55 protein-coding genes and 2 tRNA genes (2 of these 57 cut by a window edge) are annotated in these 55,565 nt (G+C 65.2%); 30 read left to right on the top strand and 27 right to left on the bottom strand.

The genetic code is table 11. The features are described 5' to 3' along the window. Together P1K30_RS10995 and P1K30_RS10990 are read right to left on the bottom strand one after the other, a co-directional pair. On the bottom strand, positions 1-1,312 hold the 5' portion of the coding sequence (locus tag P1K30_RS10995) for an ABC transporter permease (RefSeq protein WP_275632772.1). Its footprint begins 1,217 nt before the window's first position; 1,312 of the gene's 2,529 nt are visible here — the first part of the coding sequence; the start codon lies at positions 1,310-1,312; the stop codon falls past the left edge of the window. Then, complete coding sequence (locus P1K30_RS10990) at positions 1,309-2,004, bottom strand: ABC transporter ATP-binding protein (protein WP_275632771.1); 696 nt, start codon at positions 2,002-2,004, stop codon at positions 1,309-1,311. Before P1K30_RS10990 ends, P1K30_RS10995 begins: the two co-directional genes overlap by 4 nt. 49 nt (positions 2,005-2,053) lie before the next feature. On the opposite strand from P1K30_RS10990, the gene P1K30_RS10985 reads away from it, so the two are divergent. Next, positions 2,054-2,680, top strand: a complete 627-nt coding sequence (locus tag P1K30_RS10985) for an arylesterase (protein ID WP_379562060.1) — start codon at positions 2,054-2,056, stop codon at positions 2,678-2,680. A gap of 3 nt (positions 2,681-2,683) precedes the next feature. Here the strand turns inward: P1K30_RS10985 and P1K30_RS10980 are convergent, their stop codons facing one another. The 5 genes from P1K30_RS10980 to puuE all read right to left on the bottom strand — a co-directional run bounded on the left by P1K30_RS10980 (position 2,684) and on the right by puuE (position 7,898). Beyond that, positions 2,684-3,604 (bottom strand): PHP domain-containing protein, encoded by a 921-nt coding sequence (locus P1K30_RS10980; protein WP_275632769.1) that lies wholly within the window; start codon positions 3,602-3,604, stop codon positions 2,684-2,686. Between the two features lie 96 nt (positions 3,605-3,700). Continuing rightward, complete coding sequence (locus P1K30_RS10975; protein ID WP_275632768.1) at positions 3,701-5,128, bottom strand: uracil-xanthine permease family protein; 1,428 nt, start codon at positions 5,126-5,128, stop codon at positions 3,701-3,703. A gap of 51 nt (positions 5,129-5,179) precedes the next feature. Then, entirely contained in the window at positions 5,180-5,671 is a 492-nt protein-coding gene (locus P1K30_RS10970) for an ureidoglycolate lyase (protein ID WP_275632767.1), read from the bottom strand. Further along, entirely contained in the window at positions 5,668-6,489 is an 822-nt protein-coding gene (locus P1K30_RS10965) for a bifunctional allantoicase/(S)-ureidoglycine aminohydrolase (protein ID WP_275632766.1), read from the bottom strand. The genes P1K30_RS10970 and P1K30_RS10965 overlap by 4 nt, the downstream gene beginning before the upstream one ends. Beyond that, complete coding sequence (gene puuE / locus P1K30_RS10960) at positions 6,486-7,898, bottom strand: allantoinase PuuE (protein WP_275632810.1); 1,413 nt, start codon at positions 7,896-7,898, stop codon at positions 6,486-6,488. Before puuE ends, P1K30_RS10965 begins: the two co-directional genes overlap by 4 nt. A gap of 162 nt (positions 7,899-8,060) precedes the next feature. Here puuE and uraH point away from each other — a divergent pair, with 162 nt between their 5' ends. Together uraH and P1K30_RS10950 are read left to right on the top strand one after the other, a co-directional pair. Then, on the top strand, positions 8,061-8,414 hold the full coding sequence (uraH, locus tag P1K30_RS10955) for a hydroxyisourate hydrolase (RefSeq protein WP_275632765.1): 354 nt from the start codon (positions 8,061-8,063) through the stop codon (positions 8,412-8,414). A 144-nt stretch (positions 8,415-8,558) separates the two neighbouring features. After that, the gene (locus tag P1K30_RS10950; protein WP_275632764.1) at positions 8,559-9,788 is read left to right on the top strand and encodes a urate hydroxylase PuuD; all 1,230 of its coding nucleotides are present in this window, start codon (positions 8,559-8,561) and stop codon (positions 9,786-9,788) included. Between the two features lie 15 nt (positions 9,789-9,803). Here P1K30_RS10950 and P1K30_RS10945 read toward each other — a convergent pair whose 3' ends face one another. Continuing rightward, complete coding sequence (locus tag P1K30_RS10945) at positions 9,804-10,394, bottom strand: TetR/AcrR family transcriptional regulator (RefSeq protein WP_275632763.1); 591 nt, start codon at positions 10,392-10,394, stop codon at positions 9,804-9,806. 432 nt (positions 10,395-10,826) lie between these two features. On the opposite strand from P1K30_RS10945, the gene P1K30_RS10940 reads away from it, so the two are divergent. From P1K30_RS10940 to arsB, 4 genes are read left to right on the top strand one after another with little or no spacing between them, the layout of a single operon-like run. Next, positions 10,827-11,672 carry an arsenate reductase/protein-tyrosine-phosphatase family protein gene (locus tag P1K30_RS10940; protein WP_275632762.1) on the top strand — a complete coding sequence of 282 codons (846 nt, stop codon included), beginning with the start codon at positions 10,827-10,829 and terminating at the stop codon, positions 11,670-11,672. Then, positions 11,669-12,667 (top strand): ArsJ-associated glyceraldehyde-3-phosphate dehydrogenase, encoded by a 999-nt coding sequence (locus tag P1K30_RS10935; RefSeq protein WP_275632761.1) that lies wholly within the window; start codon positions 11,669-11,671, stop codon positions 12,665-12,667. Before P1K30_RS10940 ends, P1K30_RS10935 begins: the two co-directional genes overlap by 4 nt. Further along, entirely contained in the window at positions 12,664-13,932 is a 1,269-nt protein-coding gene (arsJ, locus tag P1K30_RS10930) for an organoarsenical effux MFS transporter ArsJ (protein ID WP_275632760.1), read from the top strand. The genes P1K30_RS10935 and arsJ overlap by 4 nt, the downstream gene beginning before the upstream one ends. Then, positions 13,929-14,939 carry an ACR3 family arsenite efflux transporter gene (gene arsB / locus P1K30_RS10925; RefSeq protein ID WP_275632759.1) on the top strand — a complete coding sequence of 337 codons (1,011 nt, stop codon included), beginning with the start codon at positions 13,929-13,931 and terminating at the stop codon, positions 14,937-14,939. Before arsJ ends, arsB begins: the two co-directional genes overlap by 4 nt. On the opposite strand, the gene P1K30_RS10920 is transcribed toward arsB, so the two are convergent. From P1K30_RS10920 to P1K30_RS10905, 4 genes are all read right to left on the bottom strand, one after another. Beyond that, positions 14,936-15,868, bottom strand: a complete 933-nt coding sequence (locus P1K30_RS10920) for an L-lactate dehydrogenase (RefSeq protein WP_275632758.1) — start codon at positions 15,866-15,868, stop codon at positions 14,936-14,938. The genes arsB and P1K30_RS10920 overlap by 4 nt on opposite strands. A 68-nt stretch (positions 15,869-15,936) precedes the next feature. Next, entirely contained in the window at positions 15,937-16,551 is a 615-nt protein-coding gene (locus P1K30_RS10915) for an MliC family protein (protein WP_275632757.1), read from the bottom strand. A gap of 258 nt (positions 16,552-16,809) precedes the next feature. Next, a tRNA-Ala gene (locus P1K30_RS10910) sits at positions 16,810-16,885 on the bottom strand. A gap of 72 nt (positions 16,886-16,957) precedes the next feature. Further along, positions 16,958-17,281 carry a TIGR02300 family protein gene (locus P1K30_RS10905; protein ID WP_275632756.1) on the bottom strand — a complete coding sequence of 108 codons (324 nt, stop codon included), beginning with the start codon at positions 17,279-17,281 and terminating at the stop codon, positions 16,958-16,960. Positions 17,282-17,450: 169 nt separating this feature from the next. Here P1K30_RS10905 and P1K30_RS10900 point away from each other — a divergent pair, with 169 nt between their 5' ends. Continuing rightward, positions 17,451-18,143 carry a M48 family metallopeptidase gene (locus P1K30_RS10900; protein ID WP_275632755.1) on the top strand — a complete coding sequence of 231 codons (693 nt, stop codon included), beginning with the start codon at positions 17,451-17,453 and terminating at the stop codon, positions 18,141-18,143. Between the two features lie 31 nt (positions 18,144-18,174). After that, positions 18,175-18,825 carry a GntR family transcriptional regulator gene (locus tag P1K30_RS10895; RefSeq protein WP_275632754.1) on the top strand — a complete coding sequence of 217 codons (651 nt, stop codon included), beginning with the start codon at positions 18,175-18,177 and terminating at the stop codon, positions 18,823-18,825. Positions 18,826-18,850: 25 nt separating this feature from the next. Here the strand turns inward: P1K30_RS10895 and P1K30_RS10890 are convergent, their stop codons facing one another. Further along, entirely contained in the window at positions 18,851-19,324 is a 474-nt protein-coding gene (locus tag P1K30_RS10890) for a hypothetical protein (RefSeq protein WP_275632753.1), read from the bottom strand. A gap of 1 nt (position 19,325) precedes the next feature. Continuing rightward, the gene (locus P1K30_RS10885) at positions 19,326-19,805 is read right to left on the bottom strand and encodes an RNA pyrophosphohydrolase (protein ID WP_275632752.1); all 480 of its coding nucleotides are present in this window, start codon (positions 19,803-19,805) and stop codon (positions 19,326-19,328) included. A 202-nt stretch (positions 19,806-20,007) separates the two neighbouring features. Here P1K30_RS10885 and P1K30_RS10880 point away from each other — a divergent pair, with 202 nt between their 5' ends. Together P1K30_RS10880 and P1K30_RS10875 are read left to right on the top strand one after the other, a co-directional pair. Then, a complete protein-coding gene (locus P1K30_RS10880) occupies positions 20,008-20,424 on the top strand; it encodes a nuclear transport factor 2 family protein (RefSeq protein WP_275632751.1) in 417 nt (138 codons plus the stop codon). Next, positions 20,421-21,314, top strand: coding sequence for a polysaccharide deacetylase family protein (locus tag P1K30_RS10875; RefSeq protein WP_275632750.1), 894 nt, complete (start codon positions 20,421-20,423; stop codon positions 21,312-21,314). Before P1K30_RS10880 ends, P1K30_RS10875 begins: the two co-directional genes overlap by 4 nt. Positions 21,315-21,411: 97 nt before the next feature. Here the strand turns inward: P1K30_RS10875 and P1K30_RS10870 are convergent, their stop codons facing one another. Genes P1K30_RS10870 through gpmI form a run of 3 tightly spaced genes read right to left on the bottom strand, consistent with a single transcriptional unit; the run spans position 21,412 to position 25,409 of the window. Further along, positions 21,412-22,752: a S41 family peptidase gene (locus P1K30_RS10870; RefSeq protein ID WP_275632749.1), complete on the bottom strand. Its 1,341-nt coding sequence runs from the start codon at positions 22,750-22,752 to the stop codon at positions 21,412-21,414. A 15-nt stretch (positions 22,753-22,767) separates the two neighbouring features. After that, positions 22,768-23,892, bottom strand: coding sequence for a murein hydrolase activator EnvC family protein (locus P1K30_RS10865; protein WP_275632748.1), 1,125 nt, complete (start codon positions 23,890-23,892; stop codon positions 22,768-22,770). Further along, entirely contained in the window at positions 23,889-25,409 is a 1,521-nt protein-coding gene (gpmI, locus tag P1K30_RS10860) for a 2,3-bisphosphoglycerate-independent phosphoglycerate mutase (RefSeq protein WP_275632747.1), read from the bottom strand. The genes P1K30_RS10865 and gpmI overlap by 4 nt, the downstream gene beginning before the upstream one ends. Before the next feature lie 181 nt (positions 25,410-25,590). On the opposite strand from gpmI, the gene P1K30_RS10855 reads away from it, so the two are divergent. Next, the gene (locus P1K30_RS10855) at positions 25,591-26,181 is read left to right on the top strand and encodes a GNAT family N-acetyltransferase (protein WP_275632746.1); all 591 of its coding nucleotides are present in this window, start codon (positions 25,591-25,593) and stop codon (positions 26,179-26,181) included. Between the two features lie 12 nt (positions 26,182-26,193). On the opposite strand, the gene rlmH is transcribed toward P1K30_RS10855, so the two are convergent. Together rlmH and rsfS are read right to left on the bottom strand one after the other, a co-directional pair. Then, positions 26,194-26,664: a 23S rRNA (pseudouridine(1915)-N(3))-methyltransferase RlmH gene (gene rlmH, locus P1K30_RS10850; RefSeq protein ID WP_275632745.1), complete on the bottom strand. Its 471-nt coding sequence runs from the start codon at positions 26,662-26,664 to the stop codon at positions 26,194-26,196. Continuing rightward, the gene (rsfS, locus tag P1K30_RS10845) at positions 26,664-27,032 is read right to left on the bottom strand and encodes a ribosome silencing factor (RefSeq protein WP_275632744.1); all 369 of its coding nucleotides are present in this window, start codon (positions 27,030-27,032) and stop codon (positions 26,664-26,666) included. The genes rlmH and rsfS overlap by 1 nt, the downstream gene beginning before the upstream one ends. Before the next feature lie 240 nt (positions 27,033-27,272). Here rsfS and P1K30_RS10840 point away from each other — a divergent pair, with 240 nt between their 5' ends. Next, the gene (locus P1K30_RS10840) at positions 27,273-28,178 is read left to right on the top strand and encodes a YihY/virulence factor BrkB family protein (protein WP_275632743.1); all 906 of its coding nucleotides are present in this window, start codon (positions 27,273-27,275) and stop codon (positions 28,176-28,178) included. Here the strand turns inward: P1K30_RS10840 and P1K30_RS10835 are convergent. Further along, positions 28,126-29,484, bottom strand: coding sequence for a mechanosensitive ion channel family protein (locus tag P1K30_RS10835; protein WP_275632742.1), 1,359 nt, complete (start codon positions 29,482-29,484; stop codon positions 28,126-28,128). The two genes, P1K30_RS10840 and P1K30_RS10835, sit on opposite strands and share 53 nt — an antisense overlap. Positions 29,485-29,624: 140 nt before the next feature. Between P1K30_RS10835 and P1K30_RS10830 the strand changes: the two genes are divergently transcribed. From P1K30_RS10830 to P1K30_RS10775, 12 genes are all read left to right on the top strand, one after another. Beyond that, on the top strand, positions 29,625-30,032 hold the full coding sequence (locus P1K30_RS10830) for a VOC family protein (RefSeq protein WP_275632741.1): 408 nt from the start codon (positions 29,625-29,627) through the stop codon (positions 30,030-30,032). A 202-nt stretch (positions 30,033-30,234) separates the two neighbouring features. After that, on the top strand, positions 30,235-31,644 hold the full coding sequence (gene leuC / locus P1K30_RS10825; protein ID WP_275632740.1) for a 3-isopropylmalate dehydratase large subunit: 1,410 nt from the start codon (positions 30,235-30,237) through the stop codon (positions 31,642-31,644). 84 nt (positions 31,645-31,728) lie between these two features. After that, the gene (leuD, locus tag P1K30_RS10820; RefSeq protein WP_275632739.1) at positions 31,729-32,334 is read left to right on the top strand and encodes a 3-isopropylmalate dehydratase small subunit; all 606 of its coding nucleotides are present in this window, start codon (positions 31,729-31,731) and stop codon (positions 32,332-32,334) included. Positions 32,335-33,072: 738 nt separating this feature from the next. Next, positions 33,073-33,804, top strand: a complete 732-nt coding sequence (locus P1K30_RS10815) for a hypothetical protein (protein ID WP_338052357.1) — start codon at positions 33,073-33,075, stop codon at positions 33,802-33,804. Between the two features lie 14 nt (positions 33,805-33,818). Then, a complete protein-coding gene (locus tag P1K30_RS10810; protein ID WP_275632737.1) occupies positions 33,819-34,898 on the top strand; it encodes an endonuclease/exonuclease/phosphatase family protein in 1,080 nt (359 codons plus the stop codon). Between the two features lie 194 nt (positions 34,899-35,092). Further along, positions 35,093-36,199 carry a 3-isopropylmalate dehydrogenase gene (leuB, locus tag P1K30_RS10805; protein ID WP_275632736.1) on the top strand — a complete coding sequence of 369 codons (1,107 nt, stop codon included), beginning with the start codon at positions 35,093-35,095 and terminating at the stop codon, positions 36,197-36,199. 114 nt (positions 36,200-36,313) lie between these two features. After that, positions 36,314-37,288: a DMT family transporter gene (locus P1K30_RS10800; RefSeq protein WP_275632735.1), complete on the top strand. Its 975-nt coding sequence runs from the start codon at positions 36,314-36,316 to the stop codon at positions 37,286-37,288. Positions 37,289-37,346: 58 nt separating this feature from the next. Next, positions 37,347-37,423, top strand: a tRNA-Pro gene (locus tag P1K30_RS10795). A gap of 185 nt (positions 37,424-37,608) precedes the next feature. Continuing rightward, a complete protein-coding gene (zrgA, locus tag P1K30_RS10790; protein ID WP_275632734.1) occupies positions 37,609-38,217 on the top strand; it encodes a zinc uptake protein ZrgA in 609 nt (202 codons plus the stop codon). A gap of 2 nt (positions 38,218-38,219) precedes the next feature. Next, the gene (locus P1K30_RS10785; RefSeq protein ID WP_275632733.1) at positions 38,220-38,912 is read left to right on the top strand and encodes an ABC transporter ATP-binding protein; all 693 of its coding nucleotides are present in this window, start codon (positions 38,220-38,222) and stop codon (positions 38,910-38,912) included. After that, positions 38,909-40,159 (top strand): ABC transporter permease, encoded by a 1,251-nt coding sequence (locus P1K30_RS10780; protein ID WP_275632732.1) that lies wholly within the window; start codon positions 38,909-38,911, stop codon positions 40,157-40,159. The genes P1K30_RS10785 and P1K30_RS10780 overlap by 4 nt, the downstream gene beginning before the upstream one ends. Before the next feature lie 44 nt (positions 40,160-40,203). Next, positions 40,204-40,731 (top strand): DUF3299 domain-containing protein, encoded by a 528-nt coding sequence (locus tag P1K30_RS10775; protein ID WP_275632731.1) that lies wholly within the window; start codon positions 40,204-40,206, stop codon positions 40,729-40,731. A 55-nt stretch (positions 40,732-40,786) separates the two neighbouring features. On the opposite strand, the gene P1K30_RS10770 is transcribed toward P1K30_RS10775, so the two are convergent. Continuing rightward, positions 40,787-40,960 carry a hypothetical protein gene (locus P1K30_RS10770; RefSeq protein ID WP_275632730.1) on the bottom strand — a complete coding sequence of 58 codons (174 nt, stop codon included), beginning with the start codon at positions 40,958-40,960 and terminating at the stop codon, positions 40,787-40,789. Positions 40,961-40,972: 12 nt separating this feature from the next. Further along, entirely contained in the window at positions 40,973-42,325 is a 1,353-nt protein-coding gene (locus P1K30_RS10765) for an ammonium transporter (protein WP_275632729.1), read from the bottom strand. Between the two features lie 317 nt (positions 42,326-42,642). On the opposite strand from P1K30_RS10765, the gene P1K30_RS10760 reads away from it, so the two are divergent. From P1K30_RS10760 to P1K30_RS10750, 3 genes are all read left to right on the top strand, one after another. Continuing rightward, complete coding sequence (locus P1K30_RS10760) at positions 42,643-44,112, top strand: glutamine synthetase family protein (RefSeq protein ID WP_275632728.1); 1,470 nt, start codon at positions 42,643-42,645, stop codon at positions 44,110-44,112. Next, positions 44,109-45,305, top strand: a complete 1,197-nt coding sequence (locus tag P1K30_RS10755) for a cytochrome P450 (protein ID WP_275632727.1) — start codon at positions 44,109-44,111, stop codon at positions 45,303-45,305. The genes P1K30_RS10760 and P1K30_RS10755 overlap by 4 nt, the downstream gene beginning before the upstream one ends. Before the next feature lie 163 nt (positions 45,306-45,468). Next, entirely contained in the window at positions 45,469-46,923 is a 1,455-nt protein-coding gene (locus P1K30_RS10750; protein WP_275632726.1) for an MDR family MFS transporter, read from the top strand. Positions 46,924-46,954: 31 nt separating this feature from the next. Here the strand turns inward: P1K30_RS10750 and P1K30_RS10745 are convergent, their stop codons facing one another. From P1K30_RS10745 to P1K30_RS10730, 4 genes are all read right to left on the bottom strand, one after another. Next, positions 46,955-47,821, bottom strand: a complete 867-nt coding sequence (locus tag P1K30_RS10745) for a VOC family protein (protein WP_275632725.1) — start codon at positions 47,819-47,821, stop codon at positions 46,955-46,957. Between the two features lie 122 nt (positions 47,822-47,943). Continuing rightward, positions 47,944-49,494, bottom strand: a complete 1,551-nt coding sequence (locus tag P1K30_RS10740) for a GMC family oxidoreductase (RefSeq protein ID WP_275632724.1) — start codon at positions 49,492-49,494, stop codon at positions 47,944-47,946. Beyond that, positions 49,491-50,498 carry an alpha/beta fold hydrolase gene (locus tag P1K30_RS10735; protein ID WP_275632723.1) on the bottom strand — a complete coding sequence of 336 codons (1,008 nt, stop codon included), beginning with the start codon at positions 50,496-50,498 and terminating at the stop codon, positions 49,491-49,493. The genes P1K30_RS10740 and P1K30_RS10735 overlap by 4 nt, the downstream gene beginning before the upstream one ends. Continuing rightward, positions 50,495-51,157: a type 1 glutamine amidotransferase gene (locus P1K30_RS10730; protein ID WP_275632722.1), complete on the bottom strand. Its 663-nt coding sequence runs from the start codon at positions 51,155-51,157 to the stop codon at positions 50,495-50,497. Before P1K30_RS10730 ends, P1K30_RS10735 begins: the two co-directional genes overlap by 4 nt. Before the next feature lie 217 nt (positions 51,158-51,374). Between P1K30_RS10730 and P1K30_RS10725 the strand changes: the two genes are divergently transcribed. Continuing rightward, positions 51,375-52,730 (top strand): flavin-containing monooxygenase, encoded by a 1,356-nt coding sequence (locus P1K30_RS10725; protein WP_379562058.1) that lies wholly within the window; start codon positions 51,375-51,377, stop codon positions 52,728-52,730. Position 52,731: 1 nt separating this feature from the next. Then, complete coding sequence (locus P1K30_RS10720; RefSeq protein WP_275632720.1) at positions 52,732-55,080, top strand: trimethylamine N-oxide demethylase; 2,349 nt, start codon at positions 52,732-52,734, stop codon at positions 55,078-55,080. 19 nt (positions 55,081-55,099) lie between these two features. Here P1K30_RS10720 and P1K30_RS10715 read toward each other — a convergent pair whose 3' ends face one another. Next, positions 55,100-55,565: the 3' portion of a trimeric intracellular cation channel family protein gene (locus P1K30_RS10715; protein ID WP_275632719.1), read on the bottom strand. Its footprint extends 152 nt past the window's final position; the window shows 466 of its 618 coding nt (coding positions 153-618); its start codon lies beyond the right edge, outside the window; it ends in the stop codon at positions 55,100-55,102.

Here is a 55,565-nt window from a genome sequence, read left to right as displayed (position 1 = left end):
ATGCGACGAAGATACCGGCCGCCGACCACAGCGTCAGCGTGGCCAGTCCCGACAGCGCCGCCGCCGAAAGGACCAGCACCAGAAGGATGACGCCGGTGGCAACCACATACGGCCAGCGCGGCCAGCCTGCGCCGCCCTGCGCACCGTCGCGGTACAACGTTGCCGCGCGCACCTGTTCCGTCCGCGCAAGCGGCCACAGGGTGAACAGCGCGGCGGCCAGAATGCCGTATAGCGCAGCCTCAAGCAGCGGTTCGGGGTGGATGCCGAACACGGCGGGAACGGGCAGTTGCGCGGCGATCAGCGGCTGGAACACCAGCGGCAGCGCGGCACCAAGGACAAGGCCCGCCACCAGCCCGACAGCCGTCAGCGCGGCGACCTGAAAGGCATAGACAAGGAAGATCGTACGCGTTTCCGCCCCCAACGTTTTCAGCGTCGCGATGACCGAGGTCTTGCGATCCAGATACGCGCGCACCGCCGCCGCGACACCGACGCCGCCGACAGCCAGTCCGGCAAGCCCGACCAGCACAAGGAAACTCGCCAGCCGGTCGATGAACACAGCCGTGCCCTGCGCCGCGTTGCGCGTATCGCTCCAGCGGTGGCCCGCGCCGTCCAGCGCGTCGCCTGCCTGCGCGCGCAAGGCATCAAGGTCCGCGTCGGGCGGCAGCGCAAGTCGATACTCGGTCTCGTACAGGGTGCCGGGCTGGATCAGGCCGGTGCCGTCAAGATCGGACAGCCGCACCAGCGTGCGCGGCCCAAGGGTGAACCCGCCGCCCGAGGTGTCGGGCTCTCGCGTCAGGGCGGCCATCAGGACGAAGTCGCCGGACCCAAGCCGGAAGGTGTCGCCGGGTTCCAGACCCAGCCGCGCGATCAGGACCGGGTCCATCACGGCGCCGGGCAGGCCGTCCTGCCCGTCAAACGCCGTCTCTAGCGGCATGGCCGGGTCCAGCACCGCCTCGCCATAGATCGGGTAGGCGCCGTCGACGCCCCGGATCTGGGTCAGGCTGCGGTCGTCGGTCGCGGGCACCACGGCCATCGACCGGAAGTCCACCGTTTCGGACAGCTGCGTCGAGATGCTTTCCATCCACGCGCGTTCATCGTCGGTCGCGAAGCGATAGGTCAGCTGGATCTCGGCGTCACCGCCAAGGATGATCGCGGCGTCGCGGGAAAGGCCCTGTTCGACCGAGGTGCGCACGCTGCCGACCGCCGCGATGGCGGCGACGCCAAGCGCGAGACAGGCAAGGAAGACGCGAAAGCCACGGATCCCGCCGCGCAGTTCACGCCGCGCGATGCGGGCGGCAATGCGGACGCTCATTCTGCGGCGGTCCGCTGCGCGTCCGTGGCAAGGCGACCGTCCACAAGCTCGATGACGCGGTCGCAGCGCGACGCCAGTTCCGGAGCGTGCGTGACAAGGATCAGGGTCGACCCGTGCCGGTCGCGCAGGCCGAACAGCAGGTCCATGATCGCGCCGCCGTTCACCCCGTCGAGGTTGCCGGTCGGTTCATCGGCAAGGAACACCTCGGGCCGCGGGGCGGCGGCCCGGGCCAGCGCCACGCGCTGCTGCTCGCCACCGGACAATTGCGACGGGTAATGGCCCGCACGGGCGGCCAGCCCGACCGCCGCAAGTTCCGCCTGTGCCCGGTCGAACGCGTCGTCCGCTCCGGCAAGTTCCAGCGGTGTCGCGACATTTTCCAGCGCGGTCATCGTCGGAATAAGGTGGAAGCTCTGGAACACCACTCCCATATGATGGCGACGGAACCGGGCCAACGCGTCCTCGTTCATCGCCGTCAGGTCTTGGCCCAGCACCTCGACCCGGCCGCCGGTGGCGCGCTCTAGCCCGCCCATCAGCATAAGGAGAGACGACTTGCCGCTGCCCGAAGGACCCACCAGCCCCAGCGTTTCACCGCGCGCCACGTCCAGCGAGATGCCCTTCAGGATGTCGACCGGTCCGGCGTTGCCTGCAAGGGACAGGCGGGTATCGGTCAACGAGACGACGGGGTCGGGCATCGGCAAGGTCCTTTCACTGCGCTCTATCGCATATGGGTCCGGCAGGTGGCTGCGCAACCTTGCTGTCGCGTTCGTCATCGGTTCCGGGGCCGCAGCGGCGCAGCCCGCCGTGGTCGCCGCGCTGGGCGACAGCCTGACCGCAGGCTACGGCCTTCAGACCGACGCGGGGTTCGTGCCGCAACTTCAGGCGTGGCTGGACGAGCAGGGCGCCGAGGTCGAACTGCGCAACGCGGGGGTCTCGGGCGACACGACGGCGGGCGGGCTGTCCCGCGTCGGCTGGACGCTGACCGACGACGTGGACGCGATGATCGTGGCGCTGGGCGGCAACGATGTCCTGCGCGGCACCGAGCCCGAAGCCGCCCGCGCCAACCTTGCCGGCATCCTCGACGCGGCGCAGGCGGCGGGGGTCGAGGTGCTGATCTTCGGGATCGACGCACCCGGGAACTATGGCCCCGACTACAAGCGCGATTTCGACGCGATTTATCCCGAACTGGCCGAGGAATACGACGCCCTGCTTGGCCCCGATTTCCTGCAACCCATCGTCGAGGCGGCGGGCGAAGGGCCGGTCGCCCCATACATGCAGGGCGACGGCATCCACCCCAACGCGGAAGGGGTGCAGATTATCGTGCGGGCGCTGGGCCCATCGGTGCTGGACCTGCTGGACCGGCTGGACTGACGGTCAGTCCAGCCAGATCGGGTTCGACCACGCGCGCTTGCCCGCCGCGTCGATCACTGTGACCCGCACCCACGGCGAGGCCGCGAACTTGTGCAGCTCGATCGACGACCGCGTCATCGACAGTCCGTGCACCGCCTTCGCGGTGTTGCCCTGCGCCTGAACGATCATCGACACCACAGAGCTGCTTTCGACCACGATCTCGTCGTCGGTCACCACGATGTTGCGAAGCTCGGGGCCCTGACTGGAATAGTAGGTCCCGGCCTTGAGCGACTCGACCAGCGCGTCGGGATCGTTTTCCGCCGCCTTCACCATCACCCAGCCGCCGAAATGGTCCGGCTCTGTGAAATGGGCGTCGTCGGTGGCGACAAGGTTCAGCCTGCGTCCCTCGGCCAGAAGCAGGTCCAGCGTGTGGAACCCGTCGGGCCGGTCGGCCCCCATCGCGCAGCCGTGGTTGTAGGTTTCGACTGCGTGCGCCGCTTCCAGCGAACGAGCGTCGTCCAGCGTCAGGCCGGACCATTGCGGGTGCGCGATCGACACATGCGCCCCGGCGGCAACCGCGCGGGCGGCAAGCTCGGGTCCGGTTTCCTGATCGGCGGTGGCGAAGAATTCCTGCGTGGCAGGGGGCTCGAACCCGGCGGGCAGACCGACGGCAAGGATATGCCACAGCTCTCCGTTCGCCTGCGCGCCGGAATGCAGTTCCGCCCCCAGCACCGTCGTGAAGCCCGGCTTGCGGTAGGGCTCGGTGTCGGCGATGGGCCAGCCGTAGCGGCCAAGAAAGTGATCGGTCAGCGAGATGAAGTCATAGCCTTCGTCCCGATACCTGCGGCAGACTTCCTTCGGCTCCAGCGCGCCGTCCGAAAGCGTGGAATGGGTGTGCAGGTTTCCGCGGTAGAACCCGCCGGGTGCTGTGAAGAAATCGGTCATGGTCGTCCTGTCAGGGCTGCGGCTTCGCAGTATCGTGACGCACTCTGACAGCAAGGTGGCAGCCATGCCAAGGCATGGCTGCCTTGCGATTTTGCATCACTCGCCGGGCATCGCGCTCTTGCCGTGGCCGGACAGGCCACCTGACACCTCTTCGGTGGACTCGTCGGACAGCGGCACCGGCAGGGCAAGGTTCAGGACGATGGCGATCGTCGCGGCGGGAAGGATTCCCGACACCATCAGGACCCGAAGCCAGTCGGGCAGGTATTGCACCGCCTCGGGTTCCAGTTGCAGCCCCAGTCCGACCGACAGCGCGACCGCGAAGATCACCATGTTGCGCCGGTCCCATGTCACGTCGGACAGCATCGAGATGCCCGAGGCCACGACCATTCCGAACATAACGATCACGCCGCCGCCCAGCACTTCGATCGGGACAGTGCGGATCACGCCGCCGATTTTGGGCACCAGCCCGCAGATGATCAGGAAGATCGCGCCGAAGGTGACCACGTGGCGGCTCATGACGCCGGTCATGGCGATCAGACCGACGTTCTGGCTGAACGAGGTGTTCGGGAAACCGCCGAACAGACCGGCCAGTGCGGTGCCGACCCCGTCCGCGAAGGTTGCGCCCTGAATTTCCTTGTCCGTCGCCTCGCGTCCGGCGCCCCCTTTCACGATGCCCGACACGTCGCCAACGGTCTCAACCGCCGAGACGAAGGCCATCAGGCAAAAGCCCAGAACGGCGGCGGCCGAGAACTCGAAGCCGTACTTGAAGGGCTGGGGCAAGGCGAAGGCGGCCGCGTTGCTCCACGATCCCGAGATCGCCGAGGTCGGCAGCATCCCGACAAGGATGGCATAGACATAGCCGACCAGCAGGCCGATCAGCACCGCCGAGACCGCCAGCATCCCCTTGGCGAAGAACTTGAAGCCCAGCGTGACGAAGATAACCACCAGCGCCGCCGACCAGTTCAGAAGCGAGCCGTATTCCTCGGTCCCCTTGGCGGGCACGCCGCCAGCGGCGTACTGGATGCCGACCTGCACCAACGCAAGGCCGATCATGGTGACCACAAGGCCGGTGACCAGCGGCGGCAGGGCGAACCTGATCCGGCCGATGAAGAAGCCGATGCAGGCGTGGAACAGGCCGCCGACCACGACACCGCCGAACAGCGCGGCCAGCGCGTCGACTCCCTTGCCCGCGACCAGCGGGATCATGATCGGGATGAAGGCGAAGGACGTGCCTTGCACGATGGGCAGCGCCGCGCCGACCGGGCCGACCGTGATGGTCTGCAGCAGGGTGGCGATGCCGGCAAACAGCATCGACATCTGGATCAGGTACAGCAGTTCCGGGAAATCCGGAGAGTTCGAGCCAAAGCCGAAGCCCGCCGCACCGGCGACGATGATCGCGGGTGTCACATTGGCGATGAACATCGCCATCACATGCTGGATGCCCAGCGGAATCGCCTGCCACACGGGCGGCGTGTAGTTCGGGTCTTTTAGCTGTTCCGGGGTTCCGATGCTGGTGTCGGCCATGTCCCTGTTCCTTTCCGTGTGTGCGGGAAAAGGGCCTTCTGCCGGACCCGTTCACGGAAGCGTTACACGGTACGGGCTGTCGAACCAGAGTTCTTCGAGGTTCGGGGTGTCCCCGATGCGATCAACGACGGCGAAAAGGCCGTTTCCTGCCACCGGCGTAAGCACGCCGTGCCAAGTGTTGCGCATATAGTTAACGCCCTGTCCCGGCGCGGTGACGAAGGCGCGGGGCGTACCGGGCTTGCCGCCCGCGTCTTCAGCCACGATCACAAGGAACGGTTCGCGATCCAGCGGCAGGAAAGCCTGACTGCCCTCGGGGTGGCGTTCGACCATATCCAGCGTCAGCGGAAGGGTCCGCAGTTCGGCCCGGAAGACCGAGATCCCGGCGCGTCCGTCCGGCCCGAAGTCCATCCGCGCCCGGTCGTGAAACCGGCCGCAGAGGCCTTGGTTGATGATCTTGTCCGGGTCGCCCGAAGCCTCCAGCACGTCGCCGAACGGGGCAAAGGCGGCTGCGGTCAGCGGCTCGGCGGTCAGCGTCAGGGTCATTTCAGCGCCGTCAGGGATGGATGCCGGTTGACGTCCTTGTAGAGAAGATAGCGGAAGGGTTCTTCCCCGGTGGCGATGCAGGCCTGCGGGCAGAAGGCGCGCAGCCACATGAAATCGCCCGGCCCGACCTCGACCCAGTCCTGGTTCAGAAGATACCGCGCCGTGCCCTGCAACACGTACAGCCCGTGTTCCATCACATGCGTTTCGGCGAAGGGAATGCGGCCGCCGGGCTGGAACGTGACGATGTTGACGTGGAAGTCGTAGGCCAGATCCAGCGGGTCCAGGAACCGCTGCGTGCCCCACTTGCCGTCGCATTCCGGCATCGGCGAAACCGGCACGTCGCTTTCATGGATGATCAGCGGTTCGGGCACGGTCATGCCCCGGGCGTGGACGTATTTCTTGCGGATCCAGTGAAAGCCGCAGGGCTCGTCATAGATGTTCCACAGCTGCCACGGCGCGGCGGCAGGCAGGTACACGAAGGTGCCTTCGGTCAGTTCGTGATTGTCGGCGCCCAGCGTCAGCCGCGCCTTGCCGCGCGCGATGAACAGCACCGCTTGCGCGTCGCGGTCGGGCTCGGGGTCGGCGCTACCGCCGCCGGGCATGATCTCGACCGCGTATTGGGCGAAGGTTTCGGCAAAGCCGGACAGCGGACGTGCGAAGATCCAGGCGCGGTGATTGTGCCACGTCGGGAAGAAGCTGGTCACGATGTCACGGTGCGTGATTGCGGGCAGCACCGCGTAGGCTGTTGTGAACACTGCCGAGCCTTCGGCACTGGTCGCTTGATCCGGCAGGCCGCCGGACGGGAAGGCGTAGCTCACGCCATAAGCTCCTTTAGTCGTAACTCCGCGATGCGCTCGACTTGCTTGCAGGCCTCGGCGAACTCGGTGTCCCGGTCGTTGTTCACCCGACGCTCGAAAGCGGCGAGGATGCCAGCCTTGTCATTGTCGCGCGCGGCGATGATGAACGGAAATCCGTGTTTGGCTGTATACGCGGCATTCAGTTTCGTAAAGGTTTCCCGCTCTGCATCCGTCAGCGCGTCAAGCCCGGCGCTGGCCTGTTCGCTGGCGCTGTCGGCGGTCAGCTGCTTGGCCGCCGCAAGCTTTCCCGCAAGGTCGGGGTGCGCGTTCAGGACGCCAAGCCGCGCCTCGTCCGAGGCGGTGCGGAACACGCGGACCAGCGCGCTGTGCACGCCGACCGGGCTGTCGTGCGCCGGCCCCAGTTCAAGCTCCCATGCGCCTTCCGCGACCCACGGCGAATGCTCGATGATGCCGCCGAACATCTCGACGAAACGGTCCTTCGACATTTGCGACGGCCGTTCCGACCGGACGTGCGGATGCGTCGCCTGCCAATGGCGCGCAATGTCGATGCGGCGCGGCGTCCAGACGTCGTCAAAACCGGAGATATAATCGAGGAACCGTTTCAGCCCCGCGATCTTGCCGGGCCGCCCGATCAGGCGGCAGTGCAGGCCGACAGACATCATCTTGGGGCTGTCGGCGCCTTCCTCGTACAGGGTGTCGAACGCGTCCTTCAGGTAGACGAAGAAATCCTCTCCTGTCACCCAGCCCGGCGACACGGCGAAGCGCATGTCGTTGGCTTCCAGCGTGTAGGGGATGATCAGCTGATCGCGGTCGCCGACCTCCAGCCAGTAGGGCAGGTCGTCGTCGTAGGTGTCCGAGACATAGTCGAACCCGCCTTCCTCCGACACCAGCCGCACCGTGTTGGCCGAGCAGCGGCCGGTGTACCAGCCCAATGGGCGCTCTCCGACAACCTCGGTGTGCAGGCGGATCGCCTCGGCGATCGAGGCACGTTCCTCGTCCTCGGGCATGTCCTTGTGCTCGACCCATTTCAGCCCGTGGCTGGCGATCTCCCACCCGGCGGACTTCATCGCCGCGACCTGTTCGGGGCTGCGGGCCAGCGCGGTGGCGACGCCGTAGATCGTCAGGGGGATGTCCATCCCGGTGAACAGCCGGTGCAGCCGCCAGAAGCCCGCGCGCGCGCCGTACTCGTAGATCGATTCCATGTTCCAGTGCCGCTGGCCCTGCCACATCGCCGCGCCGGTGATGTCGGACAGGAACGCCTCGGACGCGGCGTCGCCATGCAGGACGCAGTTCTCGCCGCCCTCTTCGTAGTTCAGCACGAATTGCACCGCGACGCGCGCGCCGCCGGGCCAGTTGGCCTGCGGGGCGTCGGGTCCGTAACCGATCATGTTTCTGGGATAGCGGTTCACGATGCGGCCTCCGATTGCTTTCGTCACATGGTTCTTGCCTATCTTCCGGGAGGACGCAAATTTCCGAGGCATCCGCCCCCGAAATTGGCGCTTCGTATCTGTCCTTTTGCCTTTGCATTGGGCAGGTTCGTCCTATCAGGCGAAACCGGACCGGAGGCTGCAATGGGCTATCTGACGACACATGTTCTGGACACGGCGAAAGGTATGCCCGCGAAAGGCATCCGCATCCTGCTGTATTCCGTGTCGGGCAACAGCCATCGCAAGATCGCCGAAGCGGTGACGAACGAGGACGGTCGCACCGACACGCCGATCTTGCCCGAGGATGGGTTCAAGACCGGCACCTACGAACTGATCTTCTTCGCGGGCGACTACCTGCGCGAGACGGGGCAGGCGGGGGACGACCCGCTGTTCCTGGATCAGGTGCCGATCCGCTTTGGAATGAGCGACGGCGACGCGCACTATCACGTCCCGCTGCTGCTGTCGCCCTATGGGTATTCGACCTATCGCGGCAGCTAGGCGTGATGCGTGCGCCCAATTCCTGACCACCATCGGGACGAAATCACACCGCGACACCGGCGCGGATTGCCTGACACGACCGGATCGGGCGAATATCGGTAAAGAAATGGGGGCAAACCCCCGACGCAAGACAGGGACGACGGGATGTACGACTGGGCGGTGATAGAGGCATGGCTCGAGTTCGCCGTGCGATGGACGCACGTGATCACGGCGATCGCGTGGATCGGGTCGTCGTTCTACTTCATCGCGCTGGACCTTGGCCTGCGCCGCGACCGAGACATGGGCATGGCCGACGGCGAGGAATGGCAGGTCCACGGCGGCGGGTTCTACCATATCCAGAAGTACCTCGTGGCGCCCGAAGCGATGCCAGAGCACCTGACGTGGTTTAAATGGGAAAGCTATTCGACGTGGCTGTCGGGGGCGGCGATGCTGATCCTCGTCTACTGGCTGGGGGCCGAACTGTATCTGGTCGACCCGGAAAAGACCGACATGTCGCTATGGCTGGGCGTGCTGATCTCGGCTGTGTCGCTGACCATCGGCTGGCTGGTTTATGACTATCTGTGCAAGTCGGGGCTGGGCGAACGCCCGACGCTGCTGATGGTGCTGCTGTTCGGGCTGCTGGTGGTGATGGGCTGGGGCTATAACCAGATCTTCACCGGGCGCGCGATGATGCTGCACCTTGGTGCGTTCACCGCGACGATCATGACGGCGAACGTGTTCTTCATCATCATGCCGAACCAGCGCATCGTCGTGGCCGACCTGAAGGCCGGACGAAAGCCCGACCCCAAGTACGGCAAGATCGCCAAGCTGCGGTCGACGCATAACAACTATCTGACGCTGCCGGTCATCTTCCTGATGCTGTCGAACCATTACCCGCTGGCCTTCGCGACCCAGTGGAACTGGATCATCGCCGCGTTGGTGTTCCTGATGGGGGTCACGATCCGGCACTATTTCAACTCGCTCCACGCGCGGAAGGGCAACCCGCACTGGACGTGGCTTGTCACGCTGCTGCTGTTCATCGCCTGCGCGTGGCTGTCCACCGGGCCGCAATTCCGTTGGGACGAGGACGCCGAAGAGGTGGAACTCAAAGGCGCTGCCCTACGGTTCGCGCAGGCGGAGGCCTTCGAAGAGGTGCATTCCATCGTCATGGGCCGGTGCAGCATGTGCCACGCCGCAGAGCCTTTCTATGAAGGCATCCTGTGGCCGCCGAAGGGCGTGGAACTAGAGACCGAGGCGCAGGTGGCCCGCTATGCCCGCATGATCTATCTGCAGGCCGGTCGCACACACGCGATGCCGCCTGCCAACGTCTCGTACATGGAGCCGGAAGAGCGGGCGAAGATCGTCGAGTGGTACGAGGCGGTCACTCGGGGGTAGGCCGCCCCGCGCCGTTCAGTGCGCGGGCAGAAACAGGTCGATGACCGTGTCGACCGTCGAATGAGCGCGCTTCCACCGCTCGTCGTCGGGCCCGTCCATCTGGCCATCCAGCGCGACCATGATGGCGCCATGGGTGGCGAACCAGATCGTCCGCGCAATCGAATCGGCGTTCTTCGCAGAGCCGTTGGACACCACCGCCCGCACCCGGTCGGTGATCGGGCCGATGGATTCGTCCTTCAGGTTGATGTCGTGCGAACTGGCGTCATGCGTCGGCGCGAAGACCAGCCGGTACAGCGCCGGGGATGCGATTGCGAATTCGACCAAGCAGTGCCCGCGCTGGCGAATGGCTTCGACCGGCGACAATGCGGCTTCATCGACATGGGCTTGCCGTGCCTCGATCATCTCGTTGAACACGCTTTCCCGCACGCGATTCAGCAGGTCGTCCTTGTTGGTGAAGTGCGCGTACAGCGCAGGTGCGCTGCATCCGATGCGCTTTGCCAGTGAAGACAGTGAAAGCTGATCAGGCGCCTCTCGTAGCAACGCGCTCGCTTCAACTATGGCTTTGCTTTTAATATCAATAGCATCTTGTTTCTTGGGCCGTGCCATCCCGTCTCCCCTGACAAATTTTTTATCGCGCTTTGCGCTTATTTTTTATGTGACCTTCGTGCGCCATTCCCGATTTGGTGCACGCCAAACAAACAGATTCCCGTTAAACTAAAGGGGGAATGCTGGCTTTCAAAGTGATTACTCCCCCTAAGCAGATTTTTTATATAAAACATGCCGTCCGCATGCAGCATTAGTACACAGTTTTCGAGTTTCGGCAATAAAGGTGGCTGATTTTAAAGGCTTTGGACTGGACCGTTTAAGTTTCATTAACGTAATTTTTAGGGCAATGATTGTGCTCCGTTTTTCCGTCGCGCCGCTAAGATGTGGCAGTCGATCCCCCGCGAAAATCAGCAGCGCGCGACAGGTGCCGAGCGCCGCGTGTAACGCAAAAGCTGGCTTTTCATCGCTATATGTTTCCGATATTCGTGAAATATGGAAAAAGAGATTCCCAACCAGCTTGCCACGCTTGGCCACCCGCAAAGGCTTGCGATTTTCCGTCTGTTGATGCGGCGCTATCCCGATGAGCTTCCGGCAGGAGAGATCGCGCAAGTGCTGGACGTGAAAGCCAGCACACTGTCGGCCTACCTGAACGCGCTCATGGGCGCGGGCCTTGTTGCGCAAAACCGGGTGGGGACGTCCCTGCGTTACGCCATCGACATGAAGTCCGTTCAAGGGATGTTCGGCCACATCCTGAACGACTGCTGTCGTGGCCGCCCCGACCTTTGCATTCCTGTCAGTTCTGCCGAAACGGAGAAGGCGATGACCGACACCGACCAGAAATACAACGTCCTGTTCATCTGTACCGGCAATTCCGCCCGGTCGATCTTTGCCGAGACGATCCTGCGCGAGATCGCGGGCGACCGCTTCAACGCCTATTCCGCCGGTACGCGGCCAACGTCCGAGTTGAACCCGTTCGCGGTCGATCTGCTGCGCCACAAGGGTCACGACATCACGCCGCTGCGGTCGAAGAACATCCAAGAGTTCGCGGGCGAGGGTGCGCCGCGGTTGGACTTCGTGTTCACCGTCTGCGACCGCGCCGCGAACGAGGAATGCCCGGCCTGGACCGGCCAGCCGATCAGCGCACACTGGAGCACGCAAGACCCGGTAAAGGCTGACGGAACCGACGCCGAGAAAAGTCTGGCGTTCCAGCGGGCCTATGGCGCACTGCTGAACCGCATCCGCGCGTTCACTGCCCTGCCCATCACGTCGCTGGACCGAATCTCGCTTCAGGCCGCCGTCGATGACATCGCCCGCACCGGCGAGGGAGAAACCGCGTGACAGTTTATGCGCTGAACGGACTTGGCCGGATGGGCAAACTTGCCTTGCGGCCGCTGCTAGAGGCGGGCGTTCAGATCGCCTGGATCAATGACGCGGTCGGCGATCCGGCGATGCATGCGCACCTGCTGGAATTCGACACGGTGCACGGCCGGTGGCAGGCGGACTTCGCGTCCGACGACGACTCGATCACCATCGACGGCACCCGTCTGCCGGTACATTCCGAGAAGCGGATCGAAGACCTTCCGCTGGACGGCATCGACGTGGTCATCGACTGCACCGGCGTCTTCAAGACCGAGGCCAAGATCGCCCCCTATTTCGCCGCCGGCGTGAAGAAAGTGGTGGTCTCTGCTCCGGTTAAGGACGGGCCGACGGCGAACATCGTTTACGGCGTGAACAACGACGCCTACGACCCGGCGGCCCACGACATCGTCACGGCGGCCAGTTGCACGACCAACTGTCTGGCGCCGGTGGTGAAGGTGATCCACGAGTCGATTGGCATCGCGCATGGCTCGATCACCACGATCCACGACGTGACCAACACGCAAACCATCGTCGATCGCCCCGCCAAGGACCTGCGCCGTGCGCGTTCGGCGCTGAACTCGTTGATCCCGACCACCACCGGGTCGGCCACCGCGATCACGCTGATCTACCCCGAACTCAAGGGCCGACTGAACGGCCACGCGATCCGGGTGCCGCTGTTGAACGCGTCGATCACGGACTGCGTGTTCGAGCTTGAACGCGAGACGACCGCCGAAGAGGTCAACGCACTGTTCAAGGCGGCCGCCGAGGGCGACTTGAAAGGCATCCTTGGGTACGAGGACCGGCCGTTGGTGTCAGCTGACTATGTGAACGACACGCGGTCCTCTATCGTCGATGCGCTGTCGACGATGGTGGTGAACGGCACGCAGGTGAAGATCTACGCGTGGTACGACAACGAAATGGGCTATGCCCACCGGCTGGTGGACGTGGCATTGATGGTCGGGACCCGCCTGTGACCAACACACCCAACGGACTGGCCGCCTACGTCGCGGTGACGGCGGCCTATTGGGCGTTCATGCTGACCGATGGCGCGTTGCGGATGCTGGTGCTGCTGCACTTTCACACGCTGGGCTTTTCGCCGGTGCAATTGGCCTATCTGTTCGTGCTGTACGAGATCGCGGGCATGGTCACCAACCTGTCCGCCGGATGGATCGCCGCACGGTTCGGGCTGACCTCGACGCTGTACGCGGGGCTGGGGGTGCAGGTCTTTGCGCTGTTGGCGCTGTCTCGACTTGACCCAGGCTGGACCGTCGGGGCGTCGGTGGTCTTCGTTATGCTGGTGCAGGGCGCATCGGGCGTGGCCAAGGATCTTGCCAAGATGTCCTCGAAATCGGCGGTGAAGCTTCTTGCGCCGAAAGAGGACGGCGGGCTTTTTCGCTGGGTCGCTGTGCTGACCGGGTCGAAGAACGCGGTGAAGGGGTTCGGGTTCCTGCTGGGCGCGGCGCTGCTGGCCACGGCGGGATTCGTGTGGTCGGTTCTGGCGATGGCGCTGATCCTTGGGCTGATCCTTGTCGCCGTGCTGGTCGCGATGCCGCCGGGGCTGCCAAAGGGCCGCAAGGGCGCGAAATTCTCCGAGGTGTTTTCCAAGTCGCGCAACGTGAACTGGCTATCGGCGGCGCGGGTGTTCCTGTTCGGGGCGCGTGACGTTTGGTTCGTGGTGGGCATTCCCATCTACTTCTACGCGGTCCTCTCGGACGGCAGCGAGACGGGAAACCGAGCCGCGTTCTTCATGATCGGCACCTTCATGGCCGGCTGGATCATCCTGTACGGGTTCGTGCAGGCCAACGCGCCGCGCTTGCTGCGCGCGCGGTCCCGTCCCGAGGCAGAACTCGTCCAAGCCGCGCGCGGCTGGGGCTGGGCGCTGACCGTGGTGCCAGCGGCGATGGCGGTGGCCGTCGCCCTGTCTCCCGGTCCGGCCCTTTGGCTGACGGCGACGCTGGTCGGAGGGCTGCTGGTTTTCGGCGCGATCTTCGCGGTGAACTCGTCGCTGCATTCATATCTCATCCTCACCTTCACGCGGGACGAGCGCGTCACGATGGACGTGGGGTTTTACTACATGGCAAACGCGGGCGGACGGCTGATCGGCACGGTACTGTCGGGGCTGACCTATCAGCTTGGCGGGCTGGCGCTGTGCCTTGGCACCGCTGCGGCCATGGTTGCATTTGGCGCGCTGGCCTCTGGCCAACTGCGCGCGGAAGAAGAACAGGACATCCTAACTTGAGTATCTTCGAACGCTACCTGAGCCTGTGGATCGCGCTGGCGATCGTCGCGGGTATCATCCTTGGTGCTGCCCTTCCCGGCGTGGTGCAGGCCATCGCATCCGCCGAAGTGGCCAGCGTCAACCTTGTCGTCGCCGTGCTGATCTGGGCGATGGTTTATCCCATGATGGTCGGGGTAGAGCCCGGCGCGCTGAAGGGCGTGCTGCGGCAGCCGAAGGGGCTGATGATCACGCTTGTGGTGAACTGGCTGGTCAAGCCGTTCACGATGGCGGCGCTGGCCGTTCTGTTCTTCGAGATCGTCTTTCGCCCGTGGATCGCGCCCGAGGACGCACAGCAGTACATTGCCGGGCTGATCCTGCTGGGGGCGGCACCCTGCACCGCGATGGTCTTCGTCTGGTCGCAGCTGACCCGCGGTGACGAGGGGTACACGCTGTTGCAGGTGTCGGTGAACGACCTTGTGATGGTCGTCGCCTTCGCGCCCATCGTGGCCTTTCTACTGGGGGTCACCGACATCGTCGTCCCGTGGTCGACGCTGATCCTGTCGGTGGTCCTGTTCGTGGCGCTTCCATTGGTTGCGGGGATCTGGACGCGGCGTCGGCTAGGGTCCGAGCCGCGGATCGAAGCGTTCCGCAACCGGGTGAAGCCGTGGTCGGTGATCGGTCTGATCGCGACCGTGGTCATCCTGTTCGGGCTTCAGGGGCAGGTGATCCTCGACCGGCCGCTGGTGATCGTCCTGATCGCGGTGCCGATCCTGATCCAAAGCTACGGGATCTTCGCCGTGGCCTATGCGGCGGCATTCGCGATGAAGGTGCCGCACCGCATCGCGGCGCCCTGCGCGCTGATCGGCACGTCGAACTTCTTCGAACTCGCCGTCGCGGTGGCGATCAGCCTGTTCGGCCTGAACTCGGGCGCGGCGCTGGCCACCGTGGTCGGCGTGCTGGTCGAGGTGCCGGTGATGCTGTCGCTGGTGGCCTTCGCCAACCGGACGCGGGCGCGGTTCCCGGTCTAGCCGGTCAGCTGCGAGGCGGTGTCCTTCAGCGTCTCAGCAGAGGCGCGAAGCGCAGCCGCCTCGCTGTCTTCCAGCGCCGGTGTCAGCGTGTGCAGCACACCGCCCGCGCCGACCACGCGGGGCAGGGACAGGGCCACGTCCGTCACGCCCTGCACCTCGGGCGTCACGATCGACACCGACAGCACCGCGCGCTGATCGTCGCGCACCGCCTGCACGATCCGCGCAAGGCCCGCCCCGATGCCGTACCAGGTCGCGCCCTTGCCCTCGATGATCTTGTAGGCCGCGCGCCGCACGCCTTCGTCGATCCGGGCCTTCACATCGTCCGTCAGCGGACGCCCGATCTGTTGCGCGAAGCTGTCGACCGTCTCGGACCCGGCGCGGGCGTCGCGCCACGCCAGTACCTCGGAGTCGCCGTGTTCGCCCAGCACATAGGCATGGACCGATTGCGCCGCGATCCCAAGATGCCCGCCCAGCAGGCTGCGGAAGCGCGCCGTGTCAAGGATGGTTCCCGACCCGATCACCCGGGCGGGGTCCAGCCCCGAGATCCGCAGCGCCACCTCTGTCATGATGTCCACCGGGTTCGACGCGACCAGCAGCATGGTGTCCGGCGCCGCCTTCAGCACGCTTTCGATGACCTTGCCGAACACCTCGGCGTTTCGGGACAACAGGCTCAGCCGGCTTTCGCCCGGCTTTTGCGCGACCCCGGCGGACAGGATCACGATGCCGGCGCCGTCCAGCGCGTCATAGCCGCCGGCGGTCACTTTGCAGGGGTGCGCGAAAGGGACGGCGTGGGCGATGTCCTCGGCCTGTGCCACGGCCAGCTTTTCGTTCAGGTCGACGAACACGATCTCGCTTGCGCCGCCGCGCAGCGCCAGCGCATAGCCCGCCGCGGACCCGACCATGCCCGCTCCGACAATTCCGACCTTCATGCCTGTCTCCGTTCCCATCCGGTTTCCAAAAGGCTTGCATGGATCGGATCAGGTGAACAGGGCGCAGCCTAGTTCGAAACGGTACAACTCACCTCGGTCCCGTCCGGATCGGGGTCGCGGTAGGTCGCGTCGACGCCTTTGATCCAGATATAGCGTCCGAAACTGCCATCATAGCGGGATCCCGAGGCGGTGACCGACAGCGTCCCCGTGTCGATGGAATCGCCCCGCTCGAACCGGACGCTGGGCAGGGCGGTGTCGAAGTACATCGTCACCACCTCGTTCGCCGGGTTGCCGTCGCATGTCCAGAAGGTCGTCCCCGAGGGGTCTTCCAGCATGAACTGCGTCACCAGTTCCGCCTCGCGACGCTGGTATTCAAAGGCGACGCAGGCGGCCGGATCATCGGCTTTCCAGCACTCGTCCCGCCCTTCGATCCAGCCGATCTGATAGGCTTTCAACTGTGCTTCGGCCTCTGCCGCCCCGGCATCAAGCCCGCGTGCGACCGCCAGTGCGGCGGCATAGCGGTCGGCGACCAGACGATCCAGCGCGGCAAGCTCGGGGGTGTCGCAGACCAGCGTCTCGGCCGTGCTTTGCGCCTTCGCGCAATCGAAGGACGGCCCCTCTTGGGCAAGCACCGGCGCGGCGCAAACGGCAATTATCGGAATCAGAACGGTACGAACCTGCATCGACGTTTCCTCCTGACGTGTGATGGTGCCGTCAGTTTCGGTGCATTCCGGTGAAAATCAATGCGTTTCGACGGGCGTCGTGCGCTGGCCCTTCCCATGAGGAAGCGACCATCCGCATCCGGTTACGACGGAGAGACCGATGTCAGGTGCGTAAGGCTGAGGTAAGCCGAGGCGAGGCAGGTCTGCCGCGATAACACGTTAAACCAGTCGCAGCCCAGTGGCGCGATCAGTCAGCTATCGTGTTGAACGGGAAGGTAATGGTGGAGCCAAGGGGAGTCGAACCCCTGACCTCTTGCATGCCATGCAAGCGCTCTCCCAACTGAGCTATGGCCCCATTGCTGCGGTCCTTGCTGGACCGCTCGCGGGTATTATGACCTTGCGCCGGACAGCGCAAGGGGAAATTTCGTCAGTTTTCGTCGTCTTCGTTGGAAACGTCGGCGATGTCGTCCAGCGAGACGTTGTCGTCATCGTCGTCGTCGTCGAGGAGATCGTCATCGATATCCACATCCGACGAATCGTCGTCTTCCAGTTCGACATCTTCGTCGTCGACCAGTTCGGCTTTCTTGGACTTGTCCGCCTTCTCGGCGATCGAAGTCCGGGATTTCGTGCCGGTGTCCAGGTTCACGACCTCGCCCGTGTAGGGGCTGACGATCGGCGTCCTGTTCAGATCGTAAAAGCGTTTGCCGGTCGTCGGGCAAACTCGCTTGGTACCCCATTCTTCCTTGGGCATATGTATCCTCTCAAGAGCTCGGTAGCAGCGTGTCGTTGAATTGCGGTCCCCTGCCACAGCCGGGAACCACTGTCAAAGCCTTTTCGGGACGGCCCGCAAGGGCTTTTTGCGATGGTCAGCCGGTGCGCGGGCGCGTTATTCTGACCGAAAGGCAGATCGAGGCAGTCATATGGGGCAGGCGGTGCTTCCCGGCAACCCTCCGGTAGAAATCACCCTGCGCCGTTCGGCGCGGGCGCGGCGGGTGTCGTTGCGGGTCTCGGCGCTGGACGGGCGGGTGACTCTGTCGATGCCGAACCACATGGACGAGGCAGAGGCGCTGAACTTCGCCCGCGAGAAATCGGGTTGGATTCGCAGTCATCTGGCGCGGCAGGACGCCCCTGTCGACGTCGGGCTGGGCGCGACCGTGATGGTGCGCGGGCAGGATGTCGTCGTCACGGGCGCGCGGGTCCGGCGGGTAAGCCTGCAGGATGGCGCGCTGCTGGTGCCGGACAACGCCGACATGGCGGCGGCGCGGGTCCGGGCATGGCTGCGGCTGGACGCGAAGACCCGGCTTGCAGAGGCGGTCGACCGCTATGCGGCGCGGGCCGGGCGGAAGGTGGGGCGGATTACGCTGCGTGACACCCGGTCGCGCTGGGGGTCCTGCACGGCCACCGGCAACCTCAATTTCTCCTGGCGGCTTGCAATGGCGCCGCCAGAGGCGCTGGACTACGTCGCCGCGCACGAGGTGGCGCATCTGGTCGAGATGAATCACTCTGCCGCATATTGGCGCGTGGTGGCGCGCATCTGTCCCGACTATGAAACGCCGCGGCGTTGGCTGAAGACGCAGGGTCACAGCCTGCACCGCTACCGCTTCGGCGATTGACCAGACCCGTTCCGAGCCGCACGATATTCCGATGCTGATCCAGTCACGCCCCGGCGAAACCTCGCAATCTGCCCACGAACGGGTTTACCGCCACCTGCGCACGCGGATCATGCACGGTGAACTGGCGCCGGGTACGGCGCTGACGCTGCGCGGAATCGGCAAGGACTATGGCGTGTCGATGACCCCCGCGCGCGAGGCGGTGCGCAGGCTTGCGGCAGAGGGGGCGCTGATGCTGTCGTCCTCCGGCCGTGTGTCCACGCCTGAGCTGTCCAACGAACGGATCGAGGAACTGGCGGCCCTGCGCGCGCTGATCGAGACAGAGCTTGCCAGCCGCGCCCTTCCGCGCGCCCACATCGCGCTGATCGACCGATTGAACGCGATCAACGGTCAGATTGCCGAGGCCGTCGCGAAGCACGACGCCGTGGCCTACATCCGGCTGAACCTTGAATTCCACCGCACCCTGTACCTGCGTGCGCAGGCGCCCGCGATGCTGGCGATGGCGGAAACGGTCTGGCTGCAACTGGGGCCGACGATGCGCAAGCTGTACGGGCGGCTTCAGCGGACAGAGGTGCCGCAGCAGCACAAGCTGATCGTCGCGGCGCTGCGCGCGGGCGATGAACCGGGGCTGCGGCTGTCCATTCGCACGGACGTCACGCAGGGCCTGCGGATGCTGGTGACCTGATCCCCGCCGCCGCGCGCCGCCGGTGTCAGCTGGCGGTGCAGCCCTTCTCGAAGCAGGTGGTGATCGCTTCGATGTGTTCTTCTGTCGGGTCGGTGAACAGGTTCCCTTGGCACGCGTTCAGCAGCAGCGTCGGCTTGCCGCCGTCAGGGTCGCGCTGCAGGAACGTAAGCACCTCGGTGTCCATCGGCAATTCGGCGCACCATTCGGCGGTGCAGGTCTCGACGATGCGGACCGGCGCGTTCATCCGCTCTTCCGGGCCGTTCGCGAAGATCGTCCAGCCAGAAAAATACGCCTCGTAGCTGCGGGGCTCGCCCCCGGTGGTACCTCCGGGGCGGGGACCCGGCCCGTCCGAGAACTGGCCCTGCACGATGACATAGACCTCGTCCGCGGCGGCGGCGTCCGAGAAGGCGGCGACGATGTTCGGCTGCAGGCAGGACAGGGCGGTCGCCGGACCGGCCAGCGCAAGCGACAGGGCGGCGGCAATCAGGGCTTTCGGCATTTCACAACTCCTTCCGGAACGTGGCAAGGACAGTCTCGTAGACGGTGCGCTTGAACGGCACGATGGATCTGATCAGAGCGTCGGGATCCATCCATTGCCAGCGCGAGAACTCCGGGTGCTCGGTCTCGATCGTGATGGCATCGTCCGGGCCGTCGAACCGCAGCAGATACCAAAGCTGTTTCTGCCCCCGGAAACGCCCCTTCCACACCTTGCCCAAAAGCTCGGGCGGAAGGTCGTAGGTGATCCAGTCGGGCGTGACGGCCTCTACCTCGACAAGGTCCGAGGTGACGCCGGTCTCTTCCCAAAGCTCGCGCAGGGCCGCGTCTTCCGGATCCTCGCCCTTGTCGATCCCGCCCTGCGGCATCTGCCATGCGCCGGGCGTGTCGATCCGTTCACCGGCGAACAGCAGACCCTGCGGGTTCGCAAGCACGACGCCCACGCAGGGACGATAGGGAAGGGCTTCCTTGTCTTCGGGGGTCATGTCGGCCTCGGCGTCTGTTCCGCCCCAAGGTAGGGCAGGCGGGCGACGAGTAAAAGCGCACATCACGCAAGTCTGAGCGCCCGAAATTTCGCCGAACGTTCGTTGCCGGACGGCCCGACTTGGGGCTTGCGCCCGGATACGGTTGTACACCGTCCGGTGCGCGGCGTAGGTCCGTTAAGACCCGTTCAAAAGGAGATCCGCGATGACGGATGCCACAGCCGAGGCCCGGCAGATCGTCGAGGCTTATCTTGAGAAAAGCATGATCCCGGACCCGGAAGGCGCCGCGGCCTACCTGTCCGACGATTTCAAGATGACCTTCACCGGTGGGCGCAAGCTTGGCGGACCCGCCGACAGCGCCGCCTTCAACGCGAAACGCTATGCGTGGGTCAAGAAGCGGTTCCTGCGCACCGATGCGGCGCTGGATGCCGAGACGGGCGATGTTCTGGTGTTCAACACCGGCCACCTGTACGGCGAATGGCCCGACGGCACACCGTTCGACGGCAACCGTTACATCGACATCTTCACCGTGCGCGACGGCAAGATCGTGTCCACCGATGTGTGGAACGACAGCGCCGAGATCCTGCTGGACCGCGCCGGACTGTCGGAGGCGCCGCTGTGACGCTTCCGGGCCATGACCGCTATGACTATGTGCCGATCACGCGCCGCCCCGATTTCGACTGGCCCGGTGGACGCAAGCTGGCCGTCTATCTGGGGCTGAACCTTGAACATTTCGCCTATGGCGAGGGGCTGGGTGCCGAACTTGCGCCCGGCGGGCCGCAGCCGGACATCCTGAACTACGCGTGGCGCGACTATGGCAACAGGGTCGGGGCGTGGCGGATGCTGGAGCTTCTGGAAGAGCTGGACCTGCCCGCGACCGTGCTCGCGAACAGCGCGATGTACGACTATGCGCCCGAACTGATGGACGCGCACCGCGCGCGGGGGGACGAGATCGCGGGCCACGGGCGCACCAACAGCGAGCGGCAGAGCGTGCTAGAGCCCGACGCCGAACGCGCGCTGATCGCCGAGGCGACGGACGTGCTGACGAAGGCCGAAGGGATCGCGCCGCGCGGCTGGCTTAGCCCATGGATCGCGGAAAGCCGCGTTACGCCGGATCTGCTGACCGGGGCCGGTTATCGCTATACCCTGAACTGGTGCATGGACGATCAGCCCGTCTGGATGCGGACCGAGAATGGGCCGCTGCTGGCTGTTCCCTACCCGCAAGAGGTCAACGACATCCCGTCGGTCGTGGGGCGCAAGGATGGCGCCGCGCAGTTCGCGGACATGGTCATCGATAACTTCGACGAAATGCTGGACCAGTCGGCGCGGCAGCCTCTTGTGATGGGCATCGCGCTGCACCCCTACATCGTCGGCCAGCCGTATCGGTTGCGGCATTTGCGGCGGGCGCTGGCACATATCGTGGCCCGCCGCGATGAGATCTGGATCACGACCGCAGGCGCGGTGTTCGACCGGTTCGCAGAAATCGTGTCGCCGCCAAGCAACGCCAGCTAGACGCGGCCGCGCGCCATACCCGCAAAGGAAAACCCCGCCAGAGCGATCTGGCGGGGTTTCTTTGTCTTCGGGCGCCCCGCAAAGGGGCGCGCCGCGCTTACTGCTGGGCCGCGTCGATTGCGGCAAGGCCGTGCAGCAGGTCGATCGCATAGCTGAGCTGGAAGTCTTCCTCGCGCAGCTCGGCGGACGCCTCTGCCTGTGCCTGCTCTTCTTCGATCTGCCGACGCTCGTCCTCGGTCAGCGAGTCATTGTCGAGCGCGCCGCGCAGGTCGGCCTCGGAGCGCAGGGGACGTGCGACGCTTTCTTCGTCGGTCTCCTCGTCCGGGCGGGTCGGAGGCTGCGCCACGACGATGTCGGGCGACACGCCAAGCGCCTGGATCGAGCGGCCGGACGGAGTGTAGTACCGCGCGGTGGTCAGGCGCATCGCACCGTCGCCCCGAAGCGGCATCACCGTCTGGACCGAGCCCTTGCCGAACGACTTGGTGCCGACGACGATTGCGCGGCGGTGATCCTGCAGCGCGCCGGCGACGATCTCGGACGCCGAGGCAGAGCCGCCGTTGATCAGCACTACCATCGGCAGGCCTTCGGCCAGATCGCCGGGCGCGGCGTTGTAGCGTTCGCCGTCCTGCGGGTCGCGGCCACGGGTCGACACGATTTCGCCAGCGTTCAGGAAGGCATCGGACACTTTGATCGCCTGCGTCAGCAGACCACCCGGGTTGTTGCGCAGGTCCAGAACGAAGCCGTCGACGTTGTCGAAGCCGCCCAGTTCCTCAACCGCTTCCAGCAGGCCGGATTCGAGGTTGGGGAAGGTCTGGTCGTTGAATGTCGACACACGCATAACGACCGTCTTGCCCTCGACGCGGGTGCGGACCGCGGTCAGCTTGATGGTGTCGCGGATGATCGACACGTCGAACGGTTCTTCGGTGCCTTCGCGCACGACGGTGATGATGATCTCGGACCCGACCGGGCCGCGCATCATTTCGACCGCCTCGTCCAGCGTCAGGCCAAGAACGGATTCGCCGTCGACGTGGGTGATGTAGTCACCGGCTTCGATCCCGGCGTCGTCGGCGGGCGTGTCGTCGATGGGCGACACCACCTTAACGAAGCCCTCTTCCTGCGTCACCTCGATGCCGAGACCGCCGAATTCGCCGCGCGTCTGCACGCGCATGTCGGCGGCATCGTCGGGCGACAGGTAGCTGGAATGCGGGTCAAGCGAGGTCAACATGCCGTTGATCGCGGCCTCGATCAGCTCGCCCTCGTCCACTTCTTCAACGTACTGTGCGCGGATGCGTTCGAAGATGTCCCCGAACAGATCAAGCTGTTCGTATACGGAACTGTCACGTTCGCCTTCCTGGGCCAGCAGCGGTCCTGCGATCTGCGTGGTGGCGATCACCCCCGCAAGGGTCCCCGCCACGGCAGCCATCACGAATTTCTTCATACGGTCCTCGTGTTCTCAATCAATGGCGAACCACTGGCCCGGGTTGATCGGGTCGTCGCCCTGCCTTGCCTCTATATAAAGCGTTTCCGTGCGGTTTACGCCACCGAGTTCCGGTGCGCCCGCGGCAAACGCGGCTTCGTCTGGTGCATTTCCACCCATGAGACCAACTGGAGCGCCGGCCGGCAGCACCTCTCCAAGTTCCCCATACACCTCTTCGAGCCCGGCCAGAACAAGCAGATAACCGCCCCCGGGCTCAAGGATCATCACATTTTTGTAGTCGAGAAGGGGCCCAAGGTAGCGGATTGTCGCCGGCCAAGGGGTCGTCACAAGCGCGCGGGGCTCTGTCGCAACCACGATTCCGGGGCGGACGATACCCGCCGCGTCGGCCTCGTTCGCGCGGCGAAGGACCGTGCCCGCGACCGGCAGCGGAAGGCCGCCGCGCGAGGGATCGAACTCGGGAAGTTCGGGGCCTTCGTCGCCCAGTTCGGTCAGGCCCGACGCGAAACCCTGCAGGGTTTCGGCGCTATCGATCAGCCGGGCCAGTGCCTCGGGGTCGGTCAGGAACCGTTGCGGCAGGTCGACCCGGTTCTGGATCGCCTGACTTAGGGCGGTGCGCGCCTCTTGCACGCCAGCCAGACCCTCTTGCACCGTCTCCGCCGCGCTTTCCTGCAAGGTTCGCAGCAGCGCGATCTCTTCCAGATGGCGGCGCAGCACCTCGGCCTCGCGTTGCAGGGCCGGGGTCACGGCGCTGACCATCATGCCAGAGCGGGCGGTGCCCACGGGGCCGGACGGATGCATCAGCAGCAGCGGCGCCGGAGAGCCTTCGATGGATTGCAGCACGCCAACCAGCCGCATGACCTTCTCGCGCTGGGCTTCGAACCGCTGGCGCATTGCGTCCTCGCGGATCGCGGCGCGGCGCAGGCCCTCGCGCAGGGCGATCAGGCCGTTTTCATACGCACGGATCGTCATGGTCAGGGCGCGCACCCTGTCGTCGGCCCGCTCGGCGGCGGCCAACGCGTTCTGCGCGGCCTCAAGCTGGCCTGCCGCGCGCCGCGCCACCAGTTCCAGATCCTCGATCGGCTGCGCCGAGACCAGCGCAGGCCAAAGGACAAGGAAGGGCAGAAGGCGGCGAAGCCTCATTTTTTAAGAAGGCTCACGCCGGTCATTTCCTCGGGCTGCGGCTGGCCCATCAGGTCCAGAACCGTTGGCGCAAGATCGGACAGCCGCCCGTCCCGCAGGCTGGCGCCATCCGGTCCACCGTGGACGATGACGGGCACAAGGTTCGTGGTGTGCGCCGTGTGCGGCCCGCCAGAGTCGGGATCGACCATCGTTTCGCAGTTGCCGTGGTCGGCGGTGACGACGATGGCGCCGCCCGCCTTGTCCAGCGCCTCGATGGCGCGGCCCAGTCCGGCATCGACCGCCTCGCAGGCCTTGATCGCCGCGTCGAGGTCTCCGGTATGGCCCACCATGTCGGGGTTCGCGAAGTTCACCACGATCAGGTCGAACCCTGCCTCGATGGCCTCGACGAACTTGTCCGACACTTCGGGTGCGCTCATCTCGGGCTGCAGGTCATAGGTGGCGACGTTGGGCGACTTGGGCATGTACCTCTCCTCGCCCTCGTACGGGGTTTCGACCCCGCCGTTCAGGAAGAACGTGACATGCGGATACTTCTCAGTCTCGGCCAGACGGAATTGCGTCAGGCCCTGTTTCGACACCCATTCGCCCAGCGTGTTGACGATCTTCCGCTTCGGATAAGCGGTCGTCATATAGTCGTTGTGGCTGTCCGAGTATTCGACCATCCCCAACAGCGCGGCATAGTCGGGGCGGTCGCCGGTTTCGAACGCGTCGAAGCCGGGTTCGCCGATGGCGCGCAGGATCTCGCGGGCGCGGTCGGCGCGGAAGTTGATGAAGAAGACGCCGTCGCCATCCTTGATGCCGTCAAAGCCGTCGATCACGGTGGGGGCGACGAACTCGTCCGTCTCGCCCCGCTCGTAGGCAGCGGCGATCGCGGCGTCGGCGCTGTCGGCGGTTTCGCCCTTGGCGTTGACCATCGCGTCATAAGCCTTGCTGACCCGGTCCCAGCGGTTGTCGCGGTCCATAGCGAAATAGCGCCCGGTGACAGAGGCGACGGTGACGCCTTCGGGCAGGTCGTCGATGAACTTCGCAACCTGCTCGCGCGCCGATTTCGGCGGCACGTCGCGGCCGTCGGTGATGACATGGACCGTCACAGGCACACCCTTGCCGGTCAGCAGCTTTGCCGCGGCGACGATGTGGTCTTGGTGCGCGTGCACGCCGCCGGGGGACGTCAGACCCATCAGATGCGCGGTGCCGCCCGAGTCCTTCAGCGTGTCCGCAAAGGCGGCGATGGACTCGTTTTCAAAAAAGCTCCGGTCCTCGATGGCAAGGTCGATCTGGCCAAGGTCCATCGCCACGACGCGGCCTGCGCCGATGTTGGTGTGGCCGACTTCCGAGTTGCCCATCTGGCCGGTGGGCAGGCCCACATCGGGGCCGTAGGTCACAAGGAAGGCGTGCGGGCAGGTGGACCACAGCCGGTCGAACGTGGGTGTGTCGGCAAGGGCGGGCGCGTTCGCCGTGCGATCCTCGCGATAGCCCCAGCCGTCAAGAATGCACAGAACCACGGGTTTCGGATGCGTCATGAGGGTTCTCCTGCCTGTCGCCTAGGGTTCTACGCCCGGAACGAGGGGGATTTGAACCGCTTTTTCCCGGCTGCCCGGACGTCAGCGCGCGGCGATCCGCTAACCCGGTCACAATTTGCGCGACCGGGCTGCACTTCGCCGCGTGCGGGTTTAGGTAGGCGGCACCACTCAAGGACATCCTATGCACGCGATCGAAACCAAACGCCTTATCCTGACGCGGGCGGCGCCGGCCGACGCAGCGGCGCTGGCGCGCTTCTCTACACGCAACGCGGATCACCTGTCCCGATGGGAGCCGACGCGCCCCGACGGCTATTATTCCGAAACCGCGTGGCACAACCGGCTTACGGCCTATGCGCCCGACATCCGCGCGGGGCGCTATCTGCCGCTGGTCCTGCGGTTCCATGACCAGCCCGACGTGGTCGGCACGGCCAACCTGTCGAACATCGTGCGCGGCGAGTTTCAGGCCTGTCACCTTGGCTATGCGGTGGACGCCGAGCAAGAGGGGCAGGGCGTCATGTCCGAGGCTTTGCGCGCCGTTCTGGACCACGCTTTCGGTGCCATGAGCCTGAATCGCGTCATGGCGAACTATCTGCCGGAGAACATGCGCTCGGCCGCGCTGCTGGCGCGGCTGGAGTTCGAGCGTGAAGGCTATGCGAAGCGATACCTGAAGATTGCGGGGGAATGGCGCGACCATGTCCTGACCGCGAAACTGGCGCCGCAGCCGGAAGAGCTTGCCGACCGGGCGTCCACACCGGGTGCTGTCGGGGCGTAAAAGCCCGCGCCGTCAGGCCCGGTGATAGGGGCTGTTCGCAAGGATCGCGGCGGCGCGGTACAGCTGTTCGGTCAGCATCACGCGGACCAGCATATGCGGCCAGACCATCGCACCGAAACTAAGCGCAAAGTCGGCCTCGGCCCGCAGGGACGGGTCGATGCCGTCGGCACCGCCGATCACGAAGGCGGCGTCCTGCACGCCTTCGTCCCGCCAGCGGGCAAGGTGATCCGCGAATTTTGGGGAAGTCAGCACGCGCCCGCGCTCGTCCAGCACCGCGAACTTGCCGCCCTTGGGCAGCGCGCGACGCAAAAGCTCGGCTTCGGCGGCCATGCCGCCGCCTTTGCGGTCTTCGACCTCTGTCACGCTTGCGGGGCCAAGCCCCAAGGCGCGCCCGGTCCGGTCGAACCGGGTGAGGTAATCATCGACCAGCGCGCGCTCGGGGCCGGTGCGAAGCCGGCCCACGGCGCAAATGGAAAGACGCATCAGATCTTGGCGACGACCGCTTCGCCGGGATCCATCCACATCTTTTCGAGCTGGTAGAACTCGCGGACTTCCGGGCGGAAGACATGGACGATGATATCGCCCGCGTCGATCAGTACCCAGTCGCCGGCGTCCTTGCCCTCGACCTTGCAGGCCGTGCCGAACTTCTCTTTCAGACGTTCGGTCAGTTTCTCAGAGATCGACGCGACCTGACGCGACGACCGCCCAGAGGCGATCACCATGAAGTCCGCCATCTCGGACTTGCCATGCAAGTTGATCGAGACCACGTCCTCGGCCTTGTCGTCTTCGAGTGAGGAAAGGATACCTTCAAGCAGCATGTCGCTTGAAACCTGCTCCGGAATGTCGGTCATCGGAGCACCGCTAACGAGCCGTTCATCGCCCGTCGTTGCCGTGTAAGACAGGACATCGTCCTCCTTCGCTTCGCGCCGCAAAACCCCGGCGCCGGGTATGGTCCAAGACTAGCACCTGAATGGCACCATCTCAATGTTTCCGGCGGATCGCCGTGAATCCGCGCTGGAAATCGCCCGGTATTGCAGCAAATAGGTGTCTGAGCGTTAACAAACAAGACCGACAGGGGCACGGCCGACCGCATGGCATTATGGAAATACGTGAAACCGGTATGGAAGATCGGAGCAGGGGTCGGGAACGCGATTGCGGACCGGAACCTTGACCTGATCGCTGCCGGGGTCGCGTTTTACTCTATGTTTGCGATCTTTCCTGCGGTGGCCGCGATCATTGCGCTGTGGGGCTTCCTGGCCAGCCCGGACATCGTCGAAGAGCAATTGATGATGATGCGGGCCTTCGTGCCCCCGGATGCTTTCTCGTTGCTGGAAGGCCAGCTTGACCGGCTGATTATCGCCAACAACAGTACATTGGGCTGGGCGACACTGATTTCGACCACGGTTGCTCTTTGGTCGACGCGGGCCGGGGTGGCGGCGCTGACCCGCGGATTGAACACGGCTTACGGGACGATTCCACGGGCGGGGTTCTGGGGGTTTGCGTGGGCGCTGGTGATGACCGGGCTGCTGGTTCTTGTGGCTCTGCTGGCGCTGGCGTCCATCGTGGTGCTGCCGCTTCTGCTGGCCATCTTTCCGCAAGGCCGCTTCACCGAGGCCGTGCTGACCGTCGCGCAATGGACCCTGACGGGCGGCGTCGCGCTGGGCACCATCGGGCTGCTGTACCGATACGCACCCAATCACCGGGGGCGGCGTCCGCGCTGGCTGTCGCTGGGTGCGATCCTTGCGCTGTCCGCATGGGCGCTGGCATCTGCAGCCTTCACGATCTACCTGCGGAATTTCGGCAGCTATAACGAGATCTACGGCTCGATCGGTGCGGTGATCGCCCTGTTGATGTGGTTCTTCATCTCGGCTTTCTCGGTCCTGCTGGGGGCTGCGGTGAACGCCGAAATCGACGACCGGTATCCGCGCGAACGGGCGCGCAGGTTCAATCGACTGCGCCGCCGTCTGGTGGACGGGTCCCAGCCTCCGGCCGAGTGACAAGGCTGCTGCCCTCCAGCACCTTCACCTCGCGCTGCGGGAACGGGATCGAGATGCCGTTTTCCTTGAACGCGTCCCACAACGCCAAGTAGACATTGCCACGGATGTTGGTCAGCCCGCCGGTCGGATCGGTGATCCAGAACCGCAGGATGTAGTCCACGCTGCTGTCCCCGAAGCCGACGATGTGGCACACGGGCGGTCGGTCCGCCAGCACCCGGTTGACGCTTGCGGCCGCCTCGATCGCGACCTTTCGCACAAGGTGGGGATCGTCCGCGTAGGCGGTGCCGAAGTAGATGTCGAGCCGCACGAACTCGTTCTGGTGCGACCAGTTCACGACCTGCCCGGTGATCAGGTCTTCGTTCGGGATCAGGTATTCCTTGCCGTCCCGCGTGGTGATCGAGACGTAGCGTGCGCCCAGTGCGGTGATCCAGCCGAAGGTTTCGCCTAGGCTGATGACGTCGCCGGGCTTCACCGACTTGTCCAGCAGGATGATCACGCCGGACACAAGGTTCGACACGACCTTCTGCAACCCAAAGCCCAGCCCGACGCCGACCGCACCCGACAACACGGCAAGGCCGGTCAGGTCGAAGCCAACCGCCTTCAGGCCGATAAAGAAGGCCGCCGAGAACAGCACGATCTGCACGATCTTCACCAGCAGGACCTGCATGGACGGCGAAATGTCGTCGTTCCTGCGGATCCGGGCCGATGTTGTGCCCGCCAGCATCCGGGCGAAGGTAAACAGCAGGGCGGTGACCACCAGCGCCTTCAGGATCGCCAGCGCGGACAGCCGGAAGTCCCCGAACTGGATGGCGATCCCGTCAAGAACGTCGGACGCCTCGTCGGTCAGGCCAAGGAAATACAGCGTCACCCAGACCCAAAGCCCCCACGACACCATGCGCCGCAGCAGCGGGTTGCGCACCAGCCGCGTGGTCAGCGAGACGATCAGCCACGCGGTCGCGATGCTGGCGACCAGCGCAAGGATGTACCGGCGGGACGGGAAGGTGGTGATCATCCGCATCCCGGCCACGGACAGCCACGCTAGCAGGATGAAATACATCAGCCAAAGGCGTTTCTCGACCAGCAGCACGAACCGAAGCCGCCATTTCGGCCAGCCCTCAAGCCCACGCATCCACGCCCGCATCCGGGGCAGGGTGGCGCGTGCAAAGCCCCACGATACGGCGACACAGACAAGAAGGATCGCGATCTGCGTCAGCCGCGACGGCAGAAGCAGGTTGCGCGACTGCGCCACCAGCATCGTCCACAGCTCTGTCAGCATGGCGACGAAGCTTTGAAGTTCCTGTTCCATCGCGTCCTCCTGCACGAAAACTGGCGCGGTTCGGCCCGTTCGGCAAGTTTTTCCGTGGGTTGCGTGTCGGTCGGGGCGGCCGCGCCCGCCGAGGGAACGCGCCCTATGCCCGGGGCGGGATGCGCGTTAGACTTCGGGTCATGCGTCTTTCACTCGTCGCCATACTGGTCCCTGACTACGACGAAGGCATCGCCTTTTTCGATGCGCTGGGCTTCGTGCTGGTACAGGACGAGCCGCGCGGTCCCGGCAAGCGGTGGGTCGTCATGCGGCCACAGGGCGGCGGATCGGACATCCTGCTGGCCCGCGCGGTCGGGGACCAACGCGACGCCATTGGACAACAGGCTGGCGGGCGTGTCGGATTCTTCCTGACCACAACCGATTTCGCGGACGATGCCCGGCGTATCGAGGCGGCCGGCGGCACCTTCGAGGAACGCCCGCGCAACGAGGAATACGGCTGTGTCGCGGTGTTCCGCGATCCGTGGGGCAACCGCTGGGACCTGATCGAGCCGCTTGTCCTGCCGACAAGCGGTCCCGGCGTTCGGAGCTAAGCGTCTTCCTTGGGCTACTTGATTGCTTTCTGGACTCGTTATAGATCGCTCGCATGACCAAGGTTTTCGATCTCGGCGACCGCGTGCGTCTGCGCGAACGGTTCCACGGCGCCACGCGGACGGTGCTTGCCCGCCTATGAGGCGGCCCCTGCCACGTACCCGCAGCTAGACCAAAAACCGATATCCACGGAGAGAGGAACCGATGACCACTCCGAAGACACTCTATGACAAGATCTGGGACGCCCACCTGGTGGACGAGGCCGAAGACGGCACCAGCCTGCTGTACATCGACCGCCACCTGGTTCACGAGGTGACCAGCCCGCAAGCCTTTGAAGGTCTGCGCATGGCCGGCCGCACCGTCCGCGCGCCCGACAAGACCATCGCCGTGCCGGACCACAACGTGCCGACCACGGCGGGCCGCGAAGACCCCAAGAACATGACCGAGGATTCGGCCATTCAGGTCGCCGCGCTCGACAAGAACGCCAAGGACTTCGGGATCAACTATTACCCGGTGTCCGACGTCCGTCAGGGCATCGTGCACATCGTCGGCCCGGAAAACGGCTGGACCCTGCCGGGCATGACCGTTGTCTGCGGTGACAGCCACACCGCGACGCATGGCGCTTTCGGCGCGCTGGCGCACGGCATCGGCACGTCCGAGGTGGAACACGTTCTGGCCACCCAGACGCTGATCCAGAAGAAGTCGAAGAACATGAAGGTCGAGATCACCGGCAAGCTCCGCCCCGGTGTGACCGCCAAGGACATCACCCTGTCGGTGATCGGCGAGACCGGCACCGCCGGCGGCACCGGCTATGTCATCGAGTACTGCGGCGAAGCGATCCGCGACCTGTCGATGGAAGGCCGCATGACCGTCTGCAACATGGCGATCGAGGGCGGTGCGCGCGCTGGCCTGATCGCGCCGGACGAAAAGACCTATGAATATGTCAAGGGCCGCACTCACGCGCCGAAGGCCGGCCAGTGGGAAGCCGCGATGGAATGGTGGAAGACCCTCTATTCCGACGATGACGCGCACTGGGACAAGGTCGTGACCATCAAGGGCGAGGATATCGCCCCGGTCGTGACGTGGGGCACCTCTCCGGAGGATGTGCTGCCGATCGACGCGCTGGTTCCCGCGCCCGAGGACTTCAAGGGCGGCAAGGTCGAAGCGGCCCGCCGCGCGCTGGACTACATGGGGTTGACCCCGGGCCAAAAGCTGTCGGACGTCCAGATCGACACGGTCTTCATCGGCTCGTGCACCAACGGCCGGATCGAAGATCTGCGCGCTGCGGCTGCCGTGGTGAAGGGCAAGAAGATCAAGGACGGTCTGCGCGCGATGGTCGTGCCGGGCTCTGGCCTTGTCCGCGCCCAGGCCGAGGAAGAAGGTCTGGCCCAGATATTCCAAGACGCCGGTTTCGAATGGCGTCTGGCGGGCTGTTCCATGTGCCTTGCGATGAACCCGGACCAGCTGGCCCCGGGCGAACGCTGCGCCTCGACCTCGAACCGCAACTTCGAGGGCCGTCAGGGCTATAAGGGTCGCACGCACCTGATGTCGCCCGCGATGGCGGCGGCAGCTGCGATCACCGGCCACCTGACCGACATCCGCGAACTGAGCTGAAACGGTGCGGCGGGGTGAACGCCCCGCCCTGCCATCACCCGTAGGATGGGGTTCCACCCCATCGCCCGTTTCAAGGAGACGTACATGGACAAGTTCACCACCCTGACCGGCATCGCCGCGCCGCTCGACCTGATCAACGTCGACACCGACATGATCATCCCCAAGCAGTTCCTGAAGACCATCAAGCGTGAAGGTCTTGGCGCCAATCTTTTCGACGAGATGCGCTTTGACCGCGAAGGCAACGAGAACCCCGATTTCGTTCTGAACCAGCCCGCCTACCGCGAGGCCGAGATTCTCGTCAGCGGCGACAACTTCGGTTGCGGGTCCTCGCGCGAGCATGCGCCGTGGGCGATCAAGGATTTCGGCATCCGCTGCGTGATCGCACCCAGCTTCGCCGACATCTTCTTCAACAACTGCTTCAAGAACGGCATCCTGCCGATCCCGCTGCCGCAAGAGCAGGTCGATATCCTGATGAAGGATGCCGAGAAGGGCGCCAACGCCCGGATGACCGTGGATCTCGAGAAGCAGGAAATCACCACCTCGGAAGGTCAGGTGATCCCGTTCGAGGTCGACGCCTTCAAGAAGCACTGCCTGCTGAACGGTCTCGACGACATCGGCCTGACGATGGAGAAGGCCGCGGCGATCGACAGCTTCGAGGCCAATCAGGGCGCCCAGCGTCCCTGGGTCTGATCCGGCCTATGCCATAACAACCGGCTGCGCCTTCCGGGCGCGGTCGTTTCCCGGACACTGATCCGGATGATCCGGGCGCTGCCTGCCGGTGGCCCCGTCGATTTCCCTCTACCAACATCCTTGGAAATTCGGTGAAACGGTTGCGCCGTGAACGGGTTCGTGAACCTCGTTGTCGGATTGGGGCTAAAAATCGCCGATAGGGTGCGCTAAGTATGTTTAATACATCTTATGATTGATTCCCGCCAGGGAGGTTTGTATGACACCTACGCCGGATCCAGGCGGCCAGCGCAGCCCCTGCGTCACCGTGTGTCGGAACGGCCCGTCTGTTTACGCTAAAACTTCGGGCATTCGCCGCACAAACGTCGCAGACTTGTCCTTGGGTGCGCCACAATTGGGTTCCACAACATGTGGTGTGCCCCGCGTGAAGCGGCAGTCTTCTGCTTTCAAATTGATGCAGAAGCGCACCACTTGTTCCACGAAAACGCCCGAATCTTTTTGTTATCTTTTCCAGAGACTTGCTGGCCAAACTGAAAGTAGGCAAAAATTGGGCAAAGTTGAGGCAGCCTGCCATCAATGGCGGGATCAAAGTGGGACAAGGGGGCGGCATCGTACCGCGCTCGTCCAGTTTGAGGGAAAAGAGCGGTGATTTCGCGACTTGCAGGCGCCATTGTGCGCGCGGTCCTTGTGGTGTTGCTTATTGCGACACCGTCCCTCCTGTTACCAGGAGTGACGTCCGACGTGACGCAGGTCGTGGCGCTGATCTCGATCTTCGCAGCGGCCCTGACCATCTTCGAATACGCCTCTGTCTACCCCGGCATCGTCGAGTTCCGAAACGCCCCGCCGTTCAATCGGCTGCGTTTCCTCGCATTGTTTCTGATCGTCTTCATGATCTCCGTGGTGATCCGCGGAGAAACCTCGCCATCGGCGCTGACGGATATGATCACCGATCTGGGCACCGGGATTGGCGCCGCGATCGACTTTCCCTACAGCCCCGTCCGCCAGATCGTGCTGCTCTTGCCCGACGACGCCAACCTGACCCACGTGGACCGGGTGCGGACCGCGGCGGGGATCAGCTATTTCTTCTCGATGCTGACGCTTGCGATCTTCTACTTCTGTGTTCGCGTGAAGAACTGGCCGCTGCATCGCGGCCCTTTCAATGTTTGGGTGAACCTGCCCACCTTCGACCCGACCACCGGTGGCGACGTGGTGCAGCGCCTTGAACGGGATGCGCGCTTTAACATCGTGGTAGGATTTACCATGCCATTCTTCATCCCGGCTGCGCTGAAAGCGTCCGAGAACCTGTTTGGTCAGGTCACGCTGGAGAATCCGCAGTCGATGGTGTGGATCGTTGCGGCATGGGCCTTCCTTCCCTCAAGCCTTCTGATGCGCGGCCTTGCGATGGGCCGCATCGCGGCGCTGATCGAACGCAAACGCGCCATCGCTGGCCGCGACGAGATGCAGCCAGCCTGATCCTTCTTTTCCTGTTGGTCCTTCCTGCCGCCGCAGAGCCCCTGCGCGTGGCGACTTGGCATGTCGAGATGCAGCGCCGCGGCCCCGGCTTGCTGCTGCGCGATATCCTTGCCGGGGAAGATCCCGATGTCGCCGCCGTCGTGGATGTGATCGCCCATGTTTCGCCCGACATCCTGTTGCTGACCGGCTTCGACTGGGACCTGAAGCTTGCCGCCGCCCGCGCGCTGGAAACGCGATTGGCCACGGCTGGCGCGGGCTATCCCCATCTGTTCGCGCTGCCGTCGAATGCCGGGCTGGCCACCGGGCTGGACATGGACGGTGATGGCCGGACCGGCGGGCCACGGGATGCGCAGGGCTATGGATGGTTCGCGGGGCAGGGGGCGATGGTGCTGCTGTCGCGCCTGCCGATCGACAGCGTGAAGGTGCGGGACTTCTCTGACCTTCTGTGGGCGGATCTTGCTTGGGGTCGCCCGCCGATGGTGGATGGACAGCCCTTTCCTTCGCCTCAGGCGCAGGCGGCGTTGCGGCTGTCCTCGACCGGGCACTGGGACGTGCCGGTGATCCTGCCGGATGGCGGGCGGTTGCACCTGCTGTGCTTCGCGGCGACCACGCCGGTGTTCGACGGTCCCGAAGACGCCAATGGCCTTCGAAACCATGACGAAATCGCGCTGTGGTCTGTCTACCTCGATGGCGGGCTTGGGCCACCGCCGGAGGATGCGGTGGTCGTGATGGGTAACGCCAATCTCGACACGTCCGACGGCGAGGGGCGGCAAACAGCGATCCGCGACCTGATTGGGCACGCCCGGCTGCAGGATCCGCGCCCCCACAGCGCCGGTGGCACAGAGGCTGCCGTGGCGCAGGGGGGCGCGAATACTGGCCACGCCGGGGACCCGGCACTGGACACCGCCGACTGGTCCGACGATCCGGCCCCGGGGAACCTGCGTGTCAGCTACGTGTTGCCGGACCGCGCCTTGACCGTGACCGACGCCGGGGTGTTCTGGCCCGTGGCAGGCGCCCCGCTTCGACCGCTGGTCGAGGGAGAGGGGCTGCCGCGTCACCGTCTGGTGTGGGTCGATCTCGACGTCCCGGGCTGACGCGCACGCTGCCGTACCGGGGTGTGCGGCCCGCTTTGCACGGCACCGGCCGGGTTCGCCTACCCGCCCATCCAAGCGCCCAGACACGGCCTTGCCGCAATGCAGCGAAACCCCAAGGTTTCTTGACCCCCCGGCAACGCCGGGATAGGCGATGCCCGACCCAAGAGAACGACATAAAGGAAGGGAACCCGCGCATGTCCAACCCCTCGCTTCTGATCCTGCCCGGCGATGGCATCGGCCCCGAGGTGATGGCCGAAGTCCGCAAGGTGATCGACTGGTTCGGTGCTAAGCGCGACATGGCCTTCGACGTCAGCGAGGACCTTGTCGGCGGCTGCGCCTACGACGCGCACGGCACGCCCCTGACCGACGAGACGATGGCCAAGGCGCAAGAGGTCGACGCCGTGCTGCTGGGCGCCGTGGGCGGCCCCAAGTACGACACCCTCGATTTCAGCGTGAAGCCCGAGCGCGGCCTGCTGCGCCTGCGCAAGGAAATGGACCTGTACGCCAACCTGCGCCCGGCCCAGTGCTTCGACGCGCTGGCGGATTTCTCTTCGCTGAAGAAAGACGTGGTTGCCGGTCTGGACATCATGATCATCCGCGAGCTGACCTCGGGCGTGTACTTCGGCGAGCCGCGTGGCGTGTTCAAGGAAGGCAACGAGCGCGTCGGCATCAACACGCAGCGGTACACCGAATCCGAGATCGCCCGTGTCGCCCGGTCCGCCTTTGAACTGGCCCGCAAGCGCGACAACAAGGTCTGCTCGATGGAGAAGGCCAACGTGATGGAATCGGGCGTGCTGTGGCGCGACGTGGTGCAGGAAATCCACGACGCAGAATACCCGGATGTGGAACTGTCGCACATGTACGCCGACGCCGGTGCGATGCAGCTGACCCGCTGGCCCAAGCAGTTCGACGTGATCGTCACCGACAACCTGTTCGGCGACCTGCTGTCGGATCTTGCGGCGATGCTGACCGGCTCGCTTGGGATGCTGCCGTCGGCATCGCTGGGCGCCCCGATGGCGAACGGCCGGCCCAAGGCCCTGTACGAACCCGTCCACGGCTCGGCCCCCGACATCGCCGGCACCGGCAAGGCGAACCCGATCGCCTGTATCCTGTCTTTCGCGATGGCGCTGCGGTACTCGTTCGACAAGGGAGACGAGGCGACCCGGCTGGAAGACGCCGTGAACGCCGTGCTGGCCGACGGCCTGCGCACCGCCGACCTTCTTGGCGAAGACGGGGTCCAGCCGGTCTCGACCGCCGAGATGGGCGACGCGATCGTCGCCAAGCTGGACGCATCGCTTTAATACGGTGATCGAAAGCCCGCCAATCGGGTTGAAAAATCGTGCAATACCGGCGGCATGGCTTGACCCCGCCGCCGGTTAACCCAAAGTCCAAGGCAACCATCCTAGGTTTGCCGAATGTCTGCACCAAAATCCAACATCAAGGGCGCGCTCTTCGCGCTGGCCGGTTTCGCCTTGTTCTCGACCCACGACGTGGTCGTGAAGACGCTGGGCGCGACCCTGTCGACCTTTCAGATCATTTTCTACAGCGTGCTTCTTAGCTTTCCGCTGGTCATGCTCATGCTGATGCGCGACCGGACGGCGGACACGCTGATCCCGAAACACCCGTGGTGGACGGCCTTGCGCACAGGCTGTGCGGTCATCACCGGCCTGTGCGTGTTCTACGCCTTTGCGACGCTTCCGATGGCAGAGGTCTACGCGATCATCTTCGCGCAGCCGCTGCTGATCACCGTGCTTTCCATCCCCATCCTGGGTGAGACGGTGGGCCGCCATCGCTGGGCAGCCGTCTTCGTGGGGCTGATCGGCGTTGTCGTGGTGCTGCGTCCCGGTGCGTCCGACTTCACCTTGGGCCACCTTGCGGCTGTCGTCGGGGCGTTCACCGGCTCGCTTGTGTCGATCATCGTTCGAAAGATCGGGCAGGACGAACGCAGCGCGGTTCTGCTGTTGTACCCGATGATGGCGAACTTCGTCGTCATGGCACTGGCGCTGCCCGTGGTCTACACGCCGATGCCGCTGGTCGACCTTGGGCTGGTCGGGCTGATGGCCTCTTTGGCGTTCATCGCGGGCATCCTGATGATTCAGGCGTACAAGAACGGCGACGCGGCCATCGTGGCGCCGATGCACTATTCCCAGATGATCTGGGCCGCCATCTTCGGCAGCCTCTTCTTCGACGAGGTGCCGGACACGGTGACGTGGATCGGGGCGGGAATCATCATCTCAAGCGGGGTCTACATCGTGCTGCGCGAAAGCCTTGGCGGCATGTCCCGCGTGACCCCGGTGCTGCGCACGAAGTCCCGCGCCGAGACGGGCACGACACCCCGGGTGTCTGCTCTTGCGCGCATCTCGCGCCGCACTCCGGCGCGGGCGCAATAAAGGTGGCAGATGGGGTATTGCAAATGCCGCGACGAGGGGATACTGCACCCGCCACGGTCGGAGTGTAGCTCAGCCTGGTAGAGCACTGTCTTCGGGAGGCAGGGGTCGTGAGTTCGAATCTCGCCACTCCGACCAATTGGATCAAGGGCCCCCTCGGGGCCCTTTTTCGTTTTCGGATGCGTCGCTGACAAGACCGCTTCCCCGACCGTTTCCCAATCCAACGCCAAGTCTTTTAAAGCCCGGCGCACAGCGCCGATTATCGCGTTGACCTCGGATCGTTATGGAATAACATACGCCCAGCTTCGAATAAGGGAAATGACATGAAAACCATCAGCCTCGCTCTTCTGGCTTCGGTTGCTGCGGCGCCGCTTTTGGCGCAGGAACATCGCGAACTCAGCGCGCACGTTCACGGCGTCAGCACACTGCAAGTTGCAATCGACGGCGGGACCGTCGAGATGCGGCTGGACGCGCCGGGGATGGATATCGTTGGGTTCGAATACGCGCCATCGTCCGAGACCGAGTCGATGGCCGTGGATACCTCAATCATCCGGCTGTCGGATGCCGCGACCGTCGTATCCCTGCCGGATGCCGCAGGTTGCGAACTGGTCGATGGCGATGCCGCCTATGCCCGCGAAGAGCATGACGACCATCATGACGAGCACGCCGAGGATCATGATCATGACGATCACGATGGGCACGATGACCATGAGCACGCCGAAGACCATGACCACGACCACGAGGCGTCGCACAGCGCATTCACGGCGCACTTCGTCTTCGAATGCGCCAGCCCCGGGGCTTTGACCACGCTCCGCTTCCCGTACTTCGACCAGTTCGAAAACGCGCAGGAGATCGAGGTGCAGTACGTGACGGATGCGGCCGCCGGTTCCGCCGAGGTCACCCGTGATGCGCCCGAAATGACGATCGATTGACCATGTCCGAACCTGCGCTTGCCCTGCGCGACGTCGGCTACGGCTGGCCGGGTCGGGCAGGCTTCCGGCTGACCTGTCCGGCCTTCGCGCTGGCGCCCGGTGAAAGCGTTTTGCTTCTTGGCGCCAGCGGGTCGGGAAAGTCGACGCTGCTGTCGCTGGTCTGCGGTATCGTGACCGCCGACAGCGGAACCGTGTCCGTGGGCGGAACCGATCTGAAATCGCTGGGTGCGGGACGTCGTGACAGGTTCCGCGCCGAGCGGATCGGGGTGATCTTCCAGCAGTTCAACCTGCTGCCCTATGCCAGTGTGTCGGACAATATCCTGCTGCCCCTGCGCTTTGCCCCGGACCGCCGTCGGCGCGCTGGCGGCACGGCAGAGGCGGACCGGCTGTGCAGCGCCCTTGGGCTGCCCGAGGGCGTGGCGGCCTTGCCCGCCGGACGGCTCAGCGTGGGGCAGCAACAGCGGGTCGCCGTGGCGCGTGCGTTGATCGGGTCGCCGCCGCTGATCGTCGCCGACGAGCCCACGTCGGCGCTGGATGCCGCGACGCAGGACACTTTCCTGAAACTGCTGTTCGAGCGTACCGCCGAGGCGGGGTCATCTCTGCTGATGGTCAGCCACGACGAACGGCTGGGCGACAGGTTCGACCGGGTGATCCGTCTTGAAGACATCGTGACCACGCAAAGGACTGCCGCATGATCCTGCGCCTTGCCATCGGCTCGCTTCTGGCGCGGGTCTTGACCGTGGGGATGACGGTGCTGGCCATCGCCCTGTCGGTGGCGCTGTTTCTGGGCGTCGAGAAGGTGCGCACCGGCGCGCGCGCCAGTTTCGCGGACACGATCTCGGGGACCGACCTGATCGTGGGGGCGCGGTCCGGGTCGGTACAGCTTTTGTTGTATTCGGTGTTCCGGATCGGCAACGCGACGAACAACGTGACGTGGGAAAGCTATCAAGACATCGCGGCCCGGCCCGAGGTCGACTGGATCGTGCCGATTTCGCTGGGCGACAGCCACCGGCAATTCCGCGTGATGGGCACCACCGACGCGTTCTTTACCCATTACCGCTATCGCGGGGGGCGGTCACTGGACATCGCGCAGGGGCACGGTCTGGACGACCTGTACGACGCGGTGATCGGGGCCGACGTGGCCGAGACGCTGGGCTATTCGGTCGGCGATCCAATCGTGGTGGCGCACGGTCTGGCCTCGTTCACCGAGCACGAGGACCAGCCGTTCCGCGTGGCAGGGATCATCGGCAAGACCGGCACCCCGGTCGATCGCACTGTCATCGTCGGGTTGGAGGCGATCGAGGCGATCCACGTCGACTGGCAAAGCGGTGCCCAGAGCCCCGGACAGGCCACCCCGGTCGACGCGATCCGACAGATGGACCTGACGCCGACCGCAATCACCGCGGCGCTGGTGGGGGTCGAATCCCGGCTGCAAATCTTCGGGCTGCAACGCTGGATCAACGAATACCCGGAAGAGCCCCTGTTGGCGGTGCTGCCGGGCGTCGCGTTGCAAGAGCTTTGGCAGATCGTCGGAATCGCCGAGACCGCGCTGATCGGGGTGTCGGGCATGGTGGTGGTGACCGCCTTGCTGGGCATGATGGCGATGATCTTCTCCAGCCTGAACGAACGCCGCCGCGAGATGGCGATCTGGCGCGCGATGGGGGCTCGTCCCACGACGATCCTTGGGCTGCTGGTGCTGGAAGCCGTTCTGATGGCGCTTGCGGGTGCCGTACTGGGGATTGCCCTGCTGTACGGCGGCATGATGGTGCTGCGCCCGTGGATCGACGCGGCATTTGGCTTGTGGCTGCCGATCGAGGCGCCGTCGCTGCGCGAGGCGATGGTGCTGGGCGGCGTGATCGTCGCCGCTGGTCTGGCAAGCCTTTTGCCGGCGCTGCGGGCCTACCGGCTGTCGCTTGCGGATGGCATGATGGTAAGAACTTGAAGCGCCGGCCTGACACGCCGCGCCGAATGGAAAGGAACCCCGGAATGCAGATGACAGATCTTGGCCGACAGCGCGTATCGCGCCGCGCAATGCTTGCCGGACTTGCCGCTGCGGGTCTTCTGCCCGCGCCGCTTCGCGCAGAAGACGTGGTCGAGCTGGAATGGCGCGACCTGTTGCCCGAGGGAGAGCCTGCGCTTCCCGAAGAACTCGCCGGTGTTGTCGATCACAGTGCGGGCGATCTGGCCAGCCAGCAGCCGCCCGCAAGCGGCATTCGGACCGACCTGAACGGAAAGATCGTCAAGCTGTCCGGCTTCATCGTGCCGTTGGATTATGAAGGGACCGGCGTTTCGGTGTTCATGCTGGTGCCCTATGTCGGCGCCTGTATCCACGTCCCGCCGCCGCCCGCGAACCAGCTGGTTCTGGTGACGACGACCGACCAGCCCTACGAATCCGACGGCCTGTTCGAGCCGGTGACCGTGACCGGCATGTTCGGCGCCGCCGCGACCTCGACCCAGCTTGCCGAAATCGGCTATGCGATCTCGGCCGACACGGTCGAAGCCTACGCCGGATAAGAAAAGGGCGACCCCGAAGGGCCGCCCGATCCAGACGCGTGTTCGTGCGCGTGTGTTATTTCGGCTTGTAGCTCGCGTAGGCGTGCTTGTCGTGCGACGCGGCGTAGACGATGGCCCCCACCGTGACGGCCAGCGCGCCGATCAGGGCGATGCCCATCATCATCGGGCTGTCGGCCCAGGTGAAGATGGCCTCGGCCCCGTCCCAGCTGGTGATCGGAGAAGTGTTCATGCGGTTGCTCCTTTACTCTGCCGGCGCTGCGCCGGGGTCGATGGTGGTGACGGGGCCGGGGATGTAGCCCTCGGGATAGGCCTCGACCGGCACCTTGACCACGTCGAGCCCGATTTCCTGAATGTGATCCGGCACGCGCAGCAGGCCGAACATCTTCAGGATCAACGAGGCGACGTATCCCGGGATGAAGCCCAGCAGCGCCATCGTGATCGCGCCGACGATCTGACCGATCAGCGAGACCGGCGGATAGCCTTCGCCGACGTTCGGGTAACCGGCCGCGAAGATGCCGCAGGCAACCACGCCGATCAGGCCGCCGATGCCGTGCACCGGGAAGGCGCCCACTGCGTCGTCGATCCCCATCTTCTCCAGCTTGACCGCGACCATCGGCACGACGAAGCCGCCGAAGGTACCCAGCAGGAACGCGACGGGCGGATAGTAGACATCAAGCCCGGACGCCGCAGCGAAGATGCCGATCAGCGCGCCGGACATCATCCAGAACGGATCGCGGGTCTTCATCCAAGCGCCGATGATGCCGCCTGCCATGCCCATGAGGGTGTTGAAGGCGAAGGCGGACAGGGTGGTCGGCTGACCGTAGATGTTCTGCCACTGCTCGCCGGGGATGTAGATGATACAGCCGCCGAGGAAGCCGAAGAAGCCGACGATGATCAGCATCAGACCGGTGATCGTGAACGGGATGTTGTGCGCCTTGATCACGTTGGCCGACCCGTCCGCGTTGAACTTGCCGACGCGCGGGCCAAGGTTGATCAGCACGCCAAGGGCGAAGAAGCCGGCGACCATGTGCACGACGCCAGCGGCGCCCACGTCATGATAGCCCCACTTCACCGTCAGCCAGCCGGTGGGGTGCCAGCCCCAGGCGCCGCCAAGAATCCAGACGACCGAGCCGAGCAGGATCGCGAGGATCAGGAAGCCGGCGGTCTGGATCCGCTCGATCACCGCGCCCGAGAAGATCGAAGCGGTTGTCGCGGCGAACAGCGTGAACGCCGCCCAGAAGATGCCGGTCGCGTTGTCGGCAAGGTTCGGCCCCATCGACAGGTCCCACGGAAGGCCCGCGGCGCCGTCGGCGGCGGGGATGAACCCGTTGTAGAACGCAAGATAGATGTACCAGCCGAAGAAATAGAAGGTCGGCACCATGAACGCGAAGGCGAGGATGTTCTTGATCCCCGATGCCAGCACGTTCTTTACGCGGCTTGCCCCCATCTCGTAGGCAAGAAATCCCGCGTGGATGGTGATCATCAGCGCGGTACACCACCAATAGAAGATTTCCGAGTTGACCGTGCCGGCCCAACCGGCGCCGCCCTCTAGGGCGGTCACCCGTTCGACCAACTGGGCGAGTTCCTGTTCCATCGTCTCTGACTCCCTGTCAGCACATTGTTTGTGAAAGGGGCAGGCGCCCCTCTGGTGCTGAGAGTGAAGAAAGTTTCCTGTCAGCCAAAATGCGCAATCACGGAATCGTGGGTTTTCGCCGGGTTTGCCCGGTTTCAGGCGACGCGACGGAAGCCCAGCCCGCTTTTTGGGCGAAGTGAGAAAGGCGCCGGGCGTTTTGTCGCCTTATTCTCGTGCAGAGAATAAATGTTTCCTGTGAGTGTTAGTTTTTCGTGGACAAGGGCGATTCCCTTCGACTTGTCTTGGGCAACGAACATCACAACAGGGACCACGGCCAGATGGATATCGAAAGCTTCGTCGAGGAAGAGGGACGCGCCGAGAAGATCAAGGCGGTGCGCGAGAAGATCGACGCGCTGGGGATCGAGTATCTCTACCTTCAGTTCGTGTCGGTGACCGGCAAGATCATGGGCAAAGGCATCCCGGCCGATCACTGGGAAAGCGTTGCGAAGAAGGGGTTTCAGCTGGTCTACGGGGCCACGGTAAACCTGTTCACCAACCGTGCGGGCGACTATCTCGGCTATGGCCCCGAGGCCGCCGAGCTGGTGGGTATCCCCGAGCCCGAGACCTTCATGCAGCTTCCGTGGGCGCCGGAAATCGGCCGCATGTACTGCACCCTGTTCCGCAACCGTGAAGAAAAGGTCGACCCGGGCGCCTACCTGACGGCCGACTGCCGGGGCAACCTGCGCCGGATGCACAAGGCGTTCCAGGAAAAGCACGGCCTGCAACTGCGCATGGGCACCGAGCCCGAGATGATGTGGCTGAAGTTCGATGAGAACGGCAAGCCGAACGAGGGCTATTCCAAGCCCTATTGCTATCACATCGACCAGTTCGAAAGCCTGCGCCCGGTGTCGATGCAGGTGATCCGCTATGCCCGCAAGATGGGCTTGGACATGATTCAGGGCGACCACGAGGATGCGCCGGGCCAGCTAGAGCTGAACTGGACCTTCGACGACGTGCTGCGCAACGCCGACCGCCTGACCACCTATCGCCAGCTTTGCGCGCAGGTCGCGCGCGAGAACGGCATTTTTGCCTGCTTCATGACCAAGCCCTTCATGGGGGTCTCGGCGTCCGGCTGTCACCACAACATGTCGCTGTGGACCGAGGGCGAGGATGTCTTCAAGAAGACCGGCAACGACCCGGACAACCTGCCGGGCATGGCCGAGAACTACATGTATGTCTCGGGCGGCGACAACACGTTCATGCCGGACACTGACGACCCGCAGATGCCCGGCAAGACGGGGCTGAAGGCGATCGGCGGCGTGGTGCAGCACCTTCAGGCGCTGACGGCAATCGGCGCGTCCACGGTCAACAGCTATCGCCGCCTGTGGGACACGGGCTTCTGGGCGCCGGTGTTCAGCGACTGGGGCTTCCAAAACCGCACCACCGGCCTGCGCGTGTCGGCACCGGGGCGGTTTGAATATCGCTCGGTCGACTCGATGGTGAACCCGTACCTGATGGGCTCGGCGCTTTTGGCCGCGATGGACGACGGGCTGGACAACGATCTTGATCCCGGCAAGCCCGAGGAACGCAACATCTACGACGCGATGGCGCAGGGCAAGAAGGTCAAGAAGCTGCCGATGTCGCTGGGCGAGGCGCTGGTGCACCTTGAAAACGACGAAGTGGTGCAGAAGGGGCTGCCCGGCGAGATGTATCGCCTGTACCACGAGTACAAGTCGGACGAATGGGCGCGCTTCATGTCCACCGTGACCGATTGGGACAAGGACACCTACATGGAGTGCCTGCCGTGACACTTGCACTGGAAGATGCCCCCTTCCTTGACGTGGCCAACCCTGCCTTCTCGCTCCGGTCCGAACCGGTGCGGAAGGCGCGCGATGCCTCGTGGTACGCCAAGACGCCATATGGTCTGGCCGTATTGCGCCACAAGGAAATGGGCGAGCTGCTGACCCACAAGTCGCTGATCCAGGGCAGCCACAACTGGCCCGCCCTGAACGGTGTGCCCAGCGGGCTGTTTGCGGACTGGTGGAACAGCTCGATCCTCGTGACAGAGGGCGACGACCACTGGCGGCTGCGGCGGCTGGTGAACCCGGCGTTCTCTCCGAAGGTCGTCAAGGCGATGATGCCCGAGTTCGAGCGCATCGCCACCGACCTGACGGATGCCTTCATCGGCAAGGGAAGCTGCGACTTCATGGCGGACTTCGCGGACCCCTACGCGGCGCGGGTGCTGTGCCTGATCCTTGGACTGCCGGAAAGCGACGCGGCCTTCATCCTGCGCACCTCGGCCACGATGGGGCTGGCGCTGGGCGTGAACTACAAGGCCGAGATCGACGTGATCGAGGCGGCGACGAAGGAACTGGGTGACTTCATGAACGCGGTGCTGGCCGAGCGTCAGGCCACCCCCGGTGACGACATCCTGTCGGCGATGGTTCAGGCGACATCCGACGGCGACCGGCTGTCGGACGCCGAACTGAAGAACCTTGCCCTGATGCTGGCCTTCGCCGGGGTGGACACCACCCGCAACCAGCTTGGGCTTGGCATGTCGATGTTCATGGACCACCCCGCGCAGTGGGACGCGCTGGCGGCCGATCCGTCGCTGGACATGGCCGCCGCGACCGAGGTGATGCGCATGCGCCCGACGATCACATGGGTGACGCGCGAGGCGATCGAGGATTTCGACTACGGCGGGATCACAGTGGCGAAGGGCACGGTGCTGCACCTGTACTCGGAAAGTGCTGGGACCGACCCTGCGGCGATGGGCGATGCGCCGTTCGACATCACGGCGAAGCGGGCCCGCAACTATGGGTTCGGTGGCGGCATCCATCACTGCCTTGGCAACCTCGTGGCGCGCAACGACATGGCGGTGGCCTATCGGCTGCTGTCGCAGCGCATCACCTGCCCGACACCGGCGGGGGACGCGACGTGGCTGGCCGACAGCGGCAACACCGGGCCCGTCTCGCTGCCGATCGCGTTCGAGGCGCGATAGCCGACAGGGCGGGCGAACGCGAAGCGCGGGCATTCCTGACGTCGCGACCGCAAGGCGGCCTTGCATACGCGGCCCCTTGACCGCATCGCGATAACGGGCGACCTCAGATCAAGCGGCCGGAGAGTCTCCGGCCGTTTTCTTTTTCATGCCCCCGAGAACCGTCATGCAGCCAGATATTTCCTCCGCCCCGGTGGCCAGCGCCGCGTCCGCCCCTGAACACGCCGCGCGGAATCGTCTGGTGATCACGTTGCTGATGGTGTCGGCCTTCACGGTCATCCTGAACGAGACGATCATGTCGGTGGCCCTGCCGCGGCTGATGACCGATCTCGGCGTGACCGCAAACGCCGCGCAGTGGCTGACGACGGCCTTCCTGCTGACGATGGCGGTGGTGATCCCGATCACGGGCTTCCTGCTGCAGCGGTTCCATACGCGGTTCGTCTTCACCATGGCGATGAGCCTGTTCAGCCTTGGCACCCTGGTCTGCGCTGTAGCGCCGGGGCTGGGCCTGCTGATCGTGGGCCGTATCGTTCAGGCGATGGGCACGGCGATCATGATGCCGCTGCTGATGACCACGGTGATGAACCTTGTCCCCGCCGAAAGCCGGGGCCGGACGATGGGCAACATTTCCATCGTGATCTCGGTCGCGCCGGCCATCGGGCCGACGATTTCCGGGATCATCCTGTACTATCTGCACTGGCGCTGGATGTTCATCCTTGTGCTTCCCATCGGGCTGGGCGCGCTGGCGCTGGGCTGGGCGAAGCTCGTGAACGTGACAGAGCCGAAGAAGGCCCCGCTGGACCTGATCTCGGTTCCGCTGTCCGCCATCGGGTTCGGTGGGCTGGTCTACGGCCTGTCCACCATCGGCGAGGGGCACGGCGAAGGCGGGCCGGTGCCGATCTGGCTACCGCTGGTGGTCGGTGGCGTGGTTCTGGTGATCTTCATCGCCCGCCAGCTGATGCTGCGTGACCGTGCGCTGCTGAACTTCCATACCTTCAAGGTGAAGGTCTTCACCGTGTCGGTAATCATGATGGGCTTCGCGATGATGGCGCTGTTCGGCATGATCATCCTGCTGCCGATCTACATGCAAAGCGTGCTGGGCATGGAGCCGCTGACCGCCGGTTTGCTGCTTTTGCCGGGTGGGCTGGTCATGGGCCTTCTGGCGCCCGCCATCGGTCGAGCCTTTGACAGGGTCGGCGCGCGCAAGCTGGTGATCCCCGGCGCGGTTCTGGTCAGTTCGGGCCTGTGGATCATGTCGACCTTCGGCGTCTCGACCTCGATGGTCTGGGTGCTGGTGGCGCATGTCGTTCTCAGCGTCGGGCTGGCCCTGCTGTTCACGCCGCTGTTCACCTCTTCGCTGGGGTCGCTGCCGCAGGACCTGTATTCGCACGGTAGTGCCGTGATCGGGACCGTGCAGCAAGTCGCGGGCGCGGCGGGCATCGCCCTGTTCGTGTCGATCATGTCGCTGCGGATCGGAACCGAACTGGCAGCCGGTGCGGACATGGTGGCGGCGACCGCTGCGGGCCTGCGACTTGGCTTCACCACGGGCGCGGCGATCTCGATGCTGATGATCGTGGCGGCGTTCTTCGTGCGCCGCCCGCCGGACCAGCGCCCGGACTGAAGCGGGCCACCGGCGGGCGCGGCATCACGTTTTACAAAGATGTGACGCGAATCTCGGTGCCCCACGCGTCGCGCACGGCCACCACGTCCGGCGCGGCGCGGCTTTGCAACTCGACATAGGCGAGGCCGGTGAACCCCTCGGGGCGGATCGAGGCGCCCGCGCTTTGCCATTGGTTCACCGCGATATGGTGGTGATAGCCGCCCGTCGACAGGAACACGGCACCCTGCCGCGCCCGGACTTCATCGAACCCCATCTGCGTCTGCCACCAGTCGCCCGCGACCGACGCGTCGCCGACCTTCAGGTGGACATGGCCGACAACCGTGCCCTCGGGGGCGGATTCCCACGGGATCGGCGCGGGGCCCGCCGTTGCCAGCAGGTTCTCGAAGTCGATCGGATTGCTTGCCATCTCGACGCTGCCGCCGGTCCAGACCCAGTCGGACGCGGGCCGGTCGGCATAGATCTCGACCCCGTTGCCTTCGGGGTCGGTCAGATAGATCGCCTCGCTCACAAGATGGTCGGCCACGCCATCGACGGGAAACTGCCGGTCCATCGCGAACAGCACCCAGCGGGCAAGGTCCCGGCGGGACGGCAGCAGGAACGCGGTGTGGTACAGGCCCGCCTGCGTGGGCGGGGCGATGTTCAGAGCGCTGTCCTCGGTAATCTCCAGCAGCACGTCGCGTCCGTTGCCCATCGCGATCACGTTGCCTTCGCCACCCATGCGGCGCAGGCCCACGCGGTCGGCGTACCAATCGGCCAGCCGCTCGGCGTCCCGGGCCCAAAGCCCGACCTTCCCGACGCTGACCGGGGCGGACATCGGCAGCCCGTCTTCGGCGGCGGACAGGGTGCGGGGCAGTGCGGCGGCCGCACCGGCAGAGGCAAGCAGGGTTCGACGGGTCATCGGCATGTGCAATTCTTCCGGGGTTATCGTGTCCGCGAAATGATCGCCCGGACGCCGCGTCATTTCTACATGCGCGGATGCACAGTCACCGTCGTCCGGACGCACGCAAATAACCGTGTTTCTCAGCCCAATCCAAGCGCGGCGGCGATCCGGTCGGCTCCCATCGCGCCGATCAGAACAGACGGCGCGTTGGTGTTGCCGCTGACGATACGCGGCATGACCGACGCGTCGGCGACCGACAGTCCTTCGACCCCGTGCACGGCCATCGTGGCGGGATCGACCACAGCCATCGGATCGGTGCCCATCTTCGCGGTGCCCACGGGGTGATAGATCGAATCCGCCGTCGCCCGCACCACGGCGTCCAGATCGGCGTCCGTCGTCTTGCCGGGGCCGGGCCGAAGTTCGTCGCCGGTGATGGCGGCAAGGGCGGGCTGGCGGCACAATTCGCGCAAGAAGCGTAGCCCTTCGCGCAGCGCGGCGACGTCGGCATCGGCGGCAAGGTAGTTCGGGTCGATCAACGGCTTCGTCGACGGATCGGCCGAGGCCAGCCGCAGCCGCCCACGGCTTTCCGGCTGTAGCTGGGTGACGTCGATCGCGAACCCGTGGCCCCGGTCGTCGGCGGTGGCGCCGTCGAAGGCCAGCGCGTTGATGAAGTGCAACTGCGTGTCGGGCGGGCCGTCGCCCCCGTCCAGCCGCAGGAAGGCTCCGGCCTCAAGCCCCTGCTGGCGCCCGACGCCTTTCTTGGTCAGCAGCCATTGCGCGCCGACCAGCAGGTTGTTGGGAAACTTCGCGTGGTCCCACAGCGACAGCGGGCGGGTCATGCGGTGCTTGACCTTCACCTCAAGGTGATCGTGCAGGTTCTCGCCCACGCCCGGCAGGTCGGCCCGCACCGCGATGCCAAGCTCGGTCAGGTGATCCGCCGGACCGATCCCCGACAGCATCAGGGTCTGCGGCGTGCCGATGGCGCCCGCCGCCAGCACGACGTGCCCGGCCTGTAAGGTTTCCTCGCTGCCCGCCGTCGCGACCCGCACGCCCCGGATGCGTCCGACGCCGGTCAGCCCCAGTACGCGTGTGCCGGTGCGGACGGTCAGGTTCGCACGTCCCCGCGCCAGCCCGAGATAGGCCGCCGCCGCGCTGCGCCGCCGCCCGTCCTTCACATTCAGGCGGAACATGCCGAAGCCAGCCTGCCGCCCCTCGACCGCATCGAAGACGGGAAACCCCATTTCGCCACCGGCGGCGACGAAGGCGGAATAGGGCTTTGACCCGCTGTCCGGCATCGAGGGGTCAAGCGTGGCCTTTACCTGCGCCAGCGCCGGTTCCACCGACTGCCAGCCCCAGCCTGCGCAGCCTGCCGCTTCCCATGCGTCGTAGTCCGATGGATGCCCCTCGACATAAACCATCGCGTTGATGCCCGAGGACCCCCCCAGCACCTTGCCGCGCGGGACGTACAGTTGGCGACCGTCCATGTGCGCCTGCGGCACCGTTTCATAGTGCCAGTTGAACCGGGGGTGCGAGATCGCCTTGGCGACACCGGCGGGCATCTGCACGAAGGGGTGACGCCCTGCGGGCCCCGCTTCAATCAGCAGGACCGTGCAGGCGGGATCGCGGGACAGGCGTTCGGCCAGCGCGCACCCGGCACTGCCCGCGCCGATGACGATGACGTCGTAGCTCACGCCAGAAGCTCTTTCAGCGCGGCATCGACGAAGGCCGTATCCTCGGCCGCCTTGCCGCCGCCGGCATAGTGGCCCCAGACCGACTCGATCACGCGCAGTTCCGCGTTTGGCATCTGCGCGACCTCGGCGGCGTTGTCCTCGGGCGGGAAGTAGAAGTCGGTGCGCCCCGGCATGATGATCGCCTTCGCCGTGATCGCCCCCAGCGCCGCCGTGCGGTCGCCGTTGTAGATCGGGTTGTCCGAGATATCGCAGGCCTGCCACGTCGCGATCAGCGACAGCATGTCGTTGGCGTCGCGGGGGAAATACGCGCCGTCCCAGGCGCGCTTCAGGTAATCTTCTAGCGACGAGAACCCCAGTTCGCGCCACATCTCGCGGCGGTACCATTCCTGGCTCAGCGCCCAGCCCGCCCAGACCCGGCCCTGCGCCGTGAAGCCGCGCCACGGCTGTTCCTTGTAGTAACCGTTCATCCACGCCGGATCGGTGATCAGCGCGTACTTCACGCCTTCAAGGAAGACGTGGGTGTGCGGCGCGGTGATCGCCTGACCACAGAAGCACGACATGGCGCGAACCCGGTCGGGGAAGATCGCGGCCCAGTGATAGGATTGCTGCCCGCCCATCGACCAGCCACAGACCAGCCGGATCTGTTCGATCCCCCACAGGTCTTTCAGCATCCGTTCTTGCAGGATGACGTTGTCGTAATGCGTGACCAGCGGAAAGTCCGGGCCGCCCAGCGGGGCGGGGGTGTTCGACGGCGACGACGACGCGCCGTTGCCCAGCGTGTTCGGAACGATGATGAAGTATTTCGCCGGGTCCAGCGCCATGCCTTCGCCGATCAGCGGCGGCTGTTCGTTGTGGGTCCCGGCGTAGCGCGTGGGATAGACGATCACGTTGTCCTTGGCCGCGTTCAGTTCGCCATAGGTGACATAGGCGATCTTGGCGTCCGGCAGGGTCAGGCCGGATTGCAGGACGAAATCGCCCGCGTTGTAGATCTTGGCGGTGGTCATGCGGGCACCTCGCTGGGGATGCCGACCTGACGGCACCAGTTGTCGAACAGGGTCCGGGCGTTGCGCTGCAGGTCCGGGAAGTGGCGGGCGACATCCTCGGTCAGGCGGTCGGCCCCGTCCGGGCCCAGCCGGTCGGCAAGCACCACGGCGGCGGCGGGGATCGCCGCCCAGTCGGCCACGACATCGGGCCCGACCTCGGGGTGGCTTTGCATCGAGAAGGCGCGGGATCCGTACTGGATGGCGTGAACCGCGCAGTCTTCGGACGTCGCCACGCAGGTCGCGCCCGGGGGCAGGGCGGTCACCTCGACCCCGTGCCAGATCAGCACCGGGAAGGTTGGCGGCAAGTCGGCAAGGAACGGCGAGGGTGCCGAGATGGTAACGCCCAGCACGCCGATCTCTGCCCCGCCCTTCGCGCAGGCGCCGCCCAGAGATTCGGCCATCAACTGGTGGCCAAGGCAGATGCCGAAGGCGGCAAGACCGCGATGCTGCACTGCTTCGCGGATGTACCGCTTTTCGTCGATCAGCCACGGATGGATGTCTTCCTCGAACACGTCCATCGCGCCGCCGAGTATCCAAAGCGCGTCCACGTCGTCCAGCGGCGGCAGGCTGTCGCGGCCCAGCAGGACGACTGTCATACGGTGGCCTGCATCGGCGATCATCGGGGCGAACAACGCCAGATGCGCCGTCGGTTCATGCTGAAGAACGACGAAATGTGCCAATCTGCCCCTCGATCGTGCGGCTGCCCGACTCTTGGGCAGCTTTTCTGCGTGTACCGGAAAACTTCCACTCAAAACTGGCCGCCGCAAGAATTTTTCTTGCCTGACAGTGAAAATTTTCGAGCATGAGGAAAACATGGGCCAACAGGGAATTTATGCCATGCGGATATGCGTGATCGGAGCAGGACCGTCCGGGCTTGCACAGCTACGGGCGTTTCAGTCGGCAAAGATGAAGGGCGAGGAGATCCCCGAGATCGTCTGCTACGAGAAGCAGGCCGACTGGGGCGGATTGTGGCGGTACGACTGGCGCACCGGCGTCGACGAATACGGCAACCCCTGCCACGGCTCTATGTATCGCTATTTGTGGTCGAACGGCCCGAAGGAAGGGTTGGAGTTCGCCGACTATTCCTTCGACGAACATTTCGGCAAGCCGATCGCCAGCTATCCGCCGCGCGCCGTGCTGTTCGATTATATCGAGGGTCGCGTGAAGGCGGCGGGCGTCCGCGACTGGATCCAGTTCTCGACCGTGGTGCGGGACGTAAGCTTTGACGATTCGACGGGTCTGTTCACGGTCGTCGCCCGAAATTGCGAGACCGACACCGAAACCCGCGAGACCTTCGATCACGTCATCGTCGCGACCGGGCATTTCTCGGTCCCTAACGTGCCGTACTATCCCGGGTTCGAAAGCTTCAACGGACGTGTGTTGCACGCCCATGACTTCCGCGACGCGCGCGAGTTCGAGGGCAAGGACATCCTGATCCTCGGCACGTCGTACTCGGCCGAGGACATCGGGTCGCAATGCTGGAAGTACGGCGCGAAGTCGATCACGGTCGCGCACCGGACGGCACCGATGGGGTTCGACTGGCCCGAGAACTGGCAAGAGGTTCCGGCGCTTGTGAAGGTCGAGGGAAAGACCGCCTTCTTCAAGGACGGCACCAGCAAAGAGGTCGACGCGATCATCCTGTGCACCGGCTACAAGCACCACTTCCCGTTCCTGCCCGACGACCTGCGGCTGAAGACGGCGAACCGGCTTGCGGCAAGCGACCTGTACAAGGGCGTCGTCTGGGTCAAGAATCCGAAGCTGTTCTATCTGGGCATGCAGGACCAGTGGTTCACCTTCAACATGTTCGACGCGCAGGCGTGGTGGGTGCGGGACTGTATCATGGGCAAGATCGCCCTGCCGGACGCCGCCGCGATGGAGGCCGACTGGAAACAGCGTCAGGCGGACGAGGATGCCGTGGCCGACGACTATGGCGCTATCGTGTACCAAGGCGACTACGTGAAAGAGCTGATCGCCGAGACGGACTATCCGTCGTTCAACGTGGATGGTGCGAACGAGGCGTTCTTCCAGTGGAAGAAGCACAAGAAGAAGGGGATCATGACCTTCCGCAACCACGGCTATGTCTCGCCCCTGACCGGCACGATGGCGCCGCCGCACCACACGCCGTGGAAGGACGCGCTGGACGATTCGCTGGAAAGCTACCTGACCGCACCGGAACCGGTTCCGGGCGAATAGCATGGGGCTGGAGACGCCTTTTGCGCGGTCGGGCGTCGTCGCGCCCGGCCTGCCGGTCCTGCCGCCGGGGGTCGAACGGCTTCCGGTGCCGGGCGGTGGCAGCCGCGCGGTCGAGATCCGGGCAGGCGACGAGATCACGCTGGTCGACCGCGAGGGCGGGCAGCGCGCCGAAGTCGTGGCCTTCCGCCCCGATGGGCGCTGCGATGCGGGGCTGATCGGCAAGGCGGCGGACTGGGTGCCGGACGGGCTGCGCCGGTCGCTGGACAGCCGGTCGGGCCGGGTGGTGCGGCGCGCGCTGGAACGGGCGGGGTTCGATCTGGGGCAGGCGCTGGGCGTTGCCGCGTTCGGGCCCGAAAGCCGCCCGAACGACAGCGTGGCATGGGTCGCGGCGGGGGACGGTCTGCTGATCGTCGCGGCCCCCGGCGGGCCGATGTCGCCCGAAGACAACGACACCCCGACCGACATCCTGCTGTACCTGCGCCGCGCCGACACGGGCGAGGCGCGAACGCGCCATGCGCCGCCCGATCCGTTGGCGGACCCGGTGCTGGACGTGAACATCCAGCCGGGCGAGGCGCATGTCTACGAGGTGCCGGCGGGGACGTGGATTCAGATCCTCGACGTGCAGGGGCGCGAATGCTCGGACTTTCAGGCGTTCTCGAAACGCGCGCTGGACGCCGGGACCGACCGCGAGATCGACCCGACCGCGACCCGGTCGATGACCGGCACCGCCTATCCGCTTCCGGGTCTGCATTCGAAGTTCTGGACCGTGGATTTCGAGCCGCTGGTCGAGGTCGTGCAGGATACTGTCGGCCGTCACGACACCTTCGGGCTGGCCTGCACCTCGCGGTATTACGAGGACATGGGATATTTCGGGCACCGCAACTGCACCGACAACATCAACGCGGGGCTTGCGGCCTACGGCGTCCGGCCGCGCGCCGGGTGGCCTGCGATCAACTTCTTCTTCAACACGATGATCGATGCGGACCACGGGATCGTCGGTGACGAGCCTTGGTCGCGGCCGGGTGACTACGTGATGGTGCGGGCGCTGACCGATCTTGTCTGCGTCTCGACCGCCTGTCCCGACGACATAGACCCGGCCAATGGCTGGAATCCGACCGACATCCAGCTGCGCACGTACCGCCCCGAGGAAAGCTTTCAGCGGGCCATCGGATGGCGCAAGCGACCAGAGGACGATGTGGAAATGACCAAGGAAACCGGGTTTCACGACTGCTTCGCGCAGCACACCCGTGATTTCGTGGAATACCAAGGCTACTGGCTGGCGAATGCCACGCGGGCGGGCTGGCAGGACGAATACTGGGCCTGCCGCGAGAAGGCCGCGATCATGGACCTGTCGCCCCTGCGCAAGTACGAGGTGACCGGCCCCGACGCCGAGGCGTTGCTGCAGGCCAGCGTGACCCGCAACATCGCGAAGCTCGCGGTTGGGCAGGTGGTCTATACCGCCGTGTGTGCCGACCACGGCGGGATGATCGACGACGGCACCGTGTTCCGCATGTCCGACCATGCCTTCCGCTGGATCGGTGGCACCGACGACAGCGGGCTGTTCCTGCGCGAACGGGCGGCGGCGCTGGGGTTGAACGCGCATGTCCGCACCTCGACCGACCAGCTGTGCAACGTCGCGGTGCAGGGACGCCTGAGCCGCGAGATCCTGTCCGAGGTGTTCTGGACCCCGCCCGCGCGGCCCACGGTCGACGAGCTGGGCTGGTTCCGTTTCACCATCGCGCGGATCGGCGGGTTTGACGGGGTGCCGGTGATGATCAGCCGGACCGGCTATACCGGCGAACTGGGCTATGAGGTGTTCTGCCACCCGAAAGACGCCCGCGCGGTCTGGGATGCGATCTGGGCGGTGGGCGCGCCGAAGGGCATGCTGCCTTTGGGTCTTGCCGCACTGGACGTGCTGCGAGTCGAGGCGGGGCTGGCCTTTGCGGGCCACGAGTTCGACGACCAGACCGATCCGTTCGAGGCGGGCATCGGCTTTACCGTGCCGCTCAAGTCCAAGCAGGACGACTTTGCCGGCCGCACCGCGCTGGAATCGCGCAAGGCCAGCCCGCAGCGGCGGCTGGTGGGGCTTGTGCTGGAGGGACGCGAGGTGCCGTCGCACGGCGACTGCGTCCGCGCGGGCCGGGTGCAGGTCGGGGTCGTCACCTCGGCGGTGTGGTCGCCTGTGCTGAACCGGGTGATCGCGCTGGCGCGGGTAAACATGCCGCATGGCGAAATGGACGAGGTGCTAGAGATCGGTCGGCTGGACGGCCACCAAAAGCGGCTGCCCGCGACGGTGGTCCCGTTCCCGCATTTCGACCCGACCAAAAGCCGGGCCAAGGGCCTTTACTGACCCGGCAGCGCCGTGGCTTTCAGCCCCACGGCGCGCGGGGAAGACGCCAGCCGAACCGGACGCTGGCCAGCCGCAGCGCCACCGCCAGCAGGGCCGCGACGACCGTCGCCGGGATGGCGGGCATGCCGGACCGCAGCGCGACCGCATATGTCAGCGCGCCCGCCAGCGCGGCAAGGGCATAGACCTCTTCATGCAGCACGCGGGGCACCTCGGCGGCCAGCATATCGCGCAACATGCCGCCGCCGACCGCCGTCATCACGCCCAGTAGCACCGCGCCCGGGATCGCTAGGCCGAACTCCAGCGCCTTGTGGCATCCCGCGACGCAGAACACGCCCAGCCCCAGCGCATCCAGCACCATGACCGGGCGGCGCAGGCGGTTGATCACCGGGCCAAGGAAGAACACGCACAGCCCCGCCCCGGCGGCCACGCCCAGCGGAGTCAGCGTGCGCAACGCGGCGGGCGGCGTGTCGCCCAGCAGGATGTCG

The organism is Psychromarinibacter halotolerans (assembly GCF_029168315.1).
GTDB lineage: Bacteria > Pseudomonadota > Alphaproteobacteria > Rhodobacterales > Rhodobacteraceae > Psychromarinibacter > Psychromarinibacter halotolerans.
Note: the sequence above shows the minus strand (reverse complement) of the source record. Positions and strands in the feature narration are given on the sequence as shown.

What these genes read in the sequence shown, in the direction of transcription:
- P1K30_RS10990 (WP_275632771.1), bottom strand. Translation starts at nt 2,004, where the DNA reads ATGCCCGACCCCGTCGTCTCGTTGACCGATACCCGCCTGTCCCTTGCA.
- P1K30_RS10980 (WP_275632769.1), bottom strand. Translation starts at nt 3,604, where the DNA reads ATGACCGATTTCTTCACAGCACCCGGCGGGTTCTACCGCGGAAACCTG.
- P1K30_RS10975 (WP_275632768.1), bottom strand. Translation starts at nt 5,128, where the DNA reads ATGGCCGACACCAGCATCGGAACCCCGGAACAGCTAAAAGACCCGAAC.
- P1K30_RS10970 (WP_275632767.1), bottom strand. Translation starts at nt 5,671, where the DNA reads ATGACCCTGACGCTGACCGCCGAGCCGCTGACCGCAGCCGCCTTTGCC.
- uraH (WP_275632765.1), top strand. Translation starts at nt 8,061, where the DNA reads ATGGGCTATCTGACGACACATGTTCTGGACACGGCGAAAGGTATGCCC.
- P1K30_RS10950 (WP_275632764.1), top strand. Translation starts at nt 8,559, where the DNA reads ATGTACGACTGGGCGGTGATAGAGGCATGGCTCGAGTTCGCCGTGCGA.
- P1K30_RS10945 (WP_275632763.1), bottom strand. Translation starts at nt 10,394, where the DNA reads ATGGCACGGCCCAAGAAACAAGATGCTATTGATATTAAAAGCAAAGCC.
- P1K30_RS10940 (WP_275632762.1), top strand. Translation starts at nt 10,827, where the DNA reads ATGGAAAAAGAGATTCCCAACCAGCTTGCCACGCTTGGCCACCCGCAA.
- P1K30_RS10920 (WP_275632758.1), bottom strand. Translation starts at nt 15,868, where the DNA reads ATGAAGGTCGGAATTGTCGGAGCGGGCATGGTCGGGTCCGCGGCGGGC.
- P1K30_RS10915 (WP_275632757.1), bottom strand. Translation starts at nt 16,551, where the DNA reads ATGCAGGTTCGTACCGTTCTGATTCCGATAATTGCCGTTTGCGCCGCG.
- P1K30_RS10905 (WP_275632756.1), bottom strand. Translation starts at nt 17,281, where the DNA reads ATGCCCAAGGAAGAATGGGGTACCAAGCGAGTTTGCCCGACGACCGGC.
- P1K30_RS10900 (WP_275632755.1), top strand. Translation starts at nt 17,451, where the DNA reads ATGGGGCAGGCGGTGCTTCCCGGCAACCCTCCGGTAGAAATCACCCTG.
- P1K30_RS10895 (WP_275632754.1), top strand. Translation starts at nt 18,175, where the DNA reads ATGCTGATCCAGTCACGCCCCGGCGAAACCTCGCAATCTGCCCACGAA.
- P1K30_RS10890 (WP_275632753.1), bottom strand. Translation starts at nt 19,324, where the DNA reads ATGCCGAAAGCCCTGATTGCCGCCGCCCTGTCGCTTGCGCTGGCCGGT.
- P1K30_RS10885 (WP_275632752.1), bottom strand. Translation starts at nt 19,805, where the DNA reads ATGACCCCCGAAGACAAGGAAGCCCTTCCCTATCGTCCCTGCGTGGGC.
- P1K30_RS10880 (WP_275632751.1), top strand. Translation starts at nt 20,008, where the DNA reads ATGACGGATGCCACAGCCGAGGCCCGGCAGATCGTCGAGGCTTATCTT.
- P1K30_RS10870 (WP_275632749.1), bottom strand. Translation starts at nt 22,752, where the DNA reads ATGAAGAAATTCGTGATGGCTGCCGTGGCGGGGACCCTTGCGGGGGTG.
- P1K30_RS10865 (WP_275632748.1), bottom strand. Translation starts at nt 23,892, where the DNA reads ATGAGGCTTCGCCGCCTTCTGCCCTTCCTTGTCCTTTGGCCTGCGCTG.
- gpmI (WP_275632747.1), bottom strand. Translation starts at nt 25,409, where the DNA reads ATGACGCATCCGAAACCCGTGGTTCTGTGCATTCTTGACGGCTGGGGC.
- P1K30_RS10855 (WP_275632746.1), top strand. Translation starts at nt 25,591, where the DNA reads ATGCACGCGATCGAAACCAAACGCCTTATCCTGACGCGGGCGGCGCCG.
- rlmH (WP_275632745.1), bottom strand. Translation starts at nt 26,664, where the DNA reads ATGCGTCTTTCCATTTGCGCCGTGGGCCGGCTTCGCACCGGCCCCGAG.
- rsfS (WP_275632744.1), bottom strand. Translation starts at nt 27,032, where the DNA reads ATGACCGACATTCCGGAGCAGGTTTCAAGCGACATGCTGCTTGAAGGT.
- P1K30_RS10840 (WP_275632743.1), top strand. Translation starts at nt 27,273, where the DNA reads ATGGCATTATGGAAATACGTGAAACCGGTATGGAAGATCGGAGCAGGG.
- P1K30_RS10835 (WP_275632742.1), bottom strand. Translation starts at nt 29,484, where the DNA reads ATGGAACAGGAACTTCAAAGCTTCGTCGCCATGCTGACAGAGCTGTGG.
- P1K30_RS10830 (WP_275632741.1), top strand. Translation starts at nt 29,625, where the DNA reads ATGCGTCTTTCACTCGTCGCCATACTGGTCCCTGACTACGACGAAGGC.
- leuC (WP_275632740.1), top strand. Translation starts at nt 30,235, where the DNA reads ATGACCACTCCGAAGACACTCTATGACAAGATCTGGGACGCCCACCTG.
- leuD (WP_275632739.1), top strand. Translation starts at nt 31,729, where the DNA reads ATGGACAAGTTCACCACCCTGACCGGCATCGCCGCGCCGCTCGACCTG.
- leuB (WP_275632736.1), top strand. Translation starts at nt 35,093, where the DNA reads ATGTCCAACCCCTCGCTTCTGATCCTGCCCGGCGATGGCATCGGCCCC.
- P1K30_RS10800 (WP_275632735.1), top strand. Translation starts at nt 36,314, where the DNA reads ATGTCTGCACCAAAATCCAACATCAAGGGCGCGCTCTTCGCGCTGGCC.
- zrgA (WP_275632734.1), top strand. Translation starts at nt 37,609, where the DNA reads ATGAAAACCATCAGCCTCGCTCTTCTGGCTTCGGTTGCTGCGGCGCCG.
- P1K30_RS10785 (WP_275632733.1), top strand. Translation starts at nt 38,220, where the DNA reads ATGTCCGAACCTGCGCTTGCCCTGCGCGACGTCGGCTACGGCTGGCCG.
- P1K30_RS10780 (WP_275632732.1), top strand. Translation starts at nt 38,909, where the DNA reads ATGATCCTGCGCCTTGCCATCGGCTCGCTTCTGGCGCGGGTCTTGACC.
- P1K30_RS10775 (WP_275632731.1), top strand. Translation starts at nt 40,204, where the DNA reads ATGCAGATGACAGATCTTGGCCGACAGCGCGTATCGCGCCGCGCAATG.
- P1K30_RS10770 (WP_275632730.1), bottom strand. Translation starts at nt 40,960, where the DNA reads ATGAACACTTCTCCGATCACCAGCTGGGACGGGGCCGAGGCCATCTTC.
- P1K30_RS10765 (WP_275632729.1), bottom strand. Translation starts at nt 42,325, where the DNA reads ATGGAACAGGAACTCGCCCAGTTGGTCGAACGGGTGACCGCCCTAGAG.
- P1K30_RS10760 (WP_275632728.1), top strand. Translation starts at nt 42,643, where the DNA reads ATGGATATCGAAAGCTTCGTCGAGGAAGAGGGACGCGCCGAGAAGATC.
- P1K30_RS10750 (WP_275632726.1), top strand. Translation starts at nt 45,469, where the DNA reads ATGCAGCCAGATATTTCCTCCGCCCCGGTGGCCAGCGCCGCGTCCGCC.
- P1K30_RS10745 (WP_275632725.1), bottom strand. Translation starts at nt 47,821, where the DNA reads ATGACCCGTCGAACCCTGCTTGCCTCTGCCGGTGCGGCCGCCGCACTG.
- P1K30_RS10735 (WP_275632723.1), bottom strand. Translation starts at nt 50,498, where the DNA reads ATGACCACCGCCAAGATCTACAACGCGGGCGATTTCGTCCTGCAATCC.
- P1K30_RS10730 (WP_275632722.1), bottom strand. Translation starts at nt 51,157, where the DNA reads ATGATCGCCGATGCAGGCCACCGTATGACAGTCGTCCTGCTGGGCCGC.
- P1K30_RS10725 (WP_379562058.1), top strand. Translation starts at nt 51,375, where the DNA reads ATGCGGATATGCGTGATCGGAGCAGGACCGTCCGGGCTTGCACAGCTA.
- P1K30_RS10720 (WP_275632720.1), top strand. Translation starts at nt 52,732, where the DNA reads ATGGGGCTGGAGACGCCTTTTGCGCGGTCGGGCGTCGTCGCGCCCGGC.